The sequence below is a fragment of the Streptomyces cellostaticus genome, from assembly GCF_001513965.1.
Classification (GTDB): domain Bacteria; phylum Actinomycetota; class Actinomycetes; order Streptomycetales; family Streptomycetaceae; genus Streptomyces; species Streptomyces cellostaticus.
This window is the reverse complement of the sequence record NZ_KQ948030.1, coordinates 1-57,282: the sequence shown is the minus strand read 5'-3', so window position 1 is coordinate 57,282 and position 57,282 is coordinate 1. Positions and strand designations below refer to the sequence as shown.

The 57,282-nt window shown below is 71.4% G+C and carries 51 protein-coding genes and 1 tRNA gene (1 of these 52 only partly in view); 32 read left to right on the top strand and 20 right to left on the bottom strand.

The window, feature by feature from the left end:
- Both AQI88_RS26745 and AQI88_RS46095 read right to left on the bottom strand, forming a co-directional pair.
- Positions 1-135, bottom strand: partial view of an AfsR/SARP family transcriptional regulator gene (locus AQI88_RS26745; protein WP_067003959.1) — the 5' end (the start) only. The gene continues 651 nt to the left of window position 1, outside the view; only the first 135 of its 786 coding nucleotides appear in the window; its start codon is at positions 133-135; its stop codon lies off the left edge, out of view.
- 298 nt (positions 136-433) lie between these two features.
- Positions 434-530, bottom strand: a tRNA-OTHER gene (locus AQI88_RS46095).
- A gap of 175 nt (positions 531-705) precedes the next feature.
- On the opposite strand from AQI88_RS46095, the gene AQI88_RS26740 reads away from it, so the two are divergent.
- The 6 genes from AQI88_RS26740 (at position 706) to fabI (ending at position 5,989) form a co-directional block, all read left to right on the top strand.
- Positions 706-1,713, top strand: a complete 1,008-nt coding sequence (locus tag AQI88_RS26740) for a DUF2156 domain-containing protein (protein WP_067003957.1) — start codon at positions 706-708, stop codon at positions 1,711-1,713.
- Between the two features lie 28 nt (positions 1,714-1,741).
- Entirely contained in the window at positions 1,742-1,891 is a 150-nt protein-coding gene (locus AQI88_RS46735) for a hypothetical protein (RefSeq protein WP_167357475.1), read from the top strand.
- Positions 1,892-2,155: 264 nt separating this feature from the next.
- The gene (locus AQI88_RS26735; RefSeq protein ID WP_067003955.1) at positions 2,156-3,268 is read left to right on the top strand and encodes a fatty acid desaturase family protein; all 1,113 of its coding nucleotides are present in this window, start codon (positions 2,156-2,158) and stop codon (positions 3,266-3,268) included.
- A 153-nt stretch (positions 3,269-3,421) separates the two neighbouring features.
- A complete protein-coding gene (locus tag AQI88_RS26730) occupies positions 3,422-4,867 on the top strand; it encodes an MFS transporter (protein ID WP_067003953.1) in 1,446 nt (481 codons plus the stop codon).
- A 28-nt stretch (positions 4,868-4,895) separates the two neighbouring features.
- On the top strand, positions 4,896-5,225 hold the full coding sequence (gene fdxA, locus AQI88_RS26725) for a ferredoxin (RefSeq protein ID WP_067003951.1): 330 nt from the start codon (positions 4,896-4,898) through the stop codon (positions 5,223-5,225).
- On the top strand, positions 5,222-5,989 hold the full coding sequence (gene fabI, locus AQI88_RS26720) for an enoyl-ACP reductase FabI (protein ID WP_067003949.1): 768 nt from the start codon (positions 5,222-5,224) through the stop codon (positions 5,987-5,989). The genes fdxA and fabI overlap by 4 nt, the downstream gene beginning before the upstream one ends.
- Positions 5,990-6,054: 65 nt before the next feature.
- Here the strand turns inward: fabI and serS are convergent, their stop codons facing one another.
- The 12 genes from serS to AQI88_RS26660 form a co-directional block, all read right to left on the bottom strand.
- Complete coding sequence (serS, locus tag AQI88_RS26715; protein ID WP_067003947.1) at positions 6,055-7,332, bottom strand: serine--tRNA ligase; 1,278 nt, start codon at positions 7,330-7,332, stop codon at positions 6,055-6,057.
- Positions 7,325-8,800 (bottom strand): APC family permease, encoded by a 1,476-nt coding sequence (locus AQI88_RS26710; RefSeq protein WP_067003945.1) that lies wholly within the window; start codon positions 8,798-8,800, stop codon positions 7,325-7,327. The genes serS and AQI88_RS26710 overlap by 8 nt, the downstream gene beginning before the upstream one ends.
- 141 nt (positions 8,801-8,941) lie before the next feature.
- Positions 8,942-10,162 (bottom strand): beta-ketoacyl-[acyl-carrier-protein] synthase family protein, encoded by a 1,221-nt coding sequence (locus tag AQI88_RS26705; RefSeq protein ID WP_067003943.1) that lies wholly within the window; start codon positions 10,160-10,162, stop codon positions 8,942-8,944.
- Positions 10,162-10,392, bottom strand: a complete 231-nt coding sequence (locus tag AQI88_RS26700) for a phosphopantetheine-binding protein (RefSeq protein ID WP_067003941.1) — start codon at positions 10,390-10,392, stop codon at positions 10,162-10,164. The genes AQI88_RS26705 and AQI88_RS26700 overlap by 1 nt, the downstream gene beginning before the upstream one ends.
- 67 nt (positions 10,393-10,459) lie before the next feature.
- Complete coding sequence (locus tag AQI88_RS26695; RefSeq protein ID WP_067003939.1) at positions 10,460-11,467, bottom strand: beta-ketoacyl-ACP synthase III; 1,008 nt, start codon at positions 11,465-11,467, stop codon at positions 10,460-10,462.
- Entirely contained in the window at positions 11,464-12,444 is a 981-nt protein-coding gene (locus tag AQI88_RS26690) for a ferritin family protein (protein ID WP_067003937.1), read from the bottom strand. The genes AQI88_RS26695 and AQI88_RS26690 overlap by 4 nt, the downstream gene beginning before the upstream one ends.
- Positions 12,441-12,986 (bottom strand): flavin reductase family protein, encoded by a 546-nt coding sequence (locus AQI88_RS26685; RefSeq protein ID WP_067003935.1) that lies wholly within the window; start codon positions 12,984-12,986, stop codon positions 12,441-12,443. The genes AQI88_RS26690 and AQI88_RS26685 overlap by 4 nt, the downstream gene beginning before the upstream one ends.
- On the bottom strand, positions 12,983-13,516 hold the full coding sequence (locus AQI88_RS26680; RefSeq protein ID WP_067003933.1) for a hypothetical protein: 534 nt from the start codon (positions 13,514-13,516) through the stop codon (positions 12,983-12,985). The genes AQI88_RS26685 and AQI88_RS26680 overlap by 4 nt, the downstream gene beginning before the upstream one ends.
- Positions 13,517-13,537: 21 nt before the next feature.
- Entirely contained in the window at positions 13,538-14,020 is a 483-nt protein-coding gene (locus AQI88_RS26675) for a type II toxin-antitoxin system RatA family toxin (protein WP_067003931.1), read from the bottom strand.
- Positions 14,021-14,022: 2 nt separating this feature from the next.
- Positions 14,023-15,327, bottom strand: a complete 1,305-nt coding sequence (locus AQI88_RS26670; RefSeq protein ID WP_067003929.1) for an aspartate aminotransferase family protein — start codon at positions 15,325-15,327, stop codon at positions 14,023-14,025.
- A gap of 155 nt (positions 15,328-15,482) precedes the next feature.
- On the bottom strand, positions 15,483-16,625 hold the full coding sequence (locus AQI88_RS26665; protein WP_067003927.1) for an acyl-CoA dehydrogenase family protein: 1,143 nt from the start codon (positions 16,623-16,625) through the stop codon (positions 15,483-15,485).
- A gap of 29 nt (positions 16,626-16,654) precedes the next feature.
- Positions 16,655-18,286, bottom strand: a complete 1,632-nt coding sequence (locus AQI88_RS26660; RefSeq protein ID WP_067003925.1) for an aldehyde dehydrogenase family protein — start codon at positions 18,284-18,286, stop codon at positions 16,655-16,657.
- 79 nt (positions 18,287-18,365) lie between these two features.
- Between AQI88_RS26660 and AQI88_RS26655 the strand changes: the two genes are divergently transcribed.
- From AQI88_RS26655 to AQI88_RS26625, 7 genes are all read left to right on the top strand, one after another.
- Positions 18,366-18,746 carry an acyl carrier protein gene (locus AQI88_RS26655; RefSeq protein WP_244184337.1) on the top strand — a complete coding sequence of 127 codons (381 nt, stop codon included), beginning with the start codon at positions 18,366-18,368 and terminating at the stop codon, positions 18,744-18,746.
- Positions 18,747-18,757: 11 nt separating this feature from the next.
- Positions 18,758-24,454 (top strand): type I polyketide synthase, encoded by a 5,697-nt coding sequence (locus tag AQI88_RS26650; protein ID WP_067003921.1) that lies wholly within the window; start codon positions 18,758-18,760, stop codon positions 24,452-24,454.
- 27 nt (positions 24,455-24,481) lie between these two features.
- Entirely contained in the window at positions 24,482-26,086 is a 1,605-nt protein-coding gene (locus AQI88_RS26645; RefSeq protein WP_067003919.1) for a fatty acid--CoA ligase, read from the top strand.
- Positions 26,087-26,120: 34 nt separating this feature from the next.
- On the top strand, positions 26,121-27,203 hold the full coding sequence (locus AQI88_RS26640) for an LLM class flavin-dependent oxidoreductase (protein ID WP_079057822.1): 1,083 nt from the start codon (positions 26,121-26,123) through the stop codon (positions 27,201-27,203).
- Between the two features lie 23 nt (positions 27,204-27,226).
- Positions 27,227-27,997, top strand: a complete 771-nt coding sequence (locus AQI88_RS26635; protein ID WP_067004177.1) for a thioesterase II family protein — start codon at positions 27,227-27,229, stop codon at positions 27,995-27,997.
- A gap of 150 nt (positions 27,998-28,147) precedes the next feature.
- Entirely contained in the window at positions 28,148-29,617 is a 1,470-nt protein-coding gene (locus tag AQI88_RS26630; RefSeq protein ID WP_079057821.1) for an MFS transporter, read from the top strand.
- Positions 29,618-29,827: 210 nt separating this feature from the next.
- The gene (locus AQI88_RS26625; protein WP_244184335.1) at positions 29,828-30,985 is read left to right on the top strand and encodes a cytochrome P450; all 1,158 of its coding nucleotides are present in this window, start codon (positions 29,828-29,830) and stop codon (positions 30,983-30,985) included.
- A 142-nt stretch (positions 30,986-31,127) separates the two neighbouring features.
- Here the strand turns inward: AQI88_RS26625 and AQI88_RS26620 are convergent, their stop codons facing one another.
- A complete protein-coding gene (locus AQI88_RS26620) occupies positions 31,128-32,000 on the bottom strand; it encodes a maleylpyruvate isomerase family mycothiol-dependent enzyme (RefSeq protein ID WP_159050400.1) in 873 nt (290 codons plus the stop codon).
- A gap of 328 nt (positions 32,001-32,328) precedes the next feature.
- Here AQI88_RS26620 and AQI88_RS26615 point away from each other — a divergent pair, with 328 nt between their 5' ends.
- The 4 genes from AQI88_RS26615 (at position 32,329) to AQI88_RS26600 (ending at position 36,631) form a co-directional block, all read left to right on the top strand.
- A complete protein-coding gene (locus tag AQI88_RS26615; protein ID WP_067003912.1) occupies positions 32,329-33,279 on the top strand; it encodes a diacylglycerol/lipid kinase family protein in 951 nt (316 codons plus the stop codon).
- 62 nt (positions 33,280-33,341) lie between these two features.
- The gene (locus tag AQI88_RS26610) at positions 33,342-33,710 is read left to right on the top strand and encodes a nuclear transport factor 2 family protein (RefSeq protein ID WP_067003910.1); all 369 of its coding nucleotides are present in this window, start codon (positions 33,342-33,344) and stop codon (positions 33,708-33,710) included.
- Positions 33,711-33,874: 164 nt separating this feature from the next.
- Positions 33,875-35,443: an MmgE/PrpD family protein gene (locus AQI88_RS26605; RefSeq protein ID WP_208615909.1), complete on the top strand. Its 1,569-nt coding sequence runs from the start codon at positions 33,875-33,877 to the stop codon at positions 35,441-35,443.
- Between the two features lie 177 nt (positions 35,444-35,620).
- A complete protein-coding gene (locus AQI88_RS26600; RefSeq protein ID WP_067003908.1) occupies positions 35,621-36,631 on the top strand; it encodes a hypothetical protein in 1,011 nt (336 codons plus the stop codon).
- Between the two features lie 242 nt (positions 36,632-36,873).
- Here the strand turns inward: AQI88_RS26600 and AQI88_RS26595 are convergent, their stop codons facing one another.
- Positions 36,874-37,557 carry a GntR family transcriptional regulator gene (locus AQI88_RS26595; RefSeq protein WP_244184348.1) on the bottom strand — a complete coding sequence of 228 codons (684 nt, stop codon included), beginning with the start codon at positions 37,555-37,557 and terminating at the stop codon, positions 36,874-36,876.
- Positions 37,558-37,827: 270 nt separating this feature from the next.
- Between AQI88_RS26595 and AQI88_RS26590 the strand changes: the two genes are divergently transcribed.
- From AQI88_RS26590 to AQI88_RS26575, 4 genes are all read left to right on the top strand, one after another.
- On the top strand, positions 37,828-39,108 hold the full coding sequence (locus AQI88_RS26590) for an extracellular solute-binding protein (protein ID WP_067003906.1): 1,281 nt from the start codon (positions 37,828-37,830) through the stop codon (positions 39,106-39,108).
- A 269-nt stretch (positions 39,109-39,377) separates the two neighbouring features.
- A complete protein-coding gene (locus tag AQI88_RS26585) occupies positions 39,378-40,379 on the top strand; it encodes a carbohydrate ABC transporter permease (protein WP_067003904.1) in 1,002 nt (333 codons plus the stop codon).
- Entirely contained in the window at positions 40,376-41,206 is an 831-nt protein-coding gene (locus AQI88_RS26580) for a carbohydrate ABC transporter permease (protein WP_067003902.1), read from the top strand. Before AQI88_RS26585 ends, AQI88_RS26580 begins: the two co-directional genes overlap by 4 nt.
- Before the next feature lie 8 nt (positions 41,207-41,214).
- The gene (locus tag AQI88_RS26575) at positions 41,215-42,726 is read left to right on the top strand and encodes a glycoside hydrolase family 3 protein (RefSeq protein ID WP_067003900.1); all 1,512 of its coding nucleotides are present in this window, start codon (positions 41,215-41,217) and stop codon (positions 42,724-42,726) included.
- Positions 42,727-42,974: 248 nt separating this feature from the next.
- Here AQI88_RS26575 and AQI88_RS26570 read toward each other — a convergent pair whose 3' ends face one another.
- Positions 42,975-43,496, bottom strand: coding sequence for a hypothetical protein (locus AQI88_RS26570; RefSeq protein WP_067003898.1), 522 nt, complete (start codon positions 43,494-43,496; stop codon positions 42,975-42,977).
- Between the two features lie 992 nt (positions 43,497-44,488).
- Between AQI88_RS26570 and AQI88_RS26565 the strand changes: the two genes are divergently transcribed.
- Positions 44,489-45,040 (top strand): hypothetical protein, encoded by a 552-nt coding sequence (locus AQI88_RS26565; RefSeq protein WP_067003896.1) that lies wholly within the window; start codon positions 44,489-44,491, stop codon positions 45,038-45,040.
- A gap of 57 nt (positions 45,041-45,097) precedes the next feature.
- On the opposite strand, the gene AQI88_RS26560 is transcribed toward AQI88_RS26565, so the two are convergent.
- Positions 45,098-46,087 (bottom strand): GlxA family transcriptional regulator, encoded by a 990-nt coding sequence (locus AQI88_RS26560; RefSeq protein WP_067003894.1) that lies wholly within the window; start codon positions 46,085-46,087, stop codon positions 45,098-45,100.
- An 89-nt stretch (positions 46,088-46,176) separates the two neighbouring features.
- Between AQI88_RS26560 and AQI88_RS26555 the strand changes: the two genes are divergently transcribed.
- The 6 genes from AQI88_RS26555 (at position 46,177) to AQI88_RS26530 (ending at position 52,174) form a co-directional block, all read left to right on the top strand.
- Positions 46,177-46,767 carry a cysteine hydrolase family protein gene (locus AQI88_RS26555; protein WP_067003892.1) on the top strand — a complete coding sequence of 197 codons (591 nt, stop codon included), beginning with the start codon at positions 46,177-46,179 and terminating at the stop codon, positions 46,765-46,767.
- Positions 46,768-47,000: 233 nt separating this feature from the next.
- Positions 47,001-48,149: a hypothetical protein gene (locus tag AQI88_RS26550; protein ID WP_067003890.1), complete on the top strand. Its 1,149-nt coding sequence runs from the start codon at positions 47,001-47,003 to the stop codon at positions 48,147-48,149.
- Between the two features lie 132 nt (positions 48,150-48,281).
- Positions 48,282-49,487 (top strand): CynX/NimT family MFS transporter, encoded by a 1,206-nt coding sequence (locus AQI88_RS26545; RefSeq protein ID WP_067003888.1) that lies wholly within the window; start codon positions 48,282-48,284, stop codon positions 49,485-49,487.
- A 111-nt stretch (positions 49,488-49,598) separates the two neighbouring features.
- The gene (locus AQI88_RS26540) at positions 49,599-50,966 is read left to right on the top strand and encodes an MBL fold metallo-hydrolase (protein ID WP_067003886.1); all 1,368 of its coding nucleotides are present in this window, start codon (positions 49,599-49,601) and stop codon (positions 50,964-50,966) included.
- A gap of 72 nt (positions 50,967-51,038) precedes the next feature.
- Positions 51,039-51,431, top strand: a complete 393-nt coding sequence (locus AQI88_RS26535) for a rhodanese-like domain-containing protein (RefSeq protein ID WP_067003884.1) — start codon at positions 51,039-51,041, stop codon at positions 51,429-51,431.
- Positions 51,428-52,174, top strand: coding sequence for a sulfite exporter TauE/SafE family protein (locus AQI88_RS26530; RefSeq protein ID WP_067003882.1), 747 nt, complete (start codon positions 51,428-51,430; stop codon positions 52,172-52,174). The genes AQI88_RS26535 and AQI88_RS26530 overlap by 4 nt, the downstream gene beginning before the upstream one ends.
- Before the next feature lie 31 nt (positions 52,175-52,205).
- Here AQI88_RS26530 and AQI88_RS26525 read toward each other — a convergent pair whose 3' ends face one another.
- Positions 52,206-52,493: a metal-sensitive transcriptional regulator gene (locus tag AQI88_RS26525; RefSeq protein ID WP_067004169.1), complete on the bottom strand. Its 288-nt coding sequence runs from the start codon at positions 52,491-52,493 to the stop codon at positions 52,206-52,208.
- Between the two features lie 79 nt (positions 52,494-52,572).
- On the opposite strand from AQI88_RS26525, the gene AQI88_RS26520 reads away from it, so the two are divergent.
- Entirely contained in the window at positions 52,573-53,160 is a 588-nt protein-coding gene (locus AQI88_RS26520) for a rhodanese-like domain-containing protein (protein ID WP_067003881.1), read from the top strand.
- A 104-nt stretch (positions 53,161-53,264) separates the two neighbouring features.
- Here AQI88_RS26520 and AQI88_RS26515 read toward each other — a convergent pair whose 3' ends face one another.
- The gene (locus AQI88_RS26515) at positions 53,265-54,944 is read right to left on the bottom strand and encodes an aminotransferase class V-fold PLP-dependent enzyme (RefSeq protein WP_244184330.1); all 1,680 of its coding nucleotides are present in this window, start codon (positions 54,942-54,944) and stop codon (positions 53,265-53,267) included.
- A gap of 654 nt (positions 54,945-55,598) precedes the next feature.
- Here AQI88_RS26515 and AQI88_RS46090 point away from each other — a divergent pair.
- From AQI88_RS46090 to AQI88_RS26500, 3 genes are all read left to right on the top strand, one after another.
- On the top strand, positions 55,599-55,847 hold the full coding sequence (locus AQI88_RS46090; RefSeq protein ID WP_067003877.1) for a hypothetical protein: 249 nt from the start codon (positions 55,599-55,601) through the stop codon (positions 55,845-55,847).
- Positions 55,844-56,428 carry a G1 family glutamic endopeptidase gene (locus AQI88_RS26505; RefSeq protein ID WP_067003875.1) on the top strand — a complete coding sequence of 195 codons (585 nt, stop codon included), beginning with the start codon at positions 55,844-55,846 and terminating at the stop codon, positions 56,426-56,428. Before AQI88_RS46090 ends, AQI88_RS26505 begins: the two co-directional genes overlap by 4 nt.
- Before the next feature lie 582 nt (positions 56,429-57,010).
- The coding region (locus AQI88_RS26500) for a D-alanyl-D-alanine carboxypeptidase (RefSeq protein ID WP_425264579.1) at positions 57,011-57,282 on the top strand (272 nt) is incomplete at its 3' end.

Below are 57,282 nucleotides of genomic sequence, written 5' to 3'. Positions count from 1 at the left end.
GCTCTCCCCGGACACCGGCTGGCCCTCGCTGACCAGCAGCGTCTGCACCAGGGTGCGCTGCAGATCGCCGGAGATGTCCGCCGGGCCGGTCGTGGTGAGTATCTGAAGTGCCCCGAGAATGCTGAACCTCAGCATGTCTTCCCCCCTTGGTGGCAATTCCTTGGCGAAGATATTTCTTTCTGGGTTCGTGCTGCGGTGAAAGACAGGGTGACCGAACGCGCCGCGCCCCGGCGGGCCTCGACTCCTTCGCGGCCCGCCGGGGCGGTTGCTCCGCCGGGACGGGGGGGCCGGCGGTTCCTGGGAATCCGGTGCTGAGCCGCCTTCGGCGCAGTACCGGGGGTGGGATGATGCATTCCGTGCGGCGGGTCGGTGAATGGGAGGTCACCACGCACGGAATTCCGGTCCGACGATGCTCCGGCTGTCGCACCGCCGGTGGCGGAGAGGGCAGGATTTGAACCTGCGTGGGCCTTTGCGGGCCCGACCTAGAGGCGTGCTCATGGTCCCCGATCAGCCACTCCGGGCACCTCTCCTCGCTCCCGGCTCCGGGTTTCCGTGCCGTTCACTGGGACCACAGTGGCAGTGCCTGCTGACGGAATGCTGACACGCTTCTGACGCAGGCAATGAATTCCTTTCGGCCCTTTTCCCGGGCATCCAGTCGGTGCTGTACTCCCTTCGATGGAAAACGCTCCCGAAAGGGGTACGGGAATGACCGCGACCACCACCGAAACCGTCTCGGACAGCCCGGTTCTCGATGCCATACGCACCCACACGGCAAGCGAGAACCCGAGTTCGTTCCTGACGCTGAACAGCGGAAACAGTATTTTCACCGTCCCGGGCGCGGACGGTGTGGTCGTCTACCGCCGCACCGGCCGCTACGCCGTGCAGCTCGGCGGTCCCTTCGCCGCCGAGGGGGACTACGGCACCCTCCTCGACGCCTTCCGCAGCCATGTCCGCGCCGAGGGCCGCACCCTGGTCGGCGTCCAGCTCCAGCGCGCCGACGCCGAGCGCTACGCCCAGCTGGGCTTCACCGTCAACCAGGTCGGCGCCTCCTGGGCGGTGGGCCTCGCCGAGTTCACCCTGCGCGGCACCAAGTTCATGCAGCTGCGCAACAAGATCTCCCGCGCCGTGCGCAACGGCCTCGTGATCCAGGAGGTCGACGCGGCCGACGTGCGGGACGCCATCGCCGCCATCGACCAGGCCTGGCTCGGCTCCAAGGGCGGCGCCCAGCAGCTGGAGTTCCTCGTCGGCCAGATCGGCGGCGCGGTCCAGGCCCACCGCCGGCTCTTCGTCGGCACCATCGACGGCGCCCCGGTCGCCTACATCTCGTACTCGCCGGTCTACGGCAGCCGGGCCGGCTGGATGCACGACCTCAGCCGCCGCATCCCCGAGGGCTCCCCGGGCCTGATGGAGGCCATCAACGCGCACGCCATCGAGGTGTTCCGCGCCGAGGGCGTCGAGTGGCTGCACTTCGGGTTCACGCCGTTCACCGGCCTGGACGCGAGCCACGAACTCGACGGCCACAGCCCCGCGTTCCAGTGGCTGATGCACGCTCTGTGGGCCGAGGGCGCGGCCCTGTACCCGGCGCAGACGCAGCTGTCGTACAAGCAGAAATGGGCCCCCGACGTGCTCATTCCCGAGTACGTCGCCTTCGACGGACCGCAGGCCTCGCTGCCCGGCTTCGCGCACATCTTCCGTGCCTGCAACGCATTCTGACCCACCGTCACCGACAGGAGCCGACGACATGAGCCAGTCCACCGAAGAACTCCAGCACGCCATGGTCGAGCAGCTGATGGCCGTCATCGGCGCGCCCGACGACGAGGCGGTCGCCGAGGCCGCCGACACGGTCGTACGCGCCCTCGACGAGCGGCTGCGCGCCGAAGCGGCCGCCTGAGCGAGCCATTGAAGGCGGCACCCCACACCTGGTCAGACCGGTATCAGTGGCACATCAGCGTTCCACGGAACGCTGGACACACGTTCGCCCGGCGGTCCGGGCCCGGGAGCACCGCACTGTGCTCCCGTCACCCGGGTCCGCCGGGCGGATCCCGCCCCCGACGGTGACCGCACGCGGGAGCCTTGTCGACTCGCGGCGCCCGCAGGTCCGCGGGGCAGCGGCGCCGCCGCCCGATCCGGGCACTTCTCCCAAGGAGAGCAACGCATGCAGCGTCCGCACACACAAGAAGCCGGGGCTCTGGCCACCGGTGGAGGCGCCGGCGCCGGACAGCGCACAGGTGCCTCGGCGACCTTCGCCGAACTGCTCAAACGGGTCAAGGCCGAAGGCCTCCTCGACCTCGACCCGCGGTACTACGTCGGCCGCCTGGCCCTCAACACCACCCTGCTGCTGATCGGGTTCGCCGCCTTCTTCGAGCTGGGCGACTCCTGGTGGCAGCTCCTCACGGCCGTGTGGATGGGTCTGTGCGGCGGCCAGTCGGCGTTCATGTGGCACGACGCCGGCCACAAGGCGATGTTCCGCAGCAAGAAGGCCGCCTCCGCGGTCGGCTACGTCCACGCCAACCTGGTCAACGGGGTCAGCTACGGCTGGTGGGTCAACCACCACAACCGGCACCACAGCAACCCCAACCACCTGGACATGGACCCGGACATCGGCCGGCGCACCGCCATCTTCGACATCAAGCAGTACCCGAGCCGCAAGGGCACCCAGAAGTTCGTCGTGCGCTACCAGAGCGTGCTGTTCTTCGTGCTGCTGGTGCTCGAGGGCTTCAAGATGCTCAGGACGGCGGTCCTGTCGATCGTCCAGGGCAAGACCAAGCGGCCCGTGCTGGAGACGTTCCTGATCCTGCTGCGCGCCGCCGTCTACCTCACCCTGGTCTTCACCCTCCTGTCCCCGGCGCTCGCGGTCGCCTTCATCCTGGTCCAGCACGCCGCCCTCGGCGTCTACTTCGGGATGATCTTCGCCCCGAACCACAAGGGCATGCAGATCCGCGACGGCGAGGAGGAGACCCTGGACTGGCTGGAGCGACAGGTCCTCACCTCCCGCAACATCCGGCCCAACTGGCTGGTCGACTTCCTCTACGGCGGCCTCAACTACCAGGTCGAGCACCACCTGTTCCCGGCGATGCCGCAGAAGAACCTGGGGCGTGCCCGGGAACTGACCATGCAGTACTGCGCCGAGCGCGGGGTGCCGTACCACGAGGTCGGCTTCTGGGCCTCGTACCGCGAGGTCGCTTCCTATCTGCACGAGGTCAGCGCGCCCGTGCGGCGCGGTGACGTGGAGGAGCAGATCCGGCGCCGGGCCATGGAAGCGGCCTGACCCCCACCGGCGCCCCCTGCCCGACCCCCACATCCCCACACCCCCCACACCCCGGCCCCCGGGCCGCACGCCCGGGCCCGTCGGCGGCCCGGGCGGTTCCTTCCCGGGAGCGGTGCATGAACAGTCCCCAGGAGTACCGAAGGAGCCAGCCCCATGTCCCAGACCACCGCGGCGGCGGGCGGAGTCACCGCTCCCGCCCCGATCGGGGTCCGCCTGGACCGGATGCCGATCACTCCCCTGCACCGCAGACTCACCGCGGTCATCGGCGTCGGCCTGTTCTTCGACACCTTCGAGAACAACCTGTCGGGCACCATCGGCAAGGTGCTGCAGAGCGACTTCGGCTTCGGCGCCACCTCGCTCAAACTCGTCCTGGCCTCCGTGTTCGTCGGCCAGTTCATCGGTTCCCTGACGCTCGGCCGGATCGCCGACCGGTTCGGCCGGCGCCGGGCCTTCCTGATCAACCTCGCCATCTACTCGGTCTTCTCGCTGCTCGGTGCCTTCTCCCCGAACGCCGCCTGGCTGATCGTCACCCGCTTCTTCGCCGGCATCGGCATCGGCGCCGAGCAGGCGCTGTCCGACTGCTACCTGGCCGACGTGCTGCCCGCGAAGAAGCGCGGCCGCTTCATCGCCTGGGCCTACACCCTCGCCTTCTGCGGCGTGCCCGCGGTGGGCTTCGCCGCGCTGTGGCTGGTGCCGCTGACCCCGCTGGGCGTGGCCGGCTGGCGCTGGCTGTTCGTGCTCGGCGCGCTCGGCTCGGCCGTGGTGTGGGGCCTGCGCCGGCAGCTGATCGAGTCCCCGCGCTGGCTGGCAGCGACCGGCCGGACTGCTCAGGCCGAGCGGCTGGTGGCCCGGATGGAGGCGGAGGCCGCGGGCCGTGGACTGCCGATGGATGCTCCGCCGGAAGTGCCGCGCTATGCCGTCGATCGTCTGCGACACCCTGGTGGCTGGTCGCGCCCCGCGGCGGAGCCGCATATCGATGCTGTCCCGCGCCCCTTCGGAGCGCAGCCCCGGCTGCGTGATGTTCTTGGCCCCGGCCTGCTGCGCCGCACCCTCGTCCTCTGGCTGTTCTGCGTGCTCTCGGTCGTCGGCTACTACGGCTTCGGCACGCTGGCCCCGCAGATCGTCGCCGCCAAGGGCTACGGCATCGTCGCCGGCCTCGGCTTCACCGCGCTGTCCTTCCTCGGCTACCCGGTGGGCTCCGCGCTCGCCCTACCCGTCGTGGACCGCATCGAGCGGCGCACCCTGATCGCCCTCTCGGCGACCGCGATGGTCGTGGCCGGACTCGGCTTCGCCTATGCGGACTCGGCCGCGCAGATCGTGACGTGCGGCTTCGCGTACACGCTGTGCAGCAACGTCTTCTCCAGCGTCTCGCACGTCTACCTGTCCGAGCAGTACCCCACCGCGATCCGCGCCACCGCCTCCGGTGCCGCCTACTCGCTGTCCAAACTCAGCGCCGCCGCGCTGCCGTTCGTGCTGCTGCCGGTCCTGGACGCCCACGGCCCCGGCGCCCTGTTCGCCGTCATCGCCGCCGCCATGGCCGTCCTCGCCGTCACCGTGCTGACCCTCGGCGAGCGCACCACCGGCACCCCGGTCAAGTGAACCTACCTGTCATGAAGAGGAGTTGAGCATGGCCTACGTCATCGGACTGCCCTGCGTCGACGTCAAGGACCGCTCCTGCATCGAGGAGTGCCCCGTGGACTGCATCTACGAGGGCCGCCGCGCCCTGTACATCCATCCGGACGAATGCGTGGACTGCGGAGCCTGCGAACCGGTCTGCCCGGTCGATGCCATCTACTTCCAGGACGACCTGCCCGAGGAGTGGGGCGCCGACCACGCGGCCTCCAACGCCGCCTTCTTCGAGGGCCTCGGCGCGCCCGGCGGCGGCAGCTCCCTCGGCCCCCAGGACCACGACTCGCCGCTGGTGAGCGCCCTGTCGAAGGGGGTGTCGGTGGCGTGAGCGGCATCCTCGCCGGCAAGCGGATCCTGGTGACCGGGGTCGTCACGGACGCCTCCATCGCCTTCCACGTCGCCCGGATCGCCCAGGAGGAGGGCGCCGAGGTCCTGCTGACCGGCTTCGGCCGGCTCTCCCTCATCGAGCGCATCGCGGCCCGGTTGCCCAAGCCGGCCCCGGTGATCGAGCTGGACGTCACGGACCAGGGCCACCTGGACAGCCTCGCCGAGCGGATCGGCGGGCACGTCGACTCCCTCGACGGCGTCGTGCACTCCATCGCCTACGGCCCCGAGGGCGCCTTCTCCTTCCTGGACGGCACCTGGGACGACGTGTCGACGGCCGTGCACGTCTCGGCGTACTCCCTGAAGTCGCTGACCACCGCCTGCCTGCCCCTGCTGGAGCGGCGCGGCGGCTCGGTGGTCGGGCTCACCTTCGACGCGGCCGTCGCCTGGCCGCACTACGACTGGATGGGCGTCGCCAAGGCCGCCCTGGAGTCCACCAGCCGCTATCTGGCCCGCGACCTCGGCGGCCGCGGGATCCGCTGCAACCTCGTCGCGGCCGGACCGCTGCGCTCTATGGCCGCCAAGTCCATCCCCGGCTTCGCCGGTCTGGCCGACGTCTGGACCACCGACCGGGCCCCGGCCGGCTGGGACCTCACCGACCCGGACCCGGCCGCCCGCGGCGTGGTTGCCCTGCTGTCGGACTTCTTCCCGCGCACCACGGGCGAGATCGTCCACGTGGACGGCGGGGTGCACATGACGGGCGCGTGAGCCACCGCACGGCAAAGGGGCGGGGGTTGAGGCTACGGCCTCAACCCCCGCCCCTTTGCCGTGCGTTACTCGGTCGCCCCACCCGGCAGGATCCGCCGGAACCCGGTGTACGGCACCAGCGCCTCCGGCAGGAGCACGGAACCGTCGTCCTGGACGCCCTGCTCCAGGAGCGCGGCCACCGTCCGCCCGATCGGGAGTGCCGAGCCGTTCAGGGTGGCCGCCGGGGTCTTGCGGCCGTCGGCCCGCTTGACCCGGATGTCCGCGCGACGGGCCTGGAACGTGCCGCAGTCCGACACCGAGGAGATCTCCCGGTAGGAGCCGCCACCGGGCAGCCACACCTCGATGTCGTACGTCATCCGCGCCGAGAAGCCCATGTCGCCCGCGGGCAACAGCACCGTACGGAAGGCCAGTTCGAGTCGGCGCAGGCACTCCTCGGCGTGCGCGACCATCAGGTCCAGCTGCTCCTGCGCCGCCTCCGGCGCGCAGATCCGCACCAGCTCCACCTTCTCGAACTGGTGCAGCCGGAGCACACCCCGGGTGTCCCGGCCGTACGCCCCCGCCTCCGCGCGGAAGCAGGGGGTGCGGGCCGTGAACGCGTACGGCAGGGTCCGCGCGTCCAGGAGTTGTCCGGCCACCAGGTTGGTCAGCGGCACCTCGGCCGTCGGGATCAGGAACAGCTCCCGGTCGCCGACCTGGGTGCGGAACAGGTCCTCCTCGAACTTGGGCAGCTGCCCGGTGCCGGTCATGGTGTCCCGGCCGACCAGGAACGGCACCGACTGCTCGGTGTAGCCGTGCTCGCGGGTGTGCAGGTCCAGGAAGAAGTCACCGAGGGCCCGCTCGAGACGGGCACCGGCACCGCGGGCCACGCTGAACCGGGCGCCCGAGAGCCGGGCCGCCGCGGGGGAGTCCAGGATGCCGAGCGCCTCGCCGATCTCCGCGTGGTGCCGGGACCCGGCGGCCGGACGCGGGGCCGGACCCCCGCGCCGTATCTCCACTGCCTCCTTCTCCGAGTCGCCGTCCGGTACGGCGTCCAGCGGCAGGTTGGGGATGCCGAGCAGCAGGTCGGTCAGTTCACCGGCGGCCGTGCGGGCGGCGGCCTCCGCCTGCTGCACCTCGGCGCGCAGCGCGCGGGCGGCCTCCTTCTCCGCCTCCGTGGGCGGGCCGGAGCGGCGGGCCTTGGCGGTGCGGTTCAGCTCGGTGCGCAGCCGCGTGACCTCGCCTTGTGTGGCCGAACGGGCGCGCAGCGCGGCCGTCAGCGTGTCCAGGTCCAGGTGGTAGCGGCGGCGGGCCAGACGCCGTACGGCGTCCGGGCCGGCCTCGATCAGCTGCTGGGGATCATGCATGGCGGTCTCCTGACAGGGCGGGGGCGGCGGGCGGCAGATCCGGTACGGCGGTGTGCCGGACACCGAGCAGGCGGTAGCGCAGCGGCTGGGCCGAGCGCAGCCGGGCGGCGTACACCAGGCCGCCCAGGGCGACCAGCGGCAGCAGCCAGGGCAGGGCGGCGATCACCCGGGACGGCGAGCCGGTGAGCATGTCGAAGTTGCCGACCACCAGCCAGACGGAGGCGGCCAGGCCCGCGAAGCCCAGCAGCGGGGCCACGGTCTCCCGCCACCAGTGCCCGCGCCCCTCGCCGCGCAGCCGCAGCCCGAGCACGGACAGCGCGGCCAGGGCCTGCAGGGCGACGATGCCCAGGGTGCCGAGGCCGAGCATGCTGGTGGTCAGATCGGCGTACGGGTCGAGACCGGCGACGGCGAAACCGGCCACGACCACCGCGGTCAGCGCGCTCTGCGCGAGGCTCGCCCGGTACGGGGAGCGGTGCCGGGGGTGCTCGGCGGCCAGCGCGCCGGGCAGCAGTCCGTCCGCGGCGAGCACCTGGGCGTAGCGGCCCGCGGCGCTGTGCAGGGCCAGTGTCGCCGCGAACAGGCTGGTGCAGAGCAGGATCTGGAGCCCGGTGCTGCCCGCCTCGCCGAGGAAGTCGTCGCCGAGGACGAAGAACAGGTCGCCCATCTGCTTGCCCGCGACCTCGCGCACCCGGTCGCTGCCGACCGCGCCCACCGCCAGCCAGCTGGTCAGGGCGTAGAAGCCGGCGATCAGGACGACGGCCGCGTAGGTGGCGCGGGGCACGCTGCGCCGCGGGTCCTTCGCCTCCTTGCCGTACAGGGCGGCCGATTCGAAGCCGATGAAGGACACGAACGCGAACATCAGCGAGACGCCGGCGCCGTGCCCGGCCGCGATGTGCGGGGAGAAGGAGGCGGTGGGCAGGGCGTGCACGCCGTGCCGGGCGAGGATCGCCACGTCCAGCGCGGCCAGCACACCGATCTCGCCGAGCATCAGCAGCGCCAGCACCCGCGCGCTGAGCGCGATCTCCCGGTACCCGAGCACGGCCGTCAGCACCAGCCCGACGGCCGCACACCACTCCCAGGACACCGTCAACCCATGGGCGGCGAGCACCAGTTGGGTGAAGTAGCCGAGCGCACCCGCCAGCCCGATGGTCGCGCAGTTGTAGGAGAGCAGCGCGACATACCCGGCCGCGACCGCGGGCGGCCGCCCGAGCCCGTCGGCGACGGAAGCGTAGAAGCCACCGGATCCGCCGGTACGACGAGCACTGACCGCATACCCGACCGAGAAGCACAGGAGGGTGACCCCGGCGAACAGAAAGGCCGCAGGCACACCCGCACCGTCCCCGAAGGCGAACGCGAGCGGGACGGTGCCGACCATGGCGGAGAGCGGTGCGGCAGCGGCGACGATGAGAAAGAGGATGTGCCCGGTACCGAGTCGGCCTTGCGAGGGCGGGGAACCGCTGGTGGACATAGGGGACTCCAAAGCAGGGGAGAGGGACGGGGAACAGCCGCCCGCAGAGGTCTCTCTGCGGACGGCTGTGGAAGCGCCCTGAAGGGGCGCGGGGAACTGCGCGACCAGCCACATACGGCCCGCACTCGCCGAACCACCGGACTAGGCAGGTGCAATCGCGAGCGCCGTGTTCTGCCCGCCGAACCCCAGCGAGTTGCTCAGAGCCAGATCGACGGGCATCTCGGTGACGGTCTGAGCCAGCTTGATCTCCATCCGCGGATCAGGCATGACCAGGTTGGCCACAGGCGGAATGACTTCATGCTCGACACTCAGCACAGCGAACGCGGCCTCCACCGCACCCGCCGCCCCGAGCAGATGACCAGTGACTCCCTTCGTGGACGTGACCACCGGATCCCCGCGCAGGGTCCGCTGGATCATCCGCGCCTCGGACAGATCGTTGAGCGGCGTCGACGTACCGTGCGCGTTGACGTGCTGCACGTCGTCCGGATCGGCACCCGCATCGGCCAGCGCCGCGCGTACCGCGGCCTCGATCCCCGCACCGTCCGGATGCGGCGACGTCATATGGTGCGCGTCAGCCGTCGCGCCGTACCCGATGATCCGCCCGTGGATGTGCGCCCCACGGGCCCGTGCGTCCGCGACCCGCTCCATCACGAGGATCCCGGCGCCCTCACCGGCGACGAAGCCGTCCCGGTCCGCGTCGAAGGGACGGGACGCGGACGCGGGGTCGTCGTGCCGCTTGGACAGCGCGCCCATCTGGGCGAACCCGGCCATGACCAGCGGGGTGATCATGGCCTCGCTGCCGCCGGCCAGCACGATGTCGCACCGGCCGAGCGCCAGCAGGTCCCGGGCCGTCCCGATGGCGGTCGCACCCGAGGCACAGGCCGTCGCCACCACCAGGTTGGGCCCGGTCGCCCCGAACTCGATGGCCGTCTGACCGGCCAGCATGTTCGGCAGCTGCATGGGCAGCAGCAGCGGCGACACGCGGTCGGCGCCCTGCTCGCGCAGCACACGGTGCTGGTCCTCGACCGTGCCCGGCCCGCCGTCGGCGCAGCCCAGCACCACACCCACCCGCGCGCCGTCCCAGGTCTGCGGGTCCAGGCCCGCGTCGGCCACCGCCTCGTGCGCGGCGACCAGCGCGAACTGTACGAACCGGTCCAGGCGGTGCGCGCGCCGCGCACTGAGCAGGGTCTCGGGGTCGAAGCCGGGCACCCGGCAGGAGATCTGTACGGAGTTGTCCGCCAGCAACGGATCCAGGGCGGCGGCCGGCCTGCCGTCGCAGACCGCGGCCCAGCTCGGCCCGACCCCGATGCCACCCGGGGTGACCAGGCCGAGCCCGGTGACGGCGATGTCCATCCCGGCCATCAGACCGTCGCGCTCCGCTCCTCCATCAGCCGGACCATGTCGGCCACGGTCTCGGCCTCCAGGAGGTCGTCGTCGCTGATGTCCAGGTCCAGCTCGGACTTCAGCAGCAGCGACAGCTCCACCACGGCCAGCGAGTCCAGCTCGATGTCCTCCCGGGTGGCCTCCGGAGTGATCGACTCGGGCGACACCTTGAGTTTGTTGGACAGGATTTCCTTGAGCTGCTCCAGCATGTCGGTTCCTTTCGAAGGTGTACGCGCCCCGCGTACCGCTGAATCGATATGAGTGACTGACGGTCGGTCAAATGGTCTGCAGCTCCGGCCAGACGACCGTGGCCGCGCCCCACGAAAGGCCTCCGCCGAACGCGGTGAGCAGCACCCGGTGGCCCTCGGCGAGCCGCCCCTCGGCGGTGGCCTCGGCGAGCAGCAGCGGAATCGAGGCGGCGCCGGTGTTGCCGACCCGCTCGATATTGCTCAGCTGCCGCTCGGCGGGGATGCCGAGCCGGTCCGAAACGGCGGTCAGGATCCGGGCGTTGGCCTGGTGGGCCACGAACCGGTCGACGTCCGCCAGCCGCCAGCCGGTCCGTTCGGCGGCCTCGGTGGACGCGGCGGTCATGCGTTCCACCGCGTGCCGGTAGGTCTCCCGGCCGATCATCCGGAAGTAGTGGTCCTCCGGGGCGGCCGGCCGGTCGGTGGACCGCTGCCGGGAGCCGCCGGCCGGTACCTCGATCAGATGGCTCAGCTCGCCGTCGCTGCCGAGCACCAGCGGACCGATCGCGCCGGGTTCGCCGGCCGAGCCCGCGCGCAGGACCACTGCGCCCGCGCCGTCCGCGAAGATCACCGCGGTGGTGCGGTCCTCGGGATTGATGATCGTGGTGAAGGCGTCCGCCGCGATCAGGAGCACCCGGTCCGCGACCCCGGCCGCGATGAGCCCCGCGGCCGAGGCCAGTCCGTACAGGAACCCGGAGCAGACGGCCGCCACGTCGAAGGCGGGCACGTGTCCGAGCCCCAGCCGCGCGGCCACCTGCGGTGCGGTCGCCGGGCAGGGCTGGTCCGGGGTGGTGGTGGCCAGCACCACCGCCCCGACCTCCTCGTCGCCCGCCGACTTCAGCGCTCTGAGGCCCGCCTCCACCGCCAGGTCGCCGGTGGAGGTGCCCGGGGAGATGAAGTACCGCTCGGCGATCCCGGTGCGCGACCGGATCCAGGCGTCGGAGGTGTCGAGGCGGGCGGCCAGGTCGTCGTTGGTCACCACGCCCGGCGGGACGTACGACCCGATGCCGGTGACGACCGCGGCCCGCCCGGTGCTCATGCGCCGGCCTCCGAGGCGAGGACGCCGACGGGCAGGCCCATGTAGTCCATGCGGACCTCGGCCATCTCGTCGGTCCACCGCTCGGCCATGTCGTAGCGCTGCTCGGCGGTGGTGTCGAGCAGCCGGACACCCGGCCAGATCTCGTAGTCGCCGATCCTGTCGGCGTGCTGGAACATGCCCTCCTGGAACAGCTCCTCGCGGTGGATGACGAACTCCCGGTCCGGGATCTCGTCCCACAGCTTCACACCCGAGCGCAGGATCTCCAGCAGCCGCGGCTTGTACTCCGGGTGCTCGATGACGTGGTCGCGCAGGATGGTGCTGGCCACGGTGAGGTGGCGGATCTCGTCGATCGCGGTGCCGCGGGAGATCTCGCCGGTCGCCGGGGACAGCGGGGTCCACTTGCGCTCGCTCAGCTCGGCCGCCGGGGCGAGCACGCCCTCGATGATGATGGCGAACACGGCGACCCCGCCGGGGAAGTCGGCCTGGTCGCGGACGATGTCCAGGGTGAAGTCCACCACCGGGTCCAGGACCCGCTTGCGGTAGTCCCGGGCCATCTCCTCGATGTCCTTGAGCAGCGTGTTCGCCGGGACGCCCAGCTCCACCAGGTGCTGGCGGAAGACCCGGGCGTGCCGGGCCTCGTCGATCAGCTGGGTGGCGTAGAACTCCATCTGCGGGATGCCGGGCGCAATGGACACGTAGTGGCCGAGCAGCCGGGTGGCCAGCTCCTCCGCCAGCGCCCGGAAGCCGAACTCCAGCACCAGCGCCTCGCGCAGCGGTCCTGGCGCCTTCAGGAAGTCGGGCGTGAGCGCGCTCTCGTGATGCCCGGTCACCCCGCGGTCGCGCAGCGTGCCCTGGGCCACCGAGGTGATCCAGTAGGCGAGGTCGCACTCCTCGGGGCCGAGGGTGAGTTCCTTCGCGCCGTCCAGCAGACCGGGTGCCTTCTCCCAGTCCGCCTCAGGAGCAACGGGTGCGGTCATGATGCGGCGGCCTCCTTCGCCGGGCGCAGGGAGCCGGCGTGGAGCCCGCCGGCGTAACTGAACAGGGGGAGCCCGTCGTCGGCGGTGGCGCGCACGACGTGGCCGAGCAGCAGTTCGCTGTCACCCGCCGCGTGCGCGGAGTGGAACCGGCAGACGTAGTGGGCGAGTGCGCCCGCGATCAGCGGGGCGTGCGCGTACCGGTCCGCCGTCCAGGCCAGGCCCGCGAAGGCCGCGTCGCCGTCGGGGCGGTGGCTGTCGGCGAACCGCCGGGCCACGTCGGCCTGGTCGCCGCCGAGCACGTTGATCGCGAACCGTCCCTCGGCGGCGGCCAGCCGGGCGAAGGACGAGCCCGCCCGCAGCACCACACCGACCAGCAGGGGCGAGCGCGAGACCAGGGTGACCGTGCTCGCGGTGGTGCCGTGCATCCGCTGCTCGGGGCCGGTGGTCAGCACCGACACCGGGGAGGCGAGGTGGTACAGGGCCCGGCGGCGCTCGGCCGGGTCCTGCCGGACCACCCGCCGGACATCGGTCGCGGTGGTCATCGCACGGCCTCCGTCTCCCGCACGACCGGCCGTGCCGCGACATGCCCGACGGGCACCGGGTCCATCGCGTGCCCCACGGGCTTGGGATGGGGCAGGCCCAGGTCGTCGAGGAGGCGCAGATAACCCTCCTGGCGTACCGGTTCGAAGGGCAGCGCGAAGGACTTCATGAAGTTGCCGAACAGGCCACGGTCGCCGAACAGATGGAACGGCAGCACCAGCAGCGCCCACTCGGGCTTGACCAGCCAGCACCACAGCGCGGCCACCGCGCCCTGCGTGATGAGGCTGTGCATGACGTTGTAGAGGACGTAGTACGCCTTGGGGATCGGCCGGCCGCCGCTCTTCTTGAACGCGACGGCGCCGGGGATGTAGCCGATCAGATCGATGTAGAGGAACAGTCCGAGCGCCGGCAGCCAGCGGATGTCGCCGAAGTGGTAGACGATCAGGCCGGTGGTGACGGCGAGGCCCACCAGGTACTCGGCGCGGTGCAGCGAGTAGGTGCGCGGTGTCTCGAACGGGTTCGCCTGGTCCATGGTCAGCTCCTCGGCAGATTCCTAGGCGCCGACCGCGGCGGGCGCGGTGAGTTCGATGCCGCCCTGGATGCGCACGGCCGGGTACAGCCCGGTCAGCGCCCAGGCGACGGTCTCCTTGACGACCCGCTCGGCGATCGGGTCGAGGATGCCCTCCAGGCTCGGGATGCCGAAGTCGAAGTCGGCATCGAAGCGGACGGTGACGTCGTCCCCGGACTGCTGGATCGACCAGGTCCCGGTGAAGGAGTCGAAGTCGCCGTCGGACTGCTCGAAGCGGATCTCGCCGGCCGCCGGGTCGACGGTGTCGTCCTCGGTCCAGCGCAGCAGACCGCTGCGGAAGTGCAGCTCCCAGCTGGAGGACGCCGTCGGGTCGGGATAGGAGGCGTGCACCGTGGTCGCGTTGACGTGGGGCGCCAGGTCCGGGTACCTCTCCCAGCGCCGTACGGCGTGCAGGACCGTTTCAGCCTGCTCCGCGGGTATCAGGGCATCGAGTTCGACGTGCCGCACGATCAGTTACCGCCTTCCGGCATCTTGGCCGCGCCCCGGATGAGGTCGCGGGTGGCCAGGTCGAAGGAGTTGACGAGGAAGTCCACGTCGGTGTCGTCCAGCACGGCGGGCGGGGTGAACCGCACCACCGAGCTGCCGTTCATGGAGTGGTTGGCGACCACGCCGTGGTTGAACAGCTCGATCAGCAGCTCGCCGGCCAGACCGGCCTCCACGAGCTCCACGCCGATGAGCAGACCCCGGCCGCGCACGTCCACGACCAGCTCGGGGATGTTGCGGTGGGCCACCTCCGCGATCCGCGGCAGCAGCCGGGCGCCGAGGTCCATGGCCCGGGTGACCAGGCGCTCCTCCTTGACGGCCCGGATCGCGCCCTGCACCGCGGCCATCAGCACCGGCTGCCCGGAGAAGGTGGCGGTGTGGACGTAGGGGTCCTTGTCGAAGGGGCGGAACGCCTTGCGGGTGGCGACGGCCGCCGACACCGGCATCACCCCGCCGCCGAGCGCCTTGCCGGTGAGCAGGACGTCCGGGACGACGCCCTCGATGTCGGCGCCCCACCACTCGCCGAGCCGCCCGAAGCCGGACTGCACCTCGTCGAGGATCAGGAAGCCGTCGTACTCGCGGACCAGTTCCTCGACCCGCTTGAGATAGCCCTTCGGCGGGATGATGACCCCGCCCTCGCCCTGCACCGGCTCCAGGATCACGCACACCTCGCCCGGGTGCGCCCTCAGTTCGGTCTCCAGGGCGTCGGCGTCGCCGAACGGCAGGTGCTGGAAGTCGGGGACGAGCGGGCGGAACGGCGCCTGGTAGACGTCCTTCGCGGTCGCCGACAGGGCGCCCAGCGTCTTGCCGTGGTAGCCGCCGCGCATCGAGATGGTGCGCTTGTAGCCGTTCGCTCGGGCCAGCTTCAGGCCGGTCTCCACCGCCTCTGCGCCGGACAGCGCGAAGTGCACGCGGTCGAGACCGGGCGGCAGTACGGAGGCCAGGGCCTCGGCGGCGCGGGCCACCGTCGGCTCCAGCAGGATGCGGGTCGCGGTGGGGTGGGTGCGCAGCTGGCGCTCCACCTCCTCCATGACGATCGGGTGGCGGGCGCCCATGATGAACACGCCGTAGCCGCCGGCGTTCAGGAAGCGCTCACCGTCGCTGGTGGTGAGCCACGCTCCCTCGGACGCCACCTCCATGTGGCTGCCGAACAACTCGGCGAGCGTGGCCCGGCCCTTGCTGAGATGGGCCCGGTACAGATTGAGGATCTCCGCCTCGTCGACGGCGGCCGACGCCGCCGGCGCTTCGACGGATTCCTGGATGACGGTCACGTGTCGCTCACTCCAAAGGGGTGGGTGGGTCATAACGCCGGTGGGGTGCAGCGCCCCATAGGGACGCGGGGCCGTGTTGCTGTGCGGCTCCGCCGCGTGGGCGCGACCAGCCACATCTGGCCCGCAGCCGCCCACTCGGCTCTTCCGACCGAGCTCTACGCCAGGACCAGCGCGCCTCCGCCGAAGTACGCGAGCAGCGGTTCCGCCGCGCCGATGCGGGACGGCGGATGAAAGGCAAGGGCTCGAGTAGCGGCAGCGATCTGCGCGCTCGCGGAGTTGCTGATGAACTCAAGCCCGCCGAGCAGCTCCAGCGCCCGCCCGACGATGTCCGGCAAGGCGTTCTGCACCGCGTACCGGGCGACCAGCACCCGCGCCACCGACTCCTCGTCGCCGGGCTCGGACCCCGTGCCGCGGGCCACGCCCTCCAGCAGGGCGAGCGCGGCCTCCATGTCGACGGCGAGCGCGGCCCGCTCCTCGGCGCCGCCCCGCTTGCGCTCAAGCACCTGTTCCACCAGCGCAGCGGCAGCGCCCGCGTACCCGGCGGAGATCAGCATCTCGAACCACACGAACCCGGCCGACTGGAGGTCGTCCAGGCGCGTCGGGTCGTCGGCGCCGGCCCGTACGACCATCTCGGCGGGGACGAACACGTCCTCCAGCCGGACCTCCTCGCTCTCCGCGCCGGCCAGCAGGTCGTTGCCCCAGAACGGGTGCACGGACATGCCGGGCGCACGGGCCGGGACGATCGCGAGCGCCAGCTCCGGCTCGCCGCCGTCCTCACCGTGAATCGCGATGGACGCGGTCAGCAGGCTCATCGAACGGGACAGGCTGCACGGCTTCTTCGACCCGGACAGCAGGAACCCGCCCTCCACCGGGCGCGCGGTCACGGCCGGCTTCAGGATGTTCTGCGCGGTACGGCCCTCGGCCCAGCCGGAGGCCATCACCTGCTGCTCGGGCACGATCCGGTGCAGCAGCTCGGTCTGCGCGCCGGTGAGCCGGCCCGACTTGACCGCCAGCGAGTACAGCATGGCGGCGGTGAAGTGGTGCATGGACACGGCCGCGACCAGTGACGGCGAGAGCGCGCCGAGGGCGAGCTGGACCCGCAGCGCCTCGAGCGGGGCGGCGCCGTGGCCGCCGTAGGCCTCGGGTATGAGCAGGCCGACCCCGCCGTGGATGCGGAAGAGGTCGATCACCGGGCTGCCGGGCCGCTCCCGCTCGGCGTAGGGAATCCGGTCCAGCTCCTTGAGCAGTCCGGGGTGGAACCGCTCGCAGACGGTCCGGGCAGCATCGAGGGAACGCACGGGAAACCTCCGCAGGAGACTGGGTGTGGTCAGGCGCCGAAGACCGCGTCGTACGGGCTCACGTCGCGGGCGATGCTGACTCCCTGGACGTGGGAGGTCTTGAGCATCGGGTAGTTGGCCTCGCCGAAGGCGCCGCCGGTGCGGCCGGTGCCGCCGTGGCTCGGCAGGTACGGCAGGAAGCCGATGTGGGAGTCGTTGATCTTCAGCAGGCCGCCGTTGACCGTGCGCCGCACGAAGGTCTCGATGACATGGTCCGAGCGCGACCACAGGGAGTTGCGCAGCCCGTAGTCGTTGCTGTTGACGAACTGCAGGAACGCTTCGAGCAGGGCGTCGTCGTTGTCGCGTTCGGCGACCACGATCGGGACCAGCGGGAAGAACGTCTCCTCCCGGACCACGTCGTAGGTCCGCGCCCGGTCCAGGCCGTCCACCCGCACCACCGTCGGCTGCAGGAAGACACCCGTCTCGGAGACCGTGCCGTCGACCTCGGTGCGGTGGCCGCCGGTGACCAGCTCGGCGCCGTTGTCCAGCGCCTGACGCAGCAGCCGGAAGAACCGCTCGCTGCGCCTGACCGGCGACAGCAGGACGTCCTCCTCCTCGGGCAGGCCCGGCTTGATGCCCTTGACCTGCTCCTTGACCTCGGCGATCAGCGCCTCGGCGATCTCGGGGTGGACCAGCACGTAGTTGGGCACCATGCAGATCTGCCCGGAACCGTAGAAGGCCTCCGTGATGGCCTCGGCCGCCCACTTCAGGTCGGCGTCCTTCCACACCACGATGCCGTCGTTGCCGGCCAGCTCGAGGATCGGCTTCTTGCCGTGCGCCACGCAGCTCTGCTCGAACCGCAGGCCCTCCTGGCTGCCGCCGATGTAGAAGATGTCGTTGATCAGCGGGTCGGCGATCCAGCGGTCCATGGTCTGCTTGGGGTTGGAGCACACCGCGTTGAGCACCCCGGCCGGCGCGTCGGCCTCCTCCAGCAGCGGGGCGACGATGTCGCGCAGCAGCCACATGGTGGACAGCGCGATGCTGCGCGGCGCCCGCACCACCACGGCGTTGCCCGCCATGAGGGCCAGCACGCTCAGGGCAGCGCTGGGCAGCGGGGCGTTCTGCGGCGGGTTGAAGGCGACCACGCCGTCCGGCTGGCGGTGCAGGATCAGCTTGCGGCCGTTGTACTCCTTCTCGACCCGCATCTGCTTCAGGTACCAGCGCAGGGAGCCGGGCGCGTAGATCTGCAGCAGGCAGCTCAGCTCCCAGCGGGCCAGCTTCACCGGGTGGGACTCGGCGACCAGCATCCGCAGGAACTCGTCCTGGTGCTTGATCAGTTCCTCGCGGAAGCGGGTGCCCAGCTGCATCCGCCGCTCCAGCGGTACGGCCGCCCAGTCGGGGGCGGCCGCTGCGGCCGCCTGGGTGGCCAGGTCGATGGCGGAGTCGTCCGCGATCGCGCAGCGCCCGACGACGTAGGGGTGCTTGGCCGCCTCGGACTCCGGGTCCTGTTCGAGGGAGCGCTTCAGGCTCACGCTGGTGAACACGTCTTCGAGCAGGGAACGCCCGCTGACGGTGTAGACCCATCCGTCCCCGGCGACGTCCTTGCCCGCGATGTAGAGGTCGTAACTCTTCAATCCGGAAGGTGCCTCAGCACTCTCCTCCTGCGCGGCTTCGCGAAGCATCTTCAGCCTTTCGGATATGGCGTGTGGATTTCTTGAAGCAATGCGAGCCTGGCAGCGGAATCTGACCCCGCGCTGACACGTGACTGACCGGCTCGATCCGGCCAACCCGGCGGCCCGCGGTCGTCAGCGGTGCGTCAGCCGGCGCTGCTTGCATGACGGCATGCCACCTGTCGACAGCACGATCGAGCGACTGCGCGACCTGCCGCGCAGCGAACTCGCGGAAGAAATCGAGACAATCGTCCTGGAGAAATTCAAGGTCGTTCTCCTCATGGACGATTCAGAGGATCTTCCCCTCGACGTCAGCTATTTCGATCTCGGCCTCACCTCGCTGCGGCTGACCGAGATACGGCAGAGCCTGGAGCAGCTCCTGGACCTGTCGATCAACGTCAACGTGCTCTTCAACGAGCCGACGATCGCCCACCTCGTGGACCACCTGACCCAGGCCATTCAGGAAAGCTGAGGAGTCGTTCCATGCCGCGTACGGAATCAGAGCAGGCGCCCGAGCCGGTCGCGATCGTCGGAATCGGTCTGCGGTTCCCCGGCGGCAGCGGCTCGCCCGACGAGTTCGACGCCTTCCTGAGGGAGGGCCGCAGCGGAATCGGCCCGATACCCCGGGACCGCTGGGACGTCGAGGCGTTCACCCCCGAGGGACCCGACGACAAGGGCAAGATCCACGCCTCGGGCGGCGGATTCCTCGACCGTATCGACCTGTTCGACGCCGGCTTCTTCAACATCTCCCCGAAGGAAGCCCGCTACATGGACCCCCAGCAGCGGCTGCTGCTGGAGACCGCCTGGCAGGCCCTGGAGCATGCGGGCATCGACCCGGCGCCGCTGCGCCGCGGCAACGGCGGCGTGTACATCGGCGCCAGCTCCATCGACTACGCCCTGGAGCTGGACTCGCTGCCGTACGAGGAGATGGACGGCCACCTGGCCTCCGGCATCACCATGTTCCCGCTCTCGGGCCGGCTGTCCTACTTCCTCGGCTGGCGCGGCCCGAGCATGAGCGTCGACACCGCCTGCTCCTCCTCCCTGGTCGCCCTGCACCTCGCCGTGCAGGCGCTGCGCGCGGGCGAGAGCGACATCGCGCTGTGCGGCGGTGTCAACGCCCTGCACCACCCCCGCATCCCGGTGATGTTCTCCAACGCCCAGATGCTGGCCCCGGACGGGCGGTGCAAGACCTTCGACGAGGCCGCCGACGGCTACGCGCGCGCCGAGGGCTGCGGCATCGTCGTCCTCAAGCGGCTCTCCGACGCCGAGCGCGACGGCGACCGGATCCTCGCCCTGGTGCGCGGCACCGCCGTCGGCCAGGACGGCGACAGCGCCGGCCTGACCGTGCCCAACGGCCCCGCCCAGGAGAAGGTGATCCGCAGCGCGCTGGCCGCCGCCCGCCTCGCGCCCGAGGACATCCAGTACGTCGAGGCGCACGGCACCGGCACCCCGCTCGGTGACCCCATCGAGTTCGGCGCCATCGGCGACGTGTTCGTCGACTCCCACACCAAGGACCGGCCGGTGCTGGTCGGTTCGGTCAAGACCAACCTCGGTCACATGGAGCCCGCCTCCGGCATCGTCGGCGTCATCAAGTCGGTGCTCCAGCTGCGCTCGGCCACGATCTATCCGCACATCAACCTCGACACGCCCTCCGGGCGCATCCCCTGGGACCTCTACCCGGTGCGGGTGCCCACCGCCTGCGAGCCGTGGGAGGCCGAGGTCAGGCGGGCGGTCGTCAACAGCTTCGGCTTCGCCGGGACCATCGGCGCGGTGGTGCTGGAGCAGGCGCCCGAACAGCCTTCCGTACCGGAGTCCACCGGAGCCGCACCGCTGTTCACCCTGTCCGCGAAGAACGCCACCGCCCTGCGCGAACTGGCGGCGGAATACCGGCAGTTGGTGGAGGACCAGCCGGACCTCTCCCTGGCGGCGCTGTGCCACAGCGCCAACACCACCCGCGCCCACCACCCCTACCGCGTCGCCGCGCCGGTCGCCGACCGCGCCGCGCTGGTCAAGCTCCTCGACCGGGCCGCCGAGCAGGAGCACGAGGGGCCCTCCGGTATCCGCAAGACCGCGTTCATGTTCACCGGCCAGGGCTCTCAGTACGCCGGCATGGGCGCCGCCCTCTACGCGGCCTTCCCCGTCTTCCGCGACCGGGTGGACGAGTGCGACCGGCTGTTCGCCCCTCACCTCGGCCGTTCCGTGCGCGAGCTGCTGCTCGGCACCGCCGCCGACCCCGAGGCCATCGACCGCACCGAGTACACCCAGCCCGCCCTGTTCACCCTGGAGTACGCCCTCGCCCAGCAGTGGATGGCCTGGGGCGTGCGCCCGAACGTGCTCATCGGGCACAGCATCGGCGAGGTCGTCGCCGCCGCCGTCGCCGGACTGTTCAGCCTGCCCGACGCCGTCAAGCTGGTCGCCGCCCGCGGCCGGTTGATGCAGGCCGTGCGCGCCGAGGGCGGCATGGCCGCGATCAACGCGCCCGTCGAGGAGGTCGCCCCGCTGCTGGAGGGCCACGCCGACCTGGCGCTGGCCGGGATCAACGCCGTCGACCAGACGGTGATCTCGGGCGCCACCGCCGCCCTGGAGGAGGTCGTCGCCCGCTTCACCGAGCAGGGCGTCCGCGTCGAACGCCTGAAGGTCTCGCACGCCTTCCACTCGCCCCTGATGGCCGAGGTCTACGACGACTTCCGCGCCGCCCTCGACGGCATCACCTTCCACGAGCCGAAGATCAGCCTCATCTCCAACGTCACCGGACGCCTCGCCCGGTTCCGCGAGATCGGCGACCCGGACTACTGGGTGCGGCACATCGGCGAACCCGTCCGCTTCCTCGACGGCATCCGGGCCGTCGCCAAGCGCGGCCGGCACGCCCTGATCGAGGTCGGCCCGCAGGCCGGGCTCACCGCGCTCGCCCGGCGCAGCGTCACGGTCGAGGACCACCTGTGGCTGGCCAGCCTGCGCCGCCGCGACACCACCACCGCGACCACCCTCACCGCGCTGGCCGGCTACTACGCGGACGGCCTGGCCGTCTCCTGGGACGGCTACCACGCCGGCCACCCCGCCCCCGCCCGCGTCGACCTGCCGACCTACGCCTTCCAGCGCAAGCGCTACTGGCTGCCCTCCGCCACCCCCCGCCGCTCCGCCGCGAACGGCACCGCACGCCACCTGCTGCTCGGCATCGAGGAGCGGTTCGCCAGCGGAGTACGGGAGTTCAACGCGGAGTTCACCACCGAGGAACTCGGCGCGCTCGCCGACCTCGCCGACGGCGGCCGCACCGCTTTGCCGGCCGGTGCCTACGTCGACCTGCTGCTCGCCGTCCAGGACGCGGTCCAGGGCCATGCCCGCTCCGCCGTCCGCGACCTGTTGCTGCTCGCCCCGCTGGAGCTGCCCGCCGAGACCGTGACCGCACTGACCACCCGCTGGCGGCCGCGCCCGGGCGGCGGCGCCGAGGTGGAGGTGTTCACGGTCGTCGGCGGCGAGGAGAACCTGCACGCCACCGCCGTCGTCGCCGCCGAACGCGAACCCCTCGTCCCCGTATCGGAACTGGCGGAACTGGACGCCACGCTCGCTCCGGCCGGGCAGCAGATCGACGACGAGGACATCTACACCGACCTCGCCTCCGTCGGCCGCCCGCAGGGCCCCCGGATGCGGCTGCTGCTGCGCGCCGCCCGGCACGGGGACGGTCTGGTCACCGGCGAGCTCACCGGCCGCGACGCCACCGCCGTCGAGCACGTCCCGGCCGAACTGCTGGAGGCCGCCGTCCAGGCCCTGGTCGTCCTCGACCCCGAGGGCCCGGTGTTCGTGCCGCGCGAGATCGCCTCCGTACGGCACTTCCGCAAGCCGCGCGGCGAGATGCTGCGCGTCCTCGCCCGGATCCGCGGCGACCAGGACCGGCGCCTGGCCGACGTGCTGCTGCTGGAGAACGGCGACCCGGTCGCCGAGCTGCTCGGCGTCCGCATGGCCCGCCCCGAGGGCCGCAGCGGCCGCCGCCAGTTCCTGCACCGCCCCGACTGGGTGCGCCGGGCCCTGCCCGCCAAGGAGCACGCGCCGGCCCGGCACGTCCTCCTGATCGACCCGTCCGCCGTCCGCGCCGCCGAACTCGCCGCCGAGCCCGGTCTGAAGGTCACCTGGCTGCCCGACCTCACCGACCTCAAGGCCGCCCTGGAGGACCCCACTCTCACCGGCGTCTGCCGGATCTGGCGGCAGCTCCCGGCGCCGATGTCGGCCGGCCGGCTGCGCGCCGAGTGCGAGGACAACTACCGCGAACTCCTCAGCCTCATCGGCGCGTTGGACGCCGCAGGCACGTCCCGGCCGCCCCGGCTGTGGCTGGTCACCGAGGGCGCCCAGTGGCTGCCCGGTGACCCGGCCGGGGACGGCGGGCACCTCGGCGCCGCCACCCTGTGGGGCTTCGGCCGGGTGCTGCTGACCGAGTACCCGCAGTACCGGGCGACCCTCGTGGACCTCGCCCCGGGCAGCGGTCTCGCCCCGCTGGCCGACGAGTGGCGGGCCGAGCCGCCCGGTGAGTACCAGGTCGCCCACCGCCCGGGCCGCCGCTATGTGCGCCGGCTGCTCGCCGGTGACTCCACGCTCACCTGGAGCGGCGGCTTCGAACTGCGTGCCCCCGACTCCGGCGACCTCTCCGACCTGGCCCTGGCCCCGGTCACCGAGCGGGCGCCCCAGGCCGAGGAGGTCCAGGTCCGCGTGCACGCCGTCGGCCTGACCGCCGAGGACGCCCGCACCGCCCTGGACACCGGCCGCGCCGAGCGTGCGCAAGAGGACGCGGCCGAGGAGGAACCCCCGCCGCTGCTCGGCCGGCTGGCCCGCGGCACGGTCCTCGCCGCCGCCGGCGGCACCGGCTTCGAGCCCGGCGACGAGGTCCTCGTCCGGCACGACGGCACCTTCCGCTCCACGCTCACCGTCCCCGCGGTGGCCGTCGTCCACGCCACCGGCTCCGACGACACCGCGCCCCGCTTCCGGCTGGACGAGACCGGCGAGGCCCTGCGCACCGCCCTGTCCGACCCGGCGGGACGGACCTGGGTGACGCTGCCCGAGGACCCGGCCGAGGAGCAGACCGACCCCGTGGACGAGGGCCCGGCCGGACTCCGCCCCGACCGCACCTACCTGGTCACCGGCGGCCTCGGCGGCCTCGGCCTGGTCACCGCCCGCAAACTGGCCGCCCTCGGCGCCCGGCACCTGACCCTGGTCAGCCGCAGCGGCCGGGCCACCGAGGAGGCCTCACCGCTGCTCGCCGACCTCGCCGCCGACGCCGAGATCGACGTCGTACGCGCCGACATCTCTTGCGCGCAGGACGTCCAGCGCCTGGTACGGCACCTCGCGGCGGGCCCGTACCCGCTCGGCGGGATCGTGCACGCCGCCGGCTCCTACGACAAGAAGCTGATCTCCGAGCTGACCTGGGAGTCGATCGACGCCCAGCTCGCGGCGAAGGCCTACGGCGGCTGGCTGCTGCACGAGGCCGCCGAGAACTCCTTCCCCGACCTGGAGTTCTTCGTCACCTACTCCTCCATCGCCTCCGTCCTCGGCGGCGCCACCCAGGGCCACTACGCCGCCGCCAGCGCCGCCCTCGACGCGCTCGCCGAGTGGCGCAGCCGGCGCGGGGTGCCGGGGCTCTCGGTGAACTGGGGCGCCTGGGCCCGGGTCGGCATGTCGGCCCGCCTGGAAGAGCACCTCAGCCAGGAGATCGAACGCAGCGGCGTCCGCTTCTTCTCCCCGACCCGGGCCCTGGACACCCTGGCCCGGCTGTGGGGCCGGCCGCGCACCCAGCGGATCGTCGGCGAGTTCGACTGGGACCGCTATGTGGCGGGCAGCGTCACCGGCGACCTGTTCTACGACCGGCTCGCCCGGCAGACCCCCGACGACGACGGCACCGGCCTCGACCTCACGGCGCTGGCCGCACTGCCTGCGGCGGAACGCCTCACCACCGTCACCGGCGTGGTCCGCGAGAAGGTCGCCGCCGTCCTGCACCTGGAGGAGGGCGACGAGCTGGACGTGTCCACCGAATTCGTGTCGCTGGGCCTGGACTCCCTGATGGCCCAGCAGGTCAAGGCCGCCCTGGAGCAGACCTTCCGGCTGGCCCTGCCGGCCTCCCTCACCCACGACCACCCCACGGTCCGCGCGCTGGCCCAGTTCGTCGACGGGCAGCTCGGCCCGGTACCGGCAGCGTGAGACGCCCCCTAGGGACGGGAAACCACGATGACTGACATACCGCGGGAGCGCTGGACGCTCCACCACTCCTCCCGGGCCCACGCCGGAAGCCGCCCGGACCACCCGGCGATCATCTGCGAGGGCCGCGTCACCACCTACGACAAGCTCCACCGCGACAGCAACCGCGCCGCACACGCCCTGCACACCAGCGGGGTCCGGCGCGGCGACCGGGTCGCCTACCTGGGCCGCGAGTCGGCGAACTACTACCTGGTGATGATCGCCTGCGCCAAGGCCGGCGCGGTCCTGGTGCCGGTCAACTGGCGGCTCACCCCGAACGAGGTCGACCACATCCTGCGCGACTCCGGCGCCGTCCTGATCTTCGTGGACGACGAGTTCTGGGACACCGTCGCCACCGTCCGCCACCAACTGCGCGGACTGCGCAAGGTGATCCGGGTCGACGGCACCGACGCCGACGGCGAACCCTCCCGCGGCGCGGGCCTGCCCGCCTGGGCGGCCGACCAGGCGGACACCGACCTCGCGCCCGGCACCGGCCCGGACGACGCGGTCATCCAGATCTACACCAGCGGCACCACCGGCCTGCCCAAGGGCGCGGTCCTCGCCCACCGCAGCTTCTTCACGCTGCCGCAGGCGAGCCATGAACAGGGCGTGGACTGGATCGACTGGCTGCCCGAGGACGTCGGCCTGATCTCCCTGCCGGGCTTCGGCGTGGCCGGCATCGGCTGGTTCCTGCACACGTTCAACGCCGGCGGCACGAACGTGATCATGCCCCAGTTCGACCCGCAGGAAGCGGTACGCCTCATCCGTACCCACCGGGTCACCACCACCTTCGCCGCCCCGGCCATGCTCCAGGCGATGGCAGCCGAACGCGGCGCGGGACCCGAGGCGTTCGCCTCCCTGCGCAAGATCGCCTACGGCGCCGCCCCCATGTCCGAAACCCTCCTCAAGCAATGCCTGGAGACCTACCGCTGCGAGTTCGCGCAGATCTACGCCAGCACCGAGACCGGCAGCGTGGCCGTCTGCCTCCCGCCCGAGGCGCACCACCCCGGCAGCACCGTGCTCACCTCGGTCGGCAAGCCCTGCCCCGGCAACGAGATCAAGGTGATCGGCCCCGACGGCGAGACCCTCCCCGCCGGTGCCATCGGCCAGATCTGCGTCCGCGCCCCCTCCCGGATGCTCGGCTACTGGAACCTGCCCGAGGCCACCGCCCGCACCCTGGTGGGGGAGTGGCTGCACATGGGCGACGCCGGCTACCTCGACGCGGACGGCTACCTCCACCTGTGCGACCGCATCAACGACACGATCATCGTCGCCGGGCAGAACATCTACCCCGCCGAGGTCGAGAAGGCACTGGCCGCACACCCGGCGGTCGCCGACGCGGCGGTGGTCGGACTGCCCGACGAGCGCTGGGGCGAGAGCGTGCACGCGGTGGTCGTACTCAGGCCCGGCGCCGCCGCCACACCCCGGGAACTCCTGCTGTCCCTGCGGGGCCGCATCGCCGACTACAAGATCCCCGGCACGTACCACTTCACCGACTCCCTGCCCCGCAACCCGTCGGGCAAGATCCTGCGCCGCGCGGTGAGGCAGCAACTGACGGCCCCGGCGAGGGACGCACTGAAGGCGACGGTTGTCTGACGACACCGATCAGCTTGGGAAAGGAAATTGACGCATGCCTTCCAACTCCGCCGGCGGCAGTGTGCCAGGGGCGCGGGGAACTGCGCGACAAGCCACAACGCACCCGCAGACCGCAGACGACGGCCGCCCCCCTCTGCAGATCGGCATCCTCCTCCCCACCCGGGAGCAAGCCATCAACGGCACCTACGCCGCAGCCCCCTTGCTCGACTTCGCCAAAACCGCGGAAGCGCTCGGCTTCGACTCCCTGTGGGCCGGCGACTCCCTGACCGCCCGCCCCCGCCTGGACCCCCTCGTCGTGCTCTCGGCCGCGGCGGCAGCGACAACGCGCATCACCGTCGGCACAGCCGCCCTCACCCCCGCTCTGCGCCACCCCCTCATCGGCGCCAACATGATCGCGAGCCTCGGCCATGTCGCCGCCGACCGGCTGATCCTCGGCCTCGGCTCGGGCTTCCCGATGCCGGAGACCGAGGAGGAGTTCGCCTCGGTCGGCGCCTCCTTCCAGGGCCGCGTGGGCCGTCTGGACGAGATCACCTCGCTGTGGCGCACGGCCTGGCGCTCCGGCGAGGAGGGTGAACCCGCCGAGTTCCAGGGCAGGTTCTGGCAGGCGGAGAACCTGGACCGCCTCCCCTCGCCTGCGATCCCCGGCGGCCCGCCCCTCTGGCTGGCCGGCAGCGACACCCCCAAGGTCCTCGCCCGCGCGGCAACCCGCTACGACGGCTGGCTTCCCTTCCTCCCGGACGTCGACGCCTACGCCCGTGCCCGCCGCCGTATCGCCGAACTCGCCGAAGAGGCAGGCCGCGTCGTGACCCCCGCGCTCTACGCCACGGTCACGGTCAACGCCAGTGAGCGCGCCGCCAAGTCCGAACTCGAGCACTACATCAGCCACTACTACGGCCGCTCCCTCGAACAGATGCGGAGCATCCAGGCCTACGCCTGGGGCAGCGCCGAGAAGTGCGCCGAGTGGCTCGGCGGCTATGTCCGCGCCGGTGCCCGGCACCTGGTCGTGCGGATCGGATCGCTCGACCCCGAGCCGCAGTTGAAGGAGATCGCCGAGGTGCTGCTGCCCGCGGTACGCGCCCTCGGCCCGTCCACCACCGTTGGGAGCACGCAGTCGTGACCACCGCCAGCACAGGCAGCCAGATGTCCCGCGAGGGGCACTGGTTCCACCCCGTGGACCCCTCGCCCGACGCCTCGATCCGGCTGTTCCTGCTGCCCCACGCGGGCAGCGGCGCCATCATCTACCGCGACTGGGAGAGCCTGCTGCCGCCGGACATCTCCCCGCAGGCGGTGACCCTGCCCGGCCGGCACAACCGTCGCGAGGAGCAGACCCACGAGAACTTCTGGCCGCTCCTCGACGCCCTGCACGAGGCGGTGCTCAACGACCTCGACGAGCGGCCGTTCGCGTTCTTCGGCCACTGCCTCGGCGCCCAGCTGGCGTTCCGGCTGGCGATCCGGATGGAGGAGGAGGGCGGTCCCGCTCCGGCGATGGTCGGCATGTCCGGCTGGTCGCCGGTGGGCTTCTTCAAGCCGACCGAGGAGCAGAGCCGGATGCCGGAACCCGAACTCATCGAGTGGATCAAGAAGTTGGGGTCCTTCCCGGCCGAGGTCTACGACAACCCCGAGATGCTCGCGCTCGTCGTGCCCGCACTCCGGTCCGACCTCAGGGTCGCCGGAGACTACGACGACGACGGCGCCGGCGTCACCTGCCCGCTCGCCTCCTACGGCGGCCGCAGCGACCCGCTCCAGGAGGCCCCGGACGCCATGTCCCACTGGGCCGGTCGCACCCCCGCCTACCTCGGCCACAACGAGTACGAGGGCGGCCACTTCTACATCGACACCCACGCCCAGGCCGTCACCGCGCACTTCGCGCACCGACTGCTGCGGACCGTGGCCAACACCGCCGCGAGCTGAACCGAGCACGCCGTGTCAGCGCCGTGTCAGCGGGGCGCGGGACAGTGACCCGATGACTGCCGTATCGGGTGCCGTCCCGTGCCCTGCCGCGCGTCGCGGACGCCCTCGGCCTGTATCCCACCAGCACGAAACGACCTAGGAGGGTCGTCCATGACCACCGAAGCGGAACTGACCGGCAGCGCGGCCTCGGCCGCACCGGCACCGGACATCGAGGAGGCCGGAGGCAAACCCGCCTGGGGTGCGCTCCTGGTGGTGCTGGCCGGCCTGTTCATAGCCAACATCGACTTCTTCATCGTCAACGTCGCCATCCCCTCGCTCCAACGGAACATGCACGCGACCAGCGCCGAGATCCAGCTGGTCGCCGCAACCTTCAACATCGGTCTGTCCGCCATGCTCATCACCGGCGGGCGGCTCGGTGACCTCTACGGCCGCCGGAAGGTCTTCTCCATCGGCCTCGCCCTGTTCACGCTCGCCTCGCTGGCCTGCGGCATCGCCCCGAACATGGGTGAGCTGATCGCGGCGCGCGCCGTGCAGGGCGCCGCGGCCGCACTGGTCATCCCGCAGGTCCTCGGCATCCTGACCACGGCCTACCAGGGCAAGGCCCGGGCCGCGGCGTTCAACGCCTACGGGATCACGATGGGCGCCTCGGCCGTGTTCGGCCAGCTGATCGGCGGCCTGCTGATCAAGGCCGACGTGTTCGGCTGGGACTGGCGGACCATCTTCCTGATCAACGCCCCGATCGGCGCCGTCGTCCTGCTGCTCACCCCGAAGGTGGTGCCGGAGTCCCGGGCCGAGGGCCACACCGGCCTCGACTGGACCGGTGTGATCCTGGTGACCGCGGGTCTGTCGGCCGTCGTGCTGCCGCTGGTCGAGGGCCGCGAGCAGGGCTGGCCGACCTGGACCTGGGAGTGCCTGATCGCCTCGGTACCGCTGCTGGCCGCGTTCTGGTACACCCAGCGCCGCAAGGCGGCCCGCAACAAGTCGCCGCTGGTCCACCCGAGCCTGTTCGAGGACCGTGCGTTCGGCGTGGGCGTGGTCTCCCTGCTGGTGTTCTTCGCCGCGATGGCCTCCTTCTTCCTGGTCCTCGCGCTGTACCTGCAGGAGGGCCGAGGCCTCAGCGCGCTCCAGTCCGGTCTGCTGTTCATCCCGCTCGGCCTCGGCTTCTTCATCGGCTCCGCGCAGGCGCCCAAGGTCGCGGCCAAGCTCGGCAAGCAGGTCCTGACCGTCGGCGCGGTGCTCCAGGCGGCCGGCAACATCGCACTGGCCGCGACCGCTTGGCACCTGGACAGCAGCGGTGCCGTGGGCTGGTGCGTTCCGGCCATGGTGCTCGCCGGGTTCGGCATGGGCTTCGTCGTCGCCCCGCTCGCCTCGCTGGTGCTGGAAGGCGTGGCTCCGCAGCACGCGGCCGCCGCGTCCGGGGTCTTCTCCACCGCCCAGGAGATGGGCAACGCCATCGGCATCGCGGTGATCGGCGTGGTCTTCTTCGGCGTCGCCGGCCACCACGGCAGCGCCCACACCTACGCCCACGCCTTCGGGGCCAGCCTGTTCGTGCAGGCGGGCATCTGTGTGCTGGTAGCGGCACTGGTGCAGCTACTGCCGCGCAAGGCACAGACTCCCTGATCCTCACCTGCCGACGAACCCCCACGCACGGCGACTAGTGCAACCCCCAACTGACGGGCACGTGGAAGAAGACCCCCACGTGCCCGTCAGTCATGCATCAGGGCCAAGTCAGCCACATCCTCCACGATGGCCGAAACACCCCGCCCCATTTCAGCCGACCCAACGGAGGAAACCATGGCTGAACCCTGCGAGCCTCTCCCAACGTGGCCCATGCCCCGTTCCTGCCCGTACGCCCCGCCGGACGCCTACGCGGGCCTGCGCAAGGAACCCCCGCTGAAGGTGCGCATACGCGGCGGCGAGGCCTGGCTGGTCACCCGGCACGCGGACGTCCGCCAGGTGCTCAACGACAACCGCTTCAGCTCCGACGACCAGCAGCCCGGCTTCCCGATCCGCATCCAGCTGCCGCCCGAGCCCGGCGTGATGTCCTTCAGCCGCATGGACGACCCCGAGCACGGCCGGCTGCGCCGGATGGCGATGACCGAGTTCACCGCCCGCCGCACCCGCGCCCTGCGCCCCGAGGTCGAACTCCTCGTGGAGCAGCTGCTGGACGAGCTGGCCGAGGGCCCCAACCCGGTCGATCTGGTGAAGAGCTACGCGCTGCGGCTGCCCTCGCTGGTGATCGCCCGGATGCTCGGGGTGCCGGAGGACGACGAGGCGGACTTCGCCGAGCAGAGCCAGGTCATTCTCTCCCAGGAGGCCAGTCCCGAGGAGACGTACGCGGCGTTCGTCGAGATGTCGCAGTTCCTGGACCGGCTCGCCGCGCAGCGCACCGCCGATCCGCAGGACGACCTGATCAGCCGGCTGGCCACGCGGTACGTGGCGACCGGTGAACTGACCCACCAGGAACTCGTGGCCATGGCCCGCTTCTTCCTGGTCGCGGGCCACGAGACCACGGCCCACCAGATCAGCCTCAGCGTCCTGAGCCTGCTGCGCGACCCGGCCCAGCTGGCCGAACTCCGCGCCGATCCCGCCCTGTTCAAGCCGGCGGTCGAGGAACTCCTGCGCTACTGGTCCATCTCGCAGGACAACCAGGTGCGGGCCGCGGTGGCCGACGTCGACCTGGGCGGGGCGCCCATCCGCAAGGGTGACGGCGTGATCGTGGCGATCCCCGGTGCCAACCATGACGAGTCGGTCTACCCCGACGCCGGCCGCCTCGACATCCACCGCAACGCCTCCGGCCACCTGGCCTTCGGCTTCGGCGCGCACCTGTGCCCCGGCGCCTCGCTGGCCCGCATGGAGCTGGAGGTGTGTCTGAGCGGCCTCTTCGCCCGCTTCCCCACGCTCCGCCTGGCCGTGCCGTCCGAGGACGTCCGCTTCCGCGAGAACACGATCGTGTACGGCCTGGAGGAACTCCCCGTCACCTGGTGACGGCCGCTTCCCGCGGGTGAGCAGAGGGCCGTGCCCCCACCACGGCCCCGCCCCCCGGCCCCCATACCTATGCACACATGACGGTGAGCACACCGACCGGGTCGGCGTGCTCACCGTCATACTCCGCCAGGCGGTCAGGAGATCAGGAGATGGCGTGGCTCAGCCAGAAGTCCAGCAGCGCACGGTCGCCCAGCACCGCCATGCGCGGGTTCTCCGGCCGCAGTCGCCCCTTGACCACCAGCAACAGATCCGAGGGCGTGGCGACCACGGTGGCGTCGGCCGCGTCGCCGGCCGGGGCGTTCCGGGTGACCCGCACCCCGTCCGGCGCGCAGGTGATCAGCCAGTTCGAGGCGCGGGCCGCGGACGGCTCGGTCGACCGGAAGCTCAGCGTCTGGCCGCCGCGCGGCACCTCGGAGAACAGCGGGGACAGGAACGGCCTGGCGGCGGGCGCCCCGAAGGCACTCACGCAGAAGTCCACACAGTCCAGGGCGACATCGTTGTCCAGCTCGAACGGCAGGCCGGCCATCAGGTACACGTCGGCCCGGTGCACGGCTGTCTCGAACACTGCCCAGCGCGGCCAGAATTCCATGTTCTGCTTGCCGTGCGGCGCCCAGATCGGCACCTCGGGGCCCACCCCGTCGACCGCCTCGACCAGCCGGTCCGCGCCCTCGGCCAGGAACCGCGTGCGCAGCCCGGGGTCCACGATGGGGCTCTCCTGAGCGACTTCCTGCGCCCCGAGCTCGGCCACTCGCTCGGTCCAGCTCTTGTCCTCGCCGGCGGCGGTGTCGGCGCCGGGCAGGATGAGTTCGGTGCTGCGGGTGGTCAGGATCGTCGTCGCCCAGTCGTGGCCCTGGCGCACATGGCGCACCAGATCGCCCAGCGTCCACCCCGGGCACGTCGGGACCGGCTCGGACAGCGGGAGCCCGCGACCGGCGTCCGCGAAGCGGGCCGTCTCGTGGCGTAACTCGGAGGTGTATCGGCTGGTGGGCAGGGGCGGGTAGGTCGGCGCGGTCATGGTGGTCTCACTCCGGTCAACGGTCTGCACGGAAGTCGGTATGCGCGCCGCGGACCACTGCCGCCGGCGCACCACACCCATTCGATCCCTGGACCCTGATCGGAGGCTGACACGGCCCTGAACCTCGCCGGGGAGCGCCGGTCGCGGCGTCAGCCGCGTGTCAGTGCCGGGTCAGCCGCGGTTGGCAGAGTCGTCCGTGTCGCACGCTCCTCCTCGCTCGAGCCCCGGTTGGACTCCGATGTCCGAACTCGCTCGCTCCCGTGAGGGGACCCCATCGTTGCCGACCCGGTCCGCCGCCGGTGCGTCCGACGTGAGGAGAACGCTCGTCATGGCAGACACCGCAGCCCCGGGGCCCACCCGGGCCCTGATCCTGGCCAACCCGGCCTCCGGCAGCCACAGTCCCGAACTGGTGCGTCAGGTCAGGGAGTTGTGCGAGTCCTGCCTGGAGCGCACCGAGGTCCACCCGACCAGTGCTCCGGGCGACGCGACCGTCGCCGTGCGCCGGGCGCTGGAGCGGACGGACGCCGCGCCGGACCTGGTCGTCGCCATCGGCGGTGACGGTACGGTCCGGGAGGCCGTCCAGGGGCTCGTCCCCGCCGGCGGCCGGGCGACCCTGGCCGTGGTGCCGGGCGGCACCGGCAACTCCGGTTACAAGATGCTGTGGGGCGACCGCCCCTGGAGCGAGTCCCTGAAGGCGATCCTGACCGACTACGGCATCGGCGGCAGTGCCCGCCTGCGCCGCCTCGACCTGGCCCGCCTCGCCGAGACCCGCAACTACGTCTACCTGGGCGCCTGTTCGGGGGTGATCGCCGACGCGCTGATCACCGCCCGGGACCTGCCGCTGGCCGGCCGGGAGCGCTACGCCCGCGCCTTCGCCGACACGGCTGCCGGCTACCCGCCCTACCCGGGCCGGGTCACCGTCGACGGCCGCGTGGTGCACGAGGGCCCCACGGTCCTCGCCAACGTCGGCGGCGGCCGCTACCGCGGCGGCCGGTTCCTGGTGCTGCCCGACTCGCTGCTGGACGACGGACTGCTCGACGTCTGCGTGATCGGCGGCGAGGTCGCGGCGGCCGATGTGCCCGGACTGACCCTGAACGCCGCGCACATGGACCACCCGGCGACCGTGTACGCACGCGGCCGCACGATCACCGTCGAGCGCACCGACGGCCACCGGCTGCCGCTGGAGCACGACGGCGAGTACCAGCACGGCATAGGCGCCTCGGCCACCTTCGAGGTGCTCCCCGGAGCCCTCCCGGTCTGGGCGCCGGCCACCCCCTGAAGCCCGTACGAAGCCACCTGTCCGAAGAACAAGTCAAGCAAGTCACAGAGGAGAACGCCCGCATGAGCGACCTGACCACCACCGTCTCCCGTTACCTCGACATCTGGAACGAGGCGGACGCCGACAAGCGTGCCGCGGCCATCGCCGAGCTGTTCACCGCCGACGCCCCCTACATCGACCCGCTCGCGGCGGTCGAGGGTCACGAGGGCTTCGGGGCCGTGGTGGCCGGTGCCCGCGACCAGTTCAAGGGCCTGACCTTCGAACTGCACGGCACCGTCGACGCCCACCACGACCAGGCCCGCTTCCAGTGGGGCCTGGTGACCGAGCCGGGCGCCGAGCCGATCGCCATCGGCTTCGACGTCATCGTCACCAACGACGAGGGCAAGATCAAGGGCGTCTACGGCTTCCTGGACAAGGTTCCGGCCGCCTGAGTCCCCACACCCCGCGGGAGCACCGGGGCGCCGGTGCTCCCCTCAGGCCCTGTCGTCACCTTCCCGCCTGCCCTCCGGGCGGACGACGGGAAGGTGATGACAGGGCCTGGCCGTGTCCACTCTCGACGCACGCACGCACGCACGGCAAGGAAGGTAGCCGCCTCATGACCGCTGTCCTCGCGGAGAGCGTCGCCCGGACCCTGTGCGCCGACTGGGCCGACCCGGCACTCACTCTGCCCCGGCCCGCCCGCGGCCGCAGGTCCGCCGACACCCCGCTGCGCGAACTCTCCCACTGGGCCGCGACGTTGCGCCCGCAGCACATCCCGTGCCGGGTGCTGAAGCTTGCCGCGAGCCAGGTGCTGTCGCAGATCGCCTCCATCCGGGCCGGTCTCCAGCACCCCCTCGGCAGAAAGCTGGTGGCCGCCTTCGGGCACCCCATGCAGCGCGACCCGCGGCAGGCCGCGGGCGTCTTCGCGGCGCTCGGCTCCTGGCTCAACCTGGACGACACCGCATACGCCGGGCATCTGTCGAACTCCACGGTCGCGGTCCCGCTCGCCTTCGCCTACGCCCGTCAGCTCGACGGGCTCTCGCTGCTCACCGCGGTCGTGGTGGCCAACGAGTGCGCGGCCCGCATCACCGCCTCCGCGACCCTCGGGCCGCTGCGCGGCCAGAGCGCCGTCCACACCCATCTGGCCGGAGCGGTCGCCGGGCGCCTGCACTGCGACCGCGCCTCCGCCGCCCTCTTCGAGAACGCCTTCGGGCTGGCCTTCGCCATGCCCAACTGGCCGCTGATGCGCGCGTTCCTGGCCAGCGACGCCCGCCTGTTCAACACCTTCACCCCGGTGCGCACCGCCATGGACGCCTGCGACGCTGCGTACGCGGGGCTGCGCGGCGCGCCCGACATTCTCGAGCACGGCGACGGCTTCCTGGCCCGCTTCGCGACCGTGCCGCTGCCGCAGGCGGTGGCGAAGGGTCTCGGCCGCCGCTGGCACACGGACACCCTCTCCTTCAAGATGCACCCCGGCGGGCCCGGCATCGACGCCGCGGTGGACTGCGCCGCCGAGATCCACAGGGAACTCGGCCCGGTCAGGCCCGAGGACGTCGCCGAAGTGGTGGTCGAGGCCTCCCTGTACACGCTGTTCGCGGGGGAGCGGGCCGCCCGGTACGTCACCGGTCCCGGCTCCCCGCTGGGCGCGCTGGTCCTGGACGTGCCCTACCCGGTCGCCACCACCCTGCTCACCGGGGAGTTTTCGGTGGACGACTTCTCCTCGCCGTATCTGGACGACGCCGACCGCTGGGCGCTGGCCAAGCGGATCCGGCTGGAGCACGACACGGAGATGACCCGCGAACTGTTCCTGTCGGATGCACCGTTCGGCGAGGCAGTGCGGGAGGCGGGGGAACGGGCCGTACCGTGGCTGCGCGGCTTCGGCGGGGACGAACTCGTGGACCTGGTCGGCGTGTCGCAGGCGGACGACCGGGACTTCTCCCGGTCCACCAAGGCCACCGGCGCCCGGGTCACCGTCCGGCTGACGGACGGCCGTACGGTCTCCCGCACCCGGCTGATCCCGGTGGGCGCCGCCGGTCCGGAGACCCGGGCCGGCCACGGCGACCTGGTGCGGGAGAAGTTCCTGTCGGTCGGCGGCTCCCAGGAGGTGGCCGACACCGTCGGCGGCCTGCACCGGATGCGCCCGCGGGCGGTGCGCCGCTGGATCGAGACGGCGTTCCTGGACTGAGCGCACCGCCAAGGGCGCCGTCGGGCACCGTGCGACACCGCGTGCGGGTTCCCGGCATGGCGAGACCCTCGAATCGCCACGGTGTGTGATTAGCTGCGGGTATTCAATTACCCTACGTGGTCGCCCTGGTGCTGCCCCGTGCCGCGCACAGCGCCCCGTGTTCTCACGAGGAGTCCCATGTCCCGCAGAGGGATCCCCCGCAGCAGGAGGTGGACGTTCGCGGCCTGCGCCGCGCTCGTCGTCCTGTCCGCCACCGCGCCCGCCGCGCTCGACCCCCACCAGGTCGGCTGGCATCCGGTGGACGTCCGGCCGGTCCAGGGCGCGGAACCCGTCTGGCAGCGCGGACAGTTCGCGTCGTGCGGCCGTCAGGGCGGCGCTCGGCCCGCCGTCTACGCGCAGCGGCCGCGCCTGCGCATCGCCTTCGACCTTCTCGAGTACCACGAGCACCTGCCCTGTGCCGAGCGTGTCCCGCAGCCGGTCACGGGCCTCCTCCGGGTTCTCCGCGGCCGGGGCGCCGCCGAGGAGGCGCAGGATCCGACGGACGAGCACGTCCGAGGTGAAGGGAAGCGACGAGGCGGGGCGAAGGCCGACGAGGACCTGTCTGTCGGCGGGATGAAGGCCGACGAGGACCCGTCCGTCGGCGGGGCGAAGGCCGACGAAGACCCGTCCGTCGGCGGGGCGCGGGCCGACGAAGGCCTGTCTGTCGGCGGGATGCAGGTCGACGAGGACCCGTCCGTCCGGGAACCGGCCGCGCACCTCGCGGGCGGCCCGCAGCACCAGCGCGTCCTCCCGGCCGCGAGCGGCCGGACGACGACGGCGGACCTGCCGGGCTCGGGCTCGGGCCGCGCGGGACGGGCCGTCAGGTCCGCCACCAGCGCACCCCGCCCGACGAGCCGGTGGCGCCGCGCGGCCGGCAGCTCCGCCGGCAAGGACACATCCGGGGCCCCGGCGCGAGGCGGCCGCGGTAACCGCCCGGCCGCACGGGACGGCAGCCCGGGCGCCGCGGTGAGGAGCCGCAGCGACGGTTCGCGGGGGTGGACGGTGCGGCCGGTCTCCGGGGTGCCGATGGCCCCCGCGCCCAGGCCCTACCGCCCGGCCGGTTCGCCCTGGGTGGGGCAGGCCACCGCGTGGGCCCAGAGCAGCGCGACGGCCGTGGCGTGGGGCGGACCGGCCCCTGCATCCCGGTGAATCTCCCCCGGCCGCACGGGACGGCAGCCCGGGCGCCGCGGTGAGGAGCCGCAGCGACGGTTCGCGGGGGTGGACGGTGCGGCCGGTCTCCGGGGTGCCGATGGCCCCCGCGCCCAGGCCCTACCGCCCGGCCGGTTCGCCCTGGGTGGGGCAGGCCACCGCGTGGGCCCAGAGCAGCGCGACGGCCGTGGCGTGGGGCGGACCGGCCCCTGCATCCCGCTGAATCTCCCCCGGACGCACGGTCACGCGGCGCCGGTTCGTCCCGGTGCCGGCCGGCGCAGCGCGGCGACGAACTTGTAGCGCGAGCCCCGGTACACCGAGCGCACCCACTCCACCGGTGTGCCCTCGGCGTCCCGGGAGTGCCGGGACAGCAGCAGCATCGGCAGGCCCACGTCGGTGGCGAGGAGCTGGGCCTCGCGGGGCGTCGACAGCGAGGTCTCGATGGTCTCGTCGGCCTCCGCGAGATGGACGCCGTACACCTCGGCGAGGGCCGTGTACAGCGACGGGTACGTCGCCAGGGACTGCCGCAGCCCCGGAAAGCGCCGTACGGACAGGTGGGTCGTCTCGATCGCCATGGGATCGCCGCCGGCCAGCCGCAGCCGCTCGATGCGCAGGACCCGTTCGCCGATCGCGATGCCGAGCAGGCCCGACAGCTTCTCGTCGGCCGGGACCTCGCCGATGTCCAGCATCTGCGAGGCGGGCTCCAGGCCCTGGGCGCGCATGTCCTCGGTGTGCGAGGTGAGCTGGAGGGTCCGGTACAGCTTGGGCTGGGCGACGAAGGTGCCCTTGCCCTGGATGCGGTCGAGCCGGCCTTCCCCGACCAGCTCCTGCAGCGCCTGCCGGATGGTGGTGCGCGAGGTGCCGAACCGGACGGCGAGCAGACGTTCCGCCGGCATGGCCGAGCCGGGTTCGAGTGTCTGCGTCATCTCCAGCACCTGCTGCTTGATCCGGTAGTACTTCGGCACGCGCGCGGTGCGACCGGGCACCTGTGCCGGACGACTTTCCTGGATGACTTTCTCGTAACGGCGTCTATCGGCTTCCCGAACCACCCTTGACACTCCTAAAGGTCTAGGCCAAGCTCCACCGTACTGGTCTACACCATTAGTGGCCAGGTCCCGAGCCCTACGTGCAACAGCGTCGTACGCAGGTCACCGCCGAGGGCGTGGGGGGTTAGTGGCATCCCTGAGGAGGGTGGCGTGAAGCGCAAGCTCGCTGCCGCGATCGTGATCGCGGGCATGATGGTCTCCGTTGCGGCGTGTGGCGGAAACGACGGCAAGGACAGCGGCAAGGACGCGGGACCGGACAGCTGGAAGGGCCAGACGCTGACGGTCTGGACGATGGACGGCTCGGCGCCCCCGCAGTGGACGAAGGACGTCCAGGCCGCCTTCGAGAAGAAGACCGGCGCCAAGCTGAAGTTCGAGATCCAGAAGTGGGACGGGATCCAGCAGAAGATCACCACCGCCCTCTCCGAGTCCAACCCGCCGGACGTCCTGGAGGTCGGCAACACCCAGACCCCGGCCTACGCTGCCACCGGGGGCCTTGCCGAACTGGGCGACCTCAAGCAGCAGATCGGCACGGACTGGACCCCGTCGGTCTCCCAGTCCTCCGTCTACGACGGCAAGCAGTACGCCGCCCCGTGGTACTTCGCCAACCGCGTCGTCATCTACAACAAGAAGATCTGGGCCAAGGCCGGCATCAAGGGCACCCCGAAGACCCGGGACGAGTTCTTCAAGGACCTGGACACCATCGGCAAGAAGACCGACGCCGAGCCGCTCTACCTGCCCGGCCAGAACTGGTACTTCTTCGACGGCCTGACCATCGGCCAGGGCGCCGACCTGGTGAAGAAGGACGGCGACAAGTACGTCTCCAACCTCGGTGACCCCAAGGTCGCCACGGCCATGGAGATCTACAAGAAGTACGCCGCCTACTCCAAGGCCCCCAAGGACAAGGACGAGGCCACCCCGCAGCAGGCCCAGGTCTTCGCCAAGGGCAAGACCGGCGCGTTCATCGGCATGGGCTGGGAGGCCGGCACCGCGGTCCAGGCGAACAAGGCCATCGAGAAGGACCTCGGCTACTTCACCATCCCGGGCGCCACGGCCGACAAGCCCGAGGGCGTCTTCCTCGGCGGCTCCAACCTCGCGGTCGCCCAGGGCAGCAAGAAGCAGTCCCTGGCCAAGGAGTTCCTCAAGATCGCCCTGTCCGACCAGTACGAGGGCGAGCTGGCCAAGCTGAACGGCGTCATCCCGAACAAGCAACCCCTGGAGACCAACCTCAAGGGCAACGCCGTCGCCGAGGCCGCTGCGCCCGCCGCCGCCGTCGGCGGCACCACCCCGCTGATCCCCGGGTGGGCCGCGGTGGAGAACACGCCGAACCCGATCAAGTCCTACATGACCGCGGTGCTGAACGGTAAGTCCCCGGCGGACGCCGCCAAGCAGGTCGAGGGCGAGATCAACAAGCGTCTGGCCCAGCAGAACTGATGACCCGCGCCGGGGGCGTCCAGGGCCTGTCCGGCGGATCGGGTCGGCTCGAGGCAAGGGTGCCTCATCAGCACCGGTGAGCGGGGGCTGGTGCGTCCAGCTGCAAGGCGGAGGAGGGCGTCGACGCGGAGCGTCGGCAACCGACGACAACGCCGCAGATCGGCGTGCCAGGCCCCGCGATTCCGGCATGATCCGCCGGGCAGGCCCTGAGGACGCCCCCGGCTCAGTCGTTCGTACGGCCGGTTCGGCCACGGAAGAGATGACAACTCATGTCAGTGCAGACCGAAGGCACGGACACGGCCGGGGAGCCCGCTGTCCGCAAGGCCCGGACACCGGGGCCGCCGAGAGGTGAGGACCGCGCCTCGGGGTCCCCGTCCGGCAGCCGCGGTGCCGCCGCCCCCTATCTGCTCCTGCTGCCCGCGCTGCTGGCCACACTGATCCTGCTCGGCTGGCCCCTGGTGAAGAACGGCATGCTGTCGTTCCAGAACCTCAACCCGCGGCAGCTCATCCAGCACCTCACCGAGTGGAACGGCGTCGACAACTACAAAGAGGTCCTGTCCGGTTCGGACTTCTGGCACGTCGTCGAGCGCTCGGTGGTCTTCACCGCGGCCAACGTCGTCCTGATCATGCTGCTCGGCACCCTGGTCGGGCTGCTGCTGGCCCGCCTCGGCAAGAAGATGCGGCTGCTGCTCATGCTGGGCCTGGTCCTCGCCTGGGCCATGCCCGTCATCGCGGCCACCACCGTCTACCAGTGGCTGTTCGCCCAGCGCTTCGGCGTCGTCAACTGGGTCCTGGACAAGCTCGGCTGGCACTCCATGGCCGACTACAACTGGTTCGGCTCCCAGTTCTCCACCTTCTCCGTGATCACCCTGCTGATCGTCTGGCAGTCGATCCCGTTCGTGGCGATCAACCTGTACGCCGCCACCACCACGATCCCCAGGGAGCTGTACGAGGCCGCCTCGCTGGACGGCGCCGGCGCGTGGAAGAGCTTCACCTCGGTGACCTTCCCGTTCCTGCGGCCCTTCCTGTACGCCACGACCTTCCTCGAGGTCATCTGGGTCTTCAAGGCGTTCCCGCAGATCTTCGCGATGAACGAGGGCGGACCCGACCGCCTCACCGAGACCCTGCCGATCTACGCCTTCGTCGAGGGCGTCGGCAACCAGCACTTCGGTGTGGGCGCGGCGATCTCCTTCCTGACCATCCTGGTGCTGCTCGCCCTCACCTCGTACTACCTGCGCATGGTGCTCAAGCAAGAGGAGGACGAGCTGTGAAGCGCTCCGTCATCGGCCGTATCTGGCCTAACGCGACCGCCCTCATCCTCTTCGCGGGCTTCGCGTTCCCCGTCTACTGGATGTTCGCCACGGCCTTCAAGCCGACCGGCGACATCATCTCCGAGAACCCGGTGTGGTTCCCGACCGACGTCACCTTCGGCCACTTCAAGAAGGCCGTGGACGCCGACCACTTCTGGACCCTGGTGGCCAACTCCGTCACCGTCACGGTCAGCGCGGTGCTCCTGTCGCTCGTCATCGCCCTGTTCGCCGCCTTCGCGCTCGCCCGGATGCGGTTCAGGGGCCGGCGCGGCTTCATCGTGACCTTCATGCTGGCGCAGATGGCGCCCTGGGAGGTCATGGTCATCGCCATCTACATGCTGGTCCGCGACAACGACATGCTCGACAGCCTGGTCCCGCTCACCGTCTTCTACGCGATCATGGTGCTGCCCCTGACCATCCTGACGCTGCGCGGATACGTATCTGCTGTGCCGAAGGATCTCGAGGAGTCCGCGATGGTCGACGGCTGCACCCGGACCCAGGCCTTCGTCAAGGTCATCTTCCCGCTGCTGGCGCCCGGTCTGATGGCCACCTCGCTGTTCGGCTTCATCACCGCCTGGAACGAGTTCCCGCTCGTCCTGATCCTCAACAAGGACATCGAGAAGCAGACCCTGCCGCTGTGGCTGTCGCAGTTCCAGACCGCCTTCGGCGACGACTGGGGCGCCACGATGGCCGCCTCGTCCCTGTTCGCGCTGCCCATCCTGATCCTGTTCATCTTCCTGCAACGCAAGGCAGTCAGCGGTCTGACCGACGGCGCCGTGAAGGGATGACAACGCCGATGACAACGCTCGCCACGACTGCATCCGACAGCGGCTCCGCCGCGGGCGACACCCTCACCCGCGACGCCCTCGCGGTGCTGCAACCGGGGTTCGACGGCACCACCGCCCCGGACTGGGTGCGCCGCCGCCTCGGCGAAGGGCTGGCCTCCGTCGCCCTGTTCGGCCGCAACGTCGTCACCGAGGAGCAGGTCACCGCGCTGACCGCCGAGCTGCGCGCCGAGCGGGACGACCTGCTGGTGGCCATCGACGAGGAGAGCGGCGACGTCACCCGCCTGGACGTGCGCACCGGCTCCTCCTTGCCCGGCAGCCATGCCCTCGGCGCCGTCGACGACCCCGGCCTCACCCGGGGCGTGGCCCGTGAGCTGGGCCGCCGTCTGGCTGCCTGCGGCGTCACCTTCGACTGGGCGCCGTCCGCCGACGTCAACGCCGACCCCGACAACCCCGTCATCGGCGTGCGTGCCTTCGGCGCGGACACCGCGCTGGTCGCCCGGCACACCGCCGCCTGGGTCGAGGGGCTGCAGTCCACCGGCGTCGCCGCCTGCACCAAGCACTTCCCCGGGCACGGCGACACCAACGTCGACTCCCACCACGCCCTCCCGCGCATCGACGTGGACGCGGACACGCTGTACGAGCGCGAACTGCCGCCCTTCCGCGCCGCCATCGCGGCCGGCACCCGGGCCGTCATGAGCGCGCACATCCTCGTCCCCGCCCTCGACCCGGACCGCCCCGGCACCCTCTCCCGCCGCATCCTCACCGAGCTGCTGCGCGACGAACTCGGCTACCAGGGCCTGATCGTCACGGACGGCATGGAGATGCGCGCCATCTCCGGCACGTACGGCCTGGAGCACGGCGTGGTCCTCGCGATAGCGGCGGGCGCGGACGCGATCTGCGTCGGCGGCGGCCTGTGCGACGAGGCCACCGTGCTCAACCTGCGCGACGCGCTCGTGGCCGCCGTACGCTCCGGCGAACTGCCCGAGGAACGCCTGGCCGACGCAGCCGCCCGGGTGCGGGAGCTGGCGCGGTGGACGGCCGAGACCAAGAAGGGCGCCGAATCCGTCGTCCCCCAACCGCAGATCGGCCTCCTCGCGGCCCGCCGCGCCCTGACCGTGACCCGCGCCGGCTCCGCCGCACCAGTCACGGAACCGGTCTACGTCGCCCGGTTCCACCCGGCCCCGAACATCGCCGTCGGCGACGAGACCCCCTGGGGCGTGGCCGCCGAGCTGCGGCGGCTGCTGCCGGGCAGCACGGAAGGCTCCTTCAGCGGGCCCGACGCGGGCCGCGAGGCCCTCGCGGCGGCGGGCGGCCGCCGGGTCGTCGCCGTGGTCCGCGACGAGCACCGGCACGCCTGGATGGGCACCGCCCTCGACGCGCTGCTCGCTGCCCGCCCGGACACCGTCGTGGTCGAGATGGGCGTACCGCAGGCCCCGCCGCGCGGCGCCCTGCACATTGCCACCCACGGCGCCGCCCGCGTCTGCGGCGTGGCGGCGGCGGAGGCCGTCGTCGCGGGCTGAACCGCCCGTCCCACCACTGCGGCCGGCACCGAACGTCTCAGCGAGGCCCGGTGCCGGCCGTTTCATTGGCCCAACGGGCGGCACATCACGTGCAGTTGAGGGCCGAGGCTGTGCCGGCCGGGTCGCGGGCCTCCCTCGGACCGAACCGCGTGTGGCTCCCGTGCCCGGATCAGGCACGACTCGCCCGCCGCCACCGCCGGCATGACCGGTGAGGCGGGCGGGCGCCTTGGTGCCGTCCCTCTGGGGCTCTAGCCGTGGACCAGGGGAGAACCCGTCAGCTGCTGCGTGATGGGCCCGCGTCCGTCTCCCTCGATGTCGTAGACGATCGTGGCGTCGGCCGACCAGTACACCTCACCGTCATAGACGGCGGACGGAGCCGCGCAGGTGTTCACGGGCTCGTTCTGGAACCACGTGTAGTTGTCGTTGACCAGCTTGGTCAGGTCACAGGTCTTGCTGGTGACGACATGGTCCTCGGTGGTCTTGGTGAGGCGCTCTTCCAGCCGTGTCGTGATCTTGAAGCTGGTGAACCGCTTGGAGTTGTCGATGACCTGGTCGTCGAGGATCTGCCAGGACATCACCGACTTCGCGGTCATGTTCCCGTCCTTCAGCGTCCCACTGTTTTCGCCGTAGTACTCCGTCGTCGGCTTCTTGCCGGGGAAGGTGACGTCGAACTGCGTCGTCGTGGAGGCGGCAGCGGCCGGGCCGGCCAGCAGTACGCCAAGGGCGACGGCGGTCGAGGTGAGTCCGACAGCGGTCAGCGTTCTACGCATGAGCGTTCCTTAATGGTGTGTCCGGGGGCGTGGCGCACCCCCGGTTCATCCTCTTCGCAGGCAGGGTGTGTCCGATCACGCGCAGCACTGCGGATGGATGTTCCCCGTGGATGGTCGACGCCCCGGCGGGACAGGTCTGGTCCGATGCGCAGGGTGGGGCGGCCCGTCACTTTAGACACACCAGAAACAGCCACAGCAAGAGGTAAGTCTGCTGGTGGCGCAAAGTTGCCCTGGCAAGCGGAACCTGATCGGAATCCCGATGGTTGGCGAGATCACCCGGCAGAGCATGTGAACCAGCTCTGAAGCGGAAGGAGATGGGGGCCCTCCGCCAAGATCGGCAATGGCTGAAATTCGGCGTGTCGGCCGAGGGTGTGGGCCGGCGACCGGGCGTGGAGCGGCCGCCGGACCGGATGGAGGCCACTCCAGGGTCGGCGGAGGCGAAAATCGGCCAACGTTGAACTATCGACGGGGCCTCGGATGTCGTCCGTCGTGCACACCAATCCCACACACAAGTGCCGTAACATCCGCGGAATCTCACATTCCGGTGCCATGGTGCCGCCCAGGCGTAATCAAGCCACCTGCAAACCTCCTTGACGCCCAGGAGTGGTCTCGGCCTATCGTTGCCGCCGCGTAGGGGCAGCCTGACCAACCTGCCGAAACGCGCGCTGATCAACGACGGGGGAAACGTCATGGGGCGCATCGCCACGCCGCAGAACCAGCCATGTGCCGATGCCGGACGGGAGCTGGACATCACGCGCCGCTCGACGCGGCCCTTCTGAACCGAGGGGCAAGCGCCCCCGTTCCCGTGTTCCCAAGCCGATCGCGCCGGCCTGCCCGCCAGAGGCAGCCTGGTCGCGCGCCTGCGCACGGACACGGCGCCGGCCTTTCCGTTGGGGCTCGTGCTCGTTCCATCTCAACTCAACTCACCCACGGACACCGGACGTCCTGGCACCACCTCGGCCAGGGCACGTCCCGAAGGGAAGAACACTTCCATGCGCACTCTCACACGTATGGCTGCCGTCGGCGCGGCGCTCGCCGCCACGGCCCTGGCCGCCCCGCAGGCCATCGCCCAGAACGCTCCCGCGAGCGGACAGCACATCGCGGGTACCAGTGTTCAGCTGTCGCCGAAGGCCGCTCGGAACGCGCAGACCCGTGCGCTCGCCGCGGCCAACCCCACTGCCGTCAGCGCAGCGGCGACGCTCTGCGGGAGTGGCTACAAGCTGGACAACGCAGAGCAGCTCCCCGACTCCCGCCGCTTCGGCACCCTGTTCACCTACACCAAGTACGTGGGCGGGGTACACGGAGTCTGTTCCCTGTTCGACAACAACCTCGGGACCGCCAAGCACATGAAGCTGAAGCTCTGTGCCGGCCTGACGGCCTTGGGGTGCAAGACCGACGAGGGCACCTTCAAGGACTACGCGGGCCCCGTGAAGATCGAGAACCGCGACCCCCTGGCCGTCATCTGCGCGCCGGTCACCGCCATCATGTGGTCCGACGGGGTTGCGATCATCGACCGGCAGAGGTCGTCCACGGCCTGCGACTGACATCACCTCGGCCCGGACCGTCACCCCGGCCGCCCCGCCCCGTTGACGGTCCGGGTCCTAACCCGAGTGCCGGAACCGGCTCCGGTACTCCGTGGGCGTCGTGTTCAGTCGGCGCCGGAACGCCCGGATGAGGGTGTCGACGGTGCCGAAACCGCAGGCGGACGCCACCCTTTCGAGGGTGTCGTCCGTGGTTTCGAGCCGGTTGCGGGCCACTTCGACCCGCGCGGACTCGATGTAGGCGGCGGGGGTCATGCCGAGCTCGGTCTTGAAGATCCGGGTGAGCTGCCGTTCGCTGACGTGGGCGCACTCGGCGAGGTCGGTGATGGTGAGGGGATCGGCGAGGTTCCGGGTGATGTGATGCCGCAGGTCGGCCATGCGCCGCGTGGTCGAGACCGGCTCGATGGGCACGCTGAACTGGCTCTGCCCGCTGGGCCGTTTCAGGTACATCACCAGCTGCCGGGCCACCCGCAGTGCCACGGCCTCGCCGTAGTCCTCGGCCACCAGCGCGAGCGAGAGATCGAGACAGGCGGTGATGCCCGCCCCGGTCCACACGTCCCCGGCCCGGATGAAGATCGGGTCGGCGTCGACCTCGACGGCCGGATGGTCGGCGGCGAGCTGCTGTGCGGTCGACCAGTGGGTGGTGGCGCGCTTGCCGTCCAGCAGTCCTGCGGCGGCGAGGAGGTGCGCGCCCACGCAGACGGACGCGACGCGCCGGGCCCGGCAGGCCAGTTCCCTCACCCGGCCGACGACGGCGGGATCGGTGAGGGCGTGCACGCGCCGCTGGTCGTCCACGTCGACCGAGCCGGGAACCAGGAGGGTGTCGATGACGCGCCCGGACACCTCCCCGAAGGTGGTGTCGGGCAGGACGCGCACCCCGGCCGCGGTGGTGACCGGGTCCATGGTCTCGGCGGCCAGGACGACCCGATACCCCGTCTCGTCGTCCGTCTCCCGCCGCAGCAGGGCGAACACCTCGGGGGGACCGGTGACATCGAGCAGGTCGACGCCGGTGAACAGCATGATGACGATCAGCCGGTTGATGCTGTCCATGGGCTCCGTCCGGTCGGTGAGCGGTGGGTGTCCGGATCTGCAAGTTACATGACATTGTTGCCATGGCGGGCGGCTCCTAGCGTGGAGCTGTGACTACAACAACCCTTCGTGAACTCAACGGCTTCGACCAGACCCCGGCCTCGCTGGCCGATGCGACGCTGATCCTGATCGACTACCAGAACACCTACACCCGCGGCGTGATGGAGCTGGAGGGGTGGGAACCCGCCCTGGACGCCGCCGCCGGCCTCCTCGCCCGCGCCCGCAGCGCCGGTGCGAAGGTCATCCACGTCATCAACGACGGCGGCGAGGGCACCCCGTACGACATCCGGGCCGAGATCGGCCAGATCCACCCCCGCGTCGCCCCGGTCGACGGTGAGACGGTCGTCGTCAAGCAGGTGCCCAACGCGTTCCTCGACACCGACCTCGGCGACCACGTCGACGCCGCCGGCCGCAAGGACGTCGTCATCGCCGGGTTCATGACCCACATGTGCGTGGCCTTCACCGCCCAGGGCGCGTTCCTGCGCGGCAACCGGCCCACCGTCGTCGCCGACGCCTCCGCGACCCGTCCGCTGCGCACGGCGGTGGCCGAGGTGAGCGCCGAGCAGGTCCACCACGGCGCGCTCGCCACCATCGAGGACCTCTACGGGGTGGTCGTCCCGTCGGTGTCCGCGCTGAGCTAGCACGGCGCCGCTCTCGGAATTCATTGTTCCGAACCCCGGTTTTTGAATCCAGGATTCCGAATCGAATCTTCCGAATCCTGGATTCCGGAATTACGTGCAGTCTGATCGCACAGGCCATTGATGTGAGCCCTGTGTCTTGGGACGGTACTTTCTTTCCCCCTCGGCGGGATAGCGTCATGCCCGTTGGGCGCGGATGGGGATCCGCGCACCTTTCCGAGGGGGAAAGAAAGAACGTGGCAACACGCAGAACATTTATCGGCAGCGCCACCGCGGTCGGTGCCGCAGCCCTGGTCGGCAGCGCCACCGAGGCGTCCTTCGCGGCGGACGGCCCGCCCGGTGCGGACCCGGCGCAGGCACAGAGCCAGGCCCGCGACGCGATCCGCGCGGTCAACGCCGACATGCGGCGCAACTACGCCGCGCTCAAGTCGGAACTGATCAAACACCTGGGCCCGGTCATCATCGTCCAGAACGACGCCAAGGGCGGGAAGTACTTCCTGGTCCACCATGGCGAGACGATTTCCGAGCAGCCGGTCTCCGAGATATTCGAGCTGGCGAAGTCGATCGCCCATATTTCGCTGGGCATATTCTCCGTCCTCGCGCCGTATCTCAACAAGCGGGTGCCGGCGCAGCACACCGACGACATCGACCCGCACGACCTGGAGATGGTCGCGTTCAAGGGTCCCGAGACGGACGGCTGGGTCCAGCCGCTCCAGGACTTCGCCGCCACCATCACCACCGCCCGGAAGAAACTCGAGGCGGCGAACCTCCCCGCGAAGCTCCAGGCCTCCAGCACGCACATCCTCGACGGTGCGCTGAAGTTCATCGACGACGCCACCAAGCGCCGTTCCTTCGACATGAAGTCCTATGAGGACTTCTCCGGCGGCGTGTACGGCGACATCCGCACCAACATGTACCACGCGGCCAAGGTGCAGATCGCGGGCGTCAAGGACATCATGACCCGCTGGAAGGCGAAGGTCGGGGACAAGGCGTGGCCGGGCCTCTACGTCGTCGTCCTGTCCATCTGGACCACGTCCGTGCTCAACCAGAACAGCATCATCATCAAGAACCACATGGACCAGGACCAGGTCGGCACCCACCTGATCGACCTGTCCACCGCCCAGCTTCCGGACGACCCGGTCTTCATCGCGCTCGACAACCTCGCCCGCATCGTGCAGGACAACATCGCGGCCGAGATGGTCTTCCCGGTGGACCAGGAGATCGCGGACGCGCTCAAGGGCAAGCAGGACCTGCTCTCCACGGAGATCGAGGACCAGCTGGGCGCGGGCGCGGGCGCTGCCGTCGCAGGCGGTGTCGCGGACCAGGCGGCCTGCCCCTTCCACAAGAAGTCGGCACAGCGCGCGACTGCGCGGCTGAACGCATAGCAGTCAAGAGGTGCGCCCGGCTGGGGGGCCGGGCGCACCGGCAGGACAACGGACACGGCTTCCTCCACGACGGCCGGCGCGAACCGCCGGCCCCGGGAGGGAGCCGTTGTCTTGTGACCAACGGGGGGACCCATGGACTTCACTCTCACCATCAAACGCCTGTCCGCACTGTGGCCCGTCGCCGGGCTGGTGCTGCTGGCACTGAATCTCCGCGCGGCGATCACCGGGGTGTCGCCGCTGCTGGACCATCTGCGCACCGTGTCCGGGCTCAGCGGGCTCGACGTGAGCGTGCTGACCGCGCTGCCCGTGCTGTGCCTCGGCGGATTCGCCTGGCTCGCACCGCCGCTGGCCCGCCGGGTGGGCCTGGAGGCGGCGGTGGCGGGCGGCCTCGCCCTGATCGCCGGGGGAGTGCTGCTGCGGTCGGTGCCGTCACCGGTCGCACTGTTCGCCGGCACGGTGCTGGCGGGAGCCGGTATCGCCATCGGCAACGTCCTCATGCCGGTGGCCGTCAAACGCCATTTCCCCGACCGGACAGGGGTGTTCACGGGGCTGGCGATGATGCTGATGTCGGCCAGCGGCGCCCTGGCCGCCGCCATGGCTGTACCCCTCGACACCGCCGCCGGCTGGCGCACGGCCCTCGCGGTGTGGGCGGCCCCTGCCCTGCTCGCCGCGCTGACCTGGGCGCCGTCGGCCTGGCGCGGCCGGCACGAACGCCCCCAACTGCTCCCGTCCGCACCGGAGGCCGCACACGGATCGCTGCTGCGCTCCCCGCTCGCCTGGTCGGTGGCGGCCTTCCTGGGTACCGTGTCCCTGCTGTTCTACGTGCTGGTGGCCTGGCTGCCCACGATCATGCGCGACAACGGCTTCCCGCCGGCCGAAGCCGGGATGATGGTCTCGGCCCTGCAGATCATCAGCGTTCCCCTCGGCCTCGCCGTCCCCGTGGCCGCCGCCCGGATGCCCGGCCAACGGCCCCTGGTCATCGGCGTGGTCGTGGCCATGACGGTGGGACTGGCCGGCCTCCTTCTCGCCCCCGGGGCGGGCTGGCTGTGGGTGGCCGTTCTCGGACTCGGCACCGGAAGCGCCTTCCCGCTGGCCTTCGCGCTGCTGAGCCTGCGCTCGCCGAGCCCGCAGATCGCGGCGCGCCTGTCGGGCATGGCGCAGACCGTCGGCTACCTGACGGCCGGGGCCGGCCCGCTGGCCATCGGGGTGCTGCACGACGCCACCGGCGGCTGGAAGTTCCCGCTCGTGCTCCTGCTCGTCCTGCTGCTCCCCGAGACCGCCTTCGGCCTCCTGGCCGCCCGCGCCGGCTTCGTACACCTCTCCGCCTGCGAGGCGTGACGAGGCGATCCCCGGGGCTTTCTCTGCCTTTGAAAATACCCCCGGGGGTAATCGTGCTACCGTCGATGACATACCCCCTGGGGTAATTTATCGACGGAAGGGAGTCACCCCGTGTTCTTCGTCGACACGATCGAGGTGTCGGGACTCGGCAACCGGAGCTATCTGGCAGGTGGCGGACGGACGGCGGTGGCGGTCGACCCGCCGCGCGACATCGACCGGGTGATCGCGGCGGCGGCGCGGCGCGGGGTGCGGATCTCGCACGTGGCCGAGACACACATCCACAACGACTACGTCACCGGCGGCCTGGAGCTGGCCCGGGTCACGGGCGCCGCCTACCTCGTTCCCGCCGGGGCCCGCGTCTCCTTCGAGCGCACACCGGTCGAGGACGGCGACCGTACGGTGATCGACGCCGCCGCCGGGCTGACCCTGCGCGCGGTGGCGACGCCCGGGCACACACCGCACCACACGTCCTATGTGCTGGAGGAGGGCACAGCGGCGGTCTCGGTGTTCACCGGCGGATCCCTGCTGATCGGCACCGTCGGCCGCCCCGACCTCGTGGAGCCGCGCCTGACCGAGCACCTCGCCCGCGCACAGCACGCCTCCGTGCACCGCCTGGCCACCGAGTTGCCCGACGACACGGCGGTGCTGCCCACGCATGGCTTCGGCAGCTTCTGCTCGTCCGCCCAGGCGCAGGGGAACTCCACCACCATCGGCAAGGAGAGGGCGTCCAACGAGGCCCTTACCCGGGACGTGGACGCCTTCGTCGCCGACCTGCTGGCCGGCCTGGACGACATTCCGGCCTACTACGCGCACATGGGTCCGGCGAACGCCGCGGGGCCCGCGCCGGTCGACCTGACACCGCCCGCCGTGGCGGACGCGGACGAGATCGCCGCCCGGCTGGCCGCGGGGGAGTGGGTGGTGGACCTGCGCAACCGCGTCGCGTTCGCCGCCGGGCATGTCGCGGGCTCGTTCAACTTCGAGGCCGGGGGCCAACTGGCCTCCTATCTGGCCTGGCTGATCCCGTGGGGCAAGCCGGTCACGCTGCTCGCGGAGTCCGCCGAGCAACTCGCCGCGGCGCAGCGTGAGCTGGTCCGCGTCGGCATCGACCGCCCGGCCGCCGCGGCCACCGGGGAACCGGGCGGCTGGGTCCGCCCGGACGAGACCCTGGCCTCCTTCCGCCGGGCCGCCTTCGCGGACCTGGCCGGCCGGTACCCGGCGCAGGACGTCGTCCTCCTTGACGTGCGGCGGACCTCGGAACGCGCGGGCGGGTCGATCGAGGGCTCGGTCCACATCCCGCTCCACACCCTGCACCGCCGCCTCGACGAGATACCCGACGGCCGGGTGTGGGTGCACTGTGCGGGCGGCATGCGCGCCGCCGTCGCCGCCTCCCTGCTGGACGCGGCCGGCCGCGACGTCGTCGCCGTGGACGACGCCTTCGCCGTGGCCGAGGACGCCGGGCTCCCGGTCCGCACCGGCTGACCGCACCGGATGCCGAAGACATCCGTGCCGACTCTCCGTACCGACCAGGGAAAACAGGAGCGCAAAGCCACGATGAGCATCTTCCGCCGAGACCTGGGTGCCCCCGGCCGGGTGACCGTCCAGGAGGCTGCCGCCCGCACCGGCCACGGGAATGCCGCCGACAGCAGGGGGGACGACGCCGTGCTGCTCGATGTCCGCGAACCCGCCGAGTGGGAGGCGGGCCATGCGCCAGGAGCGCTGCTTCTGCCGCTGTCCGCGCTATCCGCCGGGGCCGGGCTGCCCGCACCCGAGCAGGCGCGGCCGCTCGTCGTGATCTGCCGCTCGGGCAACCGCTCGCGGCAGGCGGCCGAGCTGCTGGTCGCGCAAGGAGCGGACGCCGTGGACGTGATCGGCGGCATGCGGGACTGGGCCGGCGCGGGACTGCCCGTGGTGGACGCGCAGGGCGGGAACGGGACCGTCGCGTGAGCGTTCTCCTGTTCGCGCTGGCCGCCGGGGCCGTCATCGGACTGGCGCTCGGTGCGCTCGGGGGCGGCGGCAGCGTCCTGGCCGTCCCGGCCCTGATCTACCTGCTCGGCTTCACCCCGGTCGCGGCCACCACCGCCAGCCTGGTCGTCGTCAGCGTCACGTCGGCCACCGCGCTGTCCGCGCACGCCCGGGACGGTCATGTCCGGTGGCGGACCGGGCTGTTGTTCGCCGCGGCGGGGATCGTCCCCGCGCTGCTGGGCGGCGCGCTCGCCGGGCGCCTGCCCGCGGCCGCCCTGACGGCAGCCTTCGCTGTGGTGGCGGGGACGGCCGCGGTGCGGATGCTGCGGCCCCGCCCCGCATCGGACACCACCCGGCCGGTGCGACCGGGTCGGGCGGCGGCCGCGGGCGCCGGGCTCGGCGCGGTCACCGGTGTCCTCGGCGTCGGCGGCGGCTTCCTCGCCGTGCCCGCACTGGTGAGCGTGCTCGGCATGCGCATGCGGGACGCGGTCGGCACCAGCCTGCTGGTGATCACCGTCAACTCGCTGGCCGCGCTGGCGATGCGGGCCGGTACGGCCGAAGGGCTGGACTGGGCCGTCATCGCGCCCTTCGCCGGGGCGGCGATCCTCGGCGCCTGGGACGGCCGGCGCCTGGCCGCCAAGGTGTCCGGGGGCGCGCTTCAGCGCACCTTCGCCCTGGTGCTCCTGGCCGTGGCCGGATTCATGATGATCGACGCGGTGCTGTGATGCACCACCGCCCACCGCCGCGCGCGAGCCCTCACGCGAGCGACAGGAAGAGCCTCTCCAGACGGGCCCGCATCTTCTCGGGGTCCTCGCCGCTCTTGGTGCCGGACTCCATGTCGGCGATGCACCGCTGCAGGCCGGTGGCGATGAGCGCGAAACCGGCCCGGTCGAGCGCCCGTGACGCGGCGGCGAGCTGCGTGATCACTTCCTCGCAGTCGCGGCCTTCCTCGATCATCCGGATCACCCCGGAGATCTGTCCCTGCGCACGGCGCAGACGGTTCAGGACGGACTTCAGCTCCGCACCCGCGAGTTCCAGTTCCACCATCGCTCCTCGACCCATACCCCTAGGGGTACTGTACGTCCCGGTTCGGGACGGCGTCGACCATCAAGGATCACATGCCATGACCGCTCCCCTCGCCCCCGTCACCCTCCGCGCCGACCAGGTCCGCACCCGGCTGCCCGAGCTGACCGTCATCGACGTGCGCACCCCCGGTGAGTACGCTTCCGGCCATCTGCCGGGGGCCCTCAACATCCCCCTGGACCGGATCAGGCGCACCCTGCCCGAGCTCCGGCACGCCGCCGAGCGCGGCGACGTCCTGTTCGTGTGCGCCTCCGGAGCCCGCTCCGAGAACGCCGGGAAGCTGCTGGCCGAGCAGGGCGTCCGCACCGCCACCCTGGCGGGCGGCACCGGCGCCTGGGCCGCGGCGGGCCATGACCTGGAGCGGCCCGCGGCCTGCGACACCCGGGCCGGGTGGAGCATGGAGCGGCAGGTCCGTTTCACCGCGGGAGCGCTGGTCCTCCTCGGGATCGTCCTCGGCCTGCTCGTGCATCCGGCCTTTCAGATCCTGTCGGCGGGCATCGCGGGCGGCCTCGTCTTCTCCGCGCTCACCGACACCTGCGGCATGGCGGTCGTGCTCGGCAAGCTGCCGCACAACCGTCCGCACGCGGCCGATCTCGATGCCGTGCTCGCCGCGTTGCGCAGTCACTGACCCGCGCGCCTCGGGCGCCCGCGCACACGGCGCGGGCGCCCGATTCGTCGTCGTGACGGCGCTGCGCCCCACCTCTCATATACCCGGTGGGGTATAGGAGGCGCTCAGCCCGCGCCGAGCCGGGTTCGCTCCAGGCAGACGGGAGGCAGCGGGAACCAGCGCATGCGCTCGAAGTCGGCGGGCAGACCGGTGGGGCCCTCCTCCAGCCGGCCGGAACGGGAGCCGAGCACCTCGCGGGCACGTTCGAGCTGACCGGCCAGCGCGTCCTCGCCCAGCCGGCGGCGCGGGGAGGTGGGGGCGGCGATCCGTCCGTCGGCGGTGAAGCGCACATCGGTCAGCCGCAGCAGGGGACCGGCGGCGCCGGTGTGGTGGTGCCACTGGCCCGTGCGCGGGTCGAAGCGGTAGTCGGGCAGGAGCCGGTGGCCGTGCGTGGCGATCAGGTCGACGGCCTCGACCAGGTAGTCGCGGACCGCGTCGCTGATGAAGTAGTTGAAGTTGACGCGGGTCCAGCCCAGCTTGATGCCGTCGCAGCCGCGCGCGACCTCGTCGAGCAGGGCGTGCGAGGTGGCCGTGTCGATCGCCAGCAGACGGTGGCCGTACGGTCCTGCGCAGGAGCAGCCGCCACGGGCCTGAATGCCGAACAGGTCGTTGAGCAGGGCGACGACGTAGTTGTGGTGCAGATACGAGCCGTCGCCGTGGCGGATGCGGAAGGAGACGATGGACAGCCGGCGGGCGTGCCGGTTCCCGAGGATCTCCATGCCGGGGTTGGCGGACCAGCGTGCCAGCGCATGGCGCAGGTGGCTTTCCTCGGCGGCCTGGATGGTGTCGGTACCGACGGCCTGCTTGAGCCTGAAGACCAGCCCGGCCCGGACGGATTCGACGATCGCCGGGGTGCCGCCCTCCTCGCGGGCGACCGGGTCGTCCAGGTAGCGATGGCCGAGGGGATCGACGAAGGTGACCGTGCCGCCGCCGGGCGTGGTGGGCACACGGTTGCGGATCAGGTCCCGGCGGACGACGAGGACACCCGGAGTCTGTGGGCCGCCGACGAACTTGTGCGGCGACAGGAAGACCGCGTCCTTGTGGTCACCCGCGCCCGGCGCGCTCGCCGCGACCCGGATCGGAACGTAGGGAGCGGCGGCCGCGTAGTCCCAGAACGACAGGGCGCCGTGCGCGTGCAACAGGCGCGCGACGCGGTCGGTGTCGGTCAGGATCCCGGTGACGTTCGAGGCGGCCGAGAAGCTGCCGATGCGCAGCGGGCGGCCGGCGTACCGGCGCAGGCCCGCCTCCAGCGCGCCGAGGTCGATGTGGCCGTCGGGGTCCTCGTCGATCACCACCACGTCGGCGATCGACTCGCGCCAGGGCAGTTCGTTGGAGTGGTGCTCGTAGGGCCCCACGAACACCACGGGCCGCTCGGCCGGGGCCGGCGGGTCCGGGCGGCGCAGTTCCAGGATGCCGACCAGCTTGTTGACCGCGGCGGTGGCTCCCGAGCCGCAGAAGATCACCAGGTCGTCCTCGGTGCCGCCGACCGCGTCCCGGACGATCCCGCGGGCGTCCTCGCGCAGCCGGGTCGTCTGCAGGCCGGTACGGGAGCTCTCGGTGTGGGTGTTGCCGTAGCCCGGCAGCACCTGCTCGCGGATGAAGTCCTCGATGAAGTCGAGCGAGCGGCCGGAGGCGGTGTAGTCGGCGTAGACGATCCGCTTCGGGCCGTAGGGGCCGTCCAGCACCTCGTCGTCGCCGATGAGCCCGCGGCGTATGCGCTCCAGCAGCGCCGGCGCGGTCGGCAACGATAACGACAGGGCGCTCATGACTGAGGCCCGCGGTCGCTCGTGGGCGGCTGTCGACATAGGTCCACTCTGTGGCGCTGCGCTGAGCTGCCGGTCATGGCCGGGCCTTTCGCGTCGGCGCCGACCGCTGCCGACGTCCAGTCGACCGCGGACGGCGCGGCGGATCAAGAGGTCGACGGGGTGCGGCAAGGGCCGTGAAGCCCTCCCGCGAGCCGTCGCGTGACATACCCTACCGGGTATTTCGCCAGGGGGAACGGGGTGAATCAGCCGCCCGCCGGGAGGGTGTCGTACGACGAGCACGAGCCGTGCGCGGAGACCGGAAGACCCTCCAACGCACCCGCCGTCCCCAGGAGTTCGCCGTCGGCGACGCGGCAGGGAAGCCGCCCCGGGCGGCGTGCACGGTCTCCCGCGTCGAGCGGTTTCGGCCGCTGACCAAAGGAGTGCCACGGCAGTCATCGCCACCGTGGCGTACGCACGGTGCCGGCACTGGACACACCGGTCGGGCAACTGAGCCGACGCGGCGGCATCGCGCGCCGCGGGCGCCTCCAGGGTCCGGGCAGACGGGGTGCGGATACGCACCAGGGGGGACGGCGCGAGGGGGGCTCGCTCGTGTACTTGAGCATGCGTTGGGTCAGAAGGCTTCGGGGGCGGCGCATGTGGCCGCTGGCACTGGCACTGCTGGTCGCGGTCGCCCTGCCGACCGGCTTTGCACGCCAGGCTTCAGCCGCCCCGCCGATCGGGGTCATCGGCGATCCGGGCTTCGAGGAGCAGACCCACCGGACGATTTCAGCCCCATGGTCGGGCGAAGGCCCCGACTACAAGGGCATCGACATGTGGCGCGGGTACCAGAAGACCGGCGACATGAACGGATCGCGTTCCAGTTGCGGCTGGATGTACGGATGAAGGAGGAGAACTACGGCAAGGTCCGTACGCCCGGCGCCTACCAGTACGTACACGTGGCGTTCAACTCGGGAGCCGACACCTCCATCACCGTCTTCATCGGCTACGTCGCACCGGGCGCCGACTCGTGGGTCCAGATCGACGACGTCTACCTCGCGCCCCCCTACGGCAACTGGGCCGGCTACGTCGTCCCCAGCAGCCCACGGAACACCGCTCCCACCGCCGTGACCGCGAGCTGGGTCGAACCCTCCTTCCCCTGCGCGGACACCGCCGCTCCCGACCACGTCTCGGACTGGGTCGGCCTGGACGGCCTGGACCACGGTCCCTACGAGAGCCTGGTACAGATCGGCACTGCCGCGAGCTGCGACAACAGGGACCCGCACACCGGAGCGCGCGTCCTCGTGCACCAGGCGTTCTGGGAGGTGATCAACGGCGGGCAGGACACCGGGGAGCAGCCCGTGCCCGGCAACCGCCCGGTGGCGGCAGGCGACACCATGTCCGCCTCGGTGGTACGACGGTCGAGCGACCCGACGACCTACGTGCTGCCCCTCAGCAACCTCACCCGCCACTGGACGGCACCCTGACCGAGCGCGCGCCCTACGCGAGGTCCGAGAGCGCCGAGATCATCACCGAACAGCCGGGGGCGATCCACGGCGCCATCTGGCCCAGGCACCTGTCCGTCCCCTTCTCCTACGTCACCGTGGACGGTGGCCCCCTGGACCACTACGAGGTGATCACCCAACGCGGCCGACGCCCGGTCACGGGCACGGTCTACGCGCCGTCGCCGTCCTGGTGGCCCGCAAGGTTTCTTCCGGCGTCCTCGCCGACCTCCGCGACCAGGTGAACGTCCTCGACGCTGCGGAGCGCCATTGATTGGCCCCCGAACTCACCTGGTGAACAACTCCGCGGCCTGTGAGCGTGGTACGCACCGTCGGCTTCCGGGCTCATCCGGGACCGGCCGAAACGCTGAGTCCGCCGGGCCGGTGAGCACACCGCACTTCTGCCTTTCCTTGCCCAGGCCCCCATTCCTGAAAGCCTTGCAACCCCATGAGCAACCTGACTGCCGAGACGCCGCCGAACGCCTTCGCCCGGGTGGCAGACGTCGGCACCGCAAGCCCAGACAGAGCGGCACCGGCATCGGTCTGCGCCGGGCCCTCGTCCTCGCCATGGCCGTGCCGGTGTCGTCCGCCGCGCTGGCGGGTCCGTCCGCCTTCGCCGCCGACAACGGCGTCGGGGCGACGGCCAAGACCGACGACCTGGACGCCACCGACCAGCAGATGGCCACGAACCTCCAGACCCGCGTACTCGACCAGCGGCTGGGCACGGACGTGAGCGGTGTGGTCCTCGACGCGGACTCGGACACCACGATCTGGGGCCACAACGCCTCCACCGCGCTGATGCCGGCGTCCAACGCCAAGCTCGCCACGTCGACCGCCGG

Excerpts from the sequence above, each read along its gene's own strand:
- AQI88_RS26740 (WP_067003957.1), top strand. The coding sequence starts at position 706 with ATGACCGCGACCACCACCGAAACCGTCTCGGACAGCCCGGTTCTCGAT.
- AQI88_RS46735 (WP_167357475.1), top strand. The coding sequence starts at position 1,742 with ATGAGCCAGTCCACCGAAGAACTCCAGCACGCCATGGTCGAGCAGCTG.
- AQI88_RS26735 (WP_067003955.1), top strand. The coding sequence starts at position 2,156 with ATGCAGCGTCCGCACACACAAGAAGCCGGGGCTCTGGCCACCGGTGGA.
- AQI88_RS26730 (WP_067003953.1), top strand. The coding sequence starts at position 3,422 with ATGTCCCAGACCACCGCGGCGGCGGGCGGAGTCACCGCTCCCGCCCCG.
- fdxA (WP_067003951.1), top strand. The coding sequence starts at position 4,896 with ATGGCCTACGTCATCGGACTGCCCTGCGTCGACGTCAAGGACCGCTCC.
- serS (WP_067003947.1), bottom strand. The coding sequence starts at position 7,332 with ATGCATGATCCCCAGCAGCTGATCGAGGCCGGCCCGGACGCCGTACGG.
- AQI88_RS26710 (WP_067003945.1), bottom strand. The coding sequence starts at position 8,800 with ATGTCCACCAGCGGTTCCCCGCCCTCGCAAGGCCGACTCGGTACCGGG.
- AQI88_RS26705 (WP_067003943.1), bottom strand. The coding sequence starts at position 10,162 with ATGGCCGGGATGGACATCGCCGTCACCGGGCTCGGCCTGGTCACCCCG.
- AQI88_RS26700 (WP_067003941.1), bottom strand. The coding sequence starts at position 10,392 with ATGCTGGAGCAGCTCAAGGAAATCCTGTCCAACAAACTCAAGGTGTCG.
- AQI88_RS26695 (WP_067003939.1), bottom strand. The coding sequence starts at position 11,467 with ATGAGCACCGGGCGGGCCGCGGTCGTCACCGGCATCGGGTCGTACGTC.
- AQI88_RS26690 (WP_067003937.1), bottom strand. The coding sequence starts at position 12,444 with ATGACCGCACCCGTTGCTCCTGAGGCGGACTGGGAGAAGGCACCCGGT.
- AQI88_RS26685 (WP_067003935.1), bottom strand. The coding sequence starts at position 12,986 with ATGACCACCGCGACCGATGTCCGGCGGGTGGTCCGGCAGGACCCGGCC.
- AQI88_RS26680 (WP_067003933.1), bottom strand. The coding sequence starts at position 13,516 with ATGGACCAGGCGAACCCGTTCGAGACACCGCGCACCTACTCGCTGCAC.
- AQI88_RS26660 (WP_067003925.1), bottom strand. The coding sequence starts at position 18,286 with ATGCTTCGCGAAGCCGCGCAGGAGGAGAGTGCTGAGGCACCTTCCGGA.
- AQI88_RS26650 (WP_067003921.1), top strand. The coding sequence starts at position 18,758 with ATGCCGCGTACGGAATCAGAGCAGGCGCCCGAGCCGGTCGCGATCGTC.
- AQI88_RS26645 (WP_067003919.1), top strand. The coding sequence starts at position 24,482 with ATGACTGACATACCGCGGGAGCGCTGGACGCTCCACCACTCCTCCCGG.
- AQI88_RS26640 (WP_079057822.1), top strand. The coding sequence starts at position 26,121 with ATGCCTTCCAACTCCGCCGGCGGCAGTGTGCCAGGGGCGCGGGGAACT.
- AQI88_RS26635 (WP_067004177.1), top strand. The coding sequence starts at position 27,227 with ATGTCCCGCGAGGGGCACTGGTTCCACCCCGTGGACCCCTCGCCCGAC.
- AQI88_RS26630 (WP_079057821.1), top strand. The coding sequence starts at position 28,148 with ATGACCACCGAAGCGGAACTGACCGGCAGCGCGGCCTCGGCCGCACCG.
- AQI88_RS26625 (WP_244184335.1), top strand. The coding sequence starts at position 29,828 with ATGCCCCGTTCCTGCCCGTACGCCCCGCCGGACGCCTACGCGGGCCTG.
- AQI88_RS26620 (WP_159050400.1), bottom strand. The coding sequence starts at position 32,000 with ATGACCGCGCCGACCTACCCGCCCCTGCCCACCAGCCGATACACCTCC.
- AQI88_RS26615 (WP_067003912.1), top strand. The coding sequence starts at position 32,329 with ATGGCAGACACCGCAGCCCCGGGGCCCACCCGGGCCCTGATCCTGGCC.
- AQI88_RS26610 (WP_067003910.1), top strand. The coding sequence starts at position 33,342 with ATGAGCGACCTGACCACCACCGTCTCCCGTTACCTCGACATCTGGAAC.
- AQI88_RS26605 (WP_208615909.1), top strand. The coding sequence starts at position 33,875 with ATGACCGCTGTCCTCGCGGAGAGCGTCGCCCGGACCCTGTGCGCCGAC.
- AQI88_RS26600 (WP_067003908.1), top strand. The coding sequence starts at position 35,621 with ATGTCCCGCAGAGGGATCCCCCGCAGCAGGAGGTGGACGTTCGCGGCC.
- AQI88_RS26595 (WP_244184348.1), bottom strand. The coding sequence starts at position 37,557 with ATGACGCAGACACTCGAACCCGGCTCGGCCATGCCGGCGGAACGTCTG.
- AQI88_RS26585 (WP_067003904.1), top strand. The coding sequence starts at position 39,378 with ATGTCAGTGCAGACCGAAGGCACGGACACGGCCGGGGAGCCCGCTGTC.
- AQI88_RS26575 (WP_067003900.1), top strand. The coding sequence starts at position 41,215 with ATGACAACGCTCGCCACGACTGCATCCGACAGCGGCTCCGCCGCGGGC.
- AQI88_RS26570 (WP_067003898.1), bottom strand. The coding sequence starts at position 43,496 with ATGCGTAGAACGCTGACCGCTGTCGGACTCACCTCGACCGCCGTCGCC.
- AQI88_RS26565 (WP_067003896.1), top strand. The coding sequence starts at position 44,489 with ATGCGCACTCTCACACGTATGGCTGCCGTCGGCGCGGCGCTCGCCGCC.
- AQI88_RS26560 (WP_067003894.1), bottom strand. The coding sequence starts at position 46,087 with ATGGACAGCATCAACCGGCTGATCGTCATCATGCTGTTCACCGGCGTC.
- AQI88_RS26545 (WP_067003888.1), top strand. The coding sequence starts at position 48,282 with ATGGACTTCACTCTCACCATCAAACGCCTGTCCGCACTGTGGCCCGTC.
- AQI88_RS26535 (WP_067003884.1), top strand. The coding sequence starts at position 51,039 with ATGAGCATCTTCCGCCGAGACCTGGGTGCCCCCGGCCGGGTGACCGTC.
- AQI88_RS26520 (WP_067003881.1), top strand. The coding sequence starts at position 52,573 with ATGACCGCTCCCCTCGCCCCCGTCACCCTCCGCGCCGACCAGGTCCGC.
- AQI88_RS46090 (WP_067003877.1), top strand. The coding sequence starts at position 55,599 with ATGTGGCCGCTGGCACTGGCACTGCTGGTCGCGGTCGCCCTGCCGACC.
- AQI88_RS26505 (WP_067003875.1), top strand. The coding sequence starts at position 55,844 with ATGAAGGAGGAGAACTACGGCAAGGTCCGTACGCCCGGCGCCTACCAG.